The sequence below is a fragment of the Gilliamella bombicola genome, from assembly GCF_900094945.1.
In the GTDB taxonomy this organism is placed as follows: Bacteria; Pseudomonadota; Gammaproteobacteria; order Enterobacterales; family Orbaceae; genus Gilliamella; species Gilliamella bombicola.
This window is the reverse complement of record NZ_FMAQ01000005.1, coordinates 30,258-87,928: the sequence shown is the minus strand read 5'-3', so window position 1 is coordinate 87,928 and position 57,671 is coordinate 30,258. Positions and strand designations below refer to the sequence as shown.

The 57,671-nt window shown below is 36.8% G+C and carries 46 protein-coding genes and 1 pseudogene (1 of these 47 only partly in view); 32 read left to right on the top strand and 15 right to left on the bottom strand.

Annotated features, from left to right (window positions below; genetic code table 11):
- The 10 genes from tyrS to adk all read left to right on the top strand — a co-directional run.
- Positions 1–1,044, top strand: partial view of a tyrosine--tRNA ligase gene (gene tyrS, locus GA0061081_RS06310; RefSeq protein WP_091348413.1) — the 3' portion only. It extends 228 nt beyond the left edge of the window; the window shows 1,044 of its 1,272 coding nt (coding positions 229–1,272); its start codon lies off the left edge, out of view; its stop codon occupies positions 1,042–1,044.
- A gap of 4 nt (positions 1,045–1,048) precedes the next feature.
- Positions 1,049–1,915: a pyridoxal kinase PdxY gene (gene pdxY / locus GA0061081_RS06305; protein ID WP_091348409.1), complete on the top strand. Its 867-nt coding sequence runs from the start codon at positions 1,049–1,051 to the stop codon at positions 1,913–1,915.
- Positions 1,916–1,985: 70 nt separating this feature from the next.
- Entirely contained in the window at positions 1,986–2,426 is a 441-nt protein-coding gene (locus GA0061081_RS06300) for a helix-turn-helix domain-containing protein (protein ID WP_091348406.1), read from the top strand.
- Positions 2,427–2,512: 86 nt separating this feature from the next.
- Positions 2,513–3,622: a flavodoxin-dependent (E)-4-hydroxy-3-methylbut-2-enyl-diphosphate synthase gene (gene ispG, locus GA0061081_RS06295; RefSeq protein WP_091348402.1), complete on the top strand. Its 1,110-nt coding sequence runs from the start codon at positions 2,513–2,515 to the stop codon at positions 3,620–3,622.
- Between the two features lie 24 nt (positions 3,623–3,646).
- Entirely contained in the window at positions 3,647–4,924 is a 1,278-nt protein-coding gene (gene hisS, locus GA0061081_RS06290) for a histidine--tRNA ligase (RefSeq protein WP_091348398.1), read from the top strand.
- Positions 4,925–4,942: 18 nt separating this feature from the next.
- Entirely contained in the window at positions 4,943–5,704 is a 762-nt protein-coding gene (locus GA0061081_RS06285; RefSeq protein ID WP_091348395.1) for a YfgM family protein, read from the top strand.
- A 26-nt stretch (positions 5,705–5,730) separates the two neighbouring features.
- The gene (gene bamB, locus GA0061081_RS06280; RefSeq protein WP_091348393.1) at positions 5,731–6,903 is read left to right on the top strand and encodes an outer membrane protein assembly factor BamB; all 1,173 of its coding nucleotides are present in this window, start codon (positions 5,731–5,733) and stop codon (positions 6,901–6,903) included.
- Positions 6,904–6,935: 32 nt separating this feature from the next.
- Positions 6,936–8,405 carry a ribosome biogenesis GTPase Der gene (der, locus tag GA0061081_RS06275; RefSeq protein WP_091348390.1) on the top strand — a complete coding sequence of 490 codons (1,470 nt, stop codon included), beginning with the start codon at positions 6,936–6,938 and terminating at the stop codon, positions 8,403–8,405.
- Positions 8,406–8,408: 3 nt separating this feature from the next.
- Entirely contained in the window at positions 8,409–8,660 is a 252-nt protein-coding gene (locus GA0061081_RS06270) for a YfgJ family double zinc ribbon protein (RefSeq protein ID WP_085247193.1), read from the top strand.
- Positions 8,661–8,698: 38 nt separating this feature from the next.
- Positions 8,699–9,343 carry an adenylate kinase gene (gene adk / locus GA0061081_RS06265; RefSeq protein WP_085247194.1) on the top strand — a complete coding sequence of 215 codons (645 nt, stop codon included), beginning with the start codon at positions 8,699–8,701 and terminating at the stop codon, positions 9,341–9,343.
- A 60-nt stretch (positions 9,344–9,403) separates the two neighbouring features.
- On the opposite strand, the gene GA0061081_RS06260 is transcribed toward adk, so the two are convergent.
- Both GA0061081_RS06260 and ybeD read right to left on the bottom strand, forming a co-directional pair.
- Positions 9,404–10,681 carry a bifunctional O-acetylhomoserine aminocarboxypropyltransferase/cysteine synthase gene (locus GA0061081_RS06260; RefSeq protein ID WP_091348386.1) on the bottom strand — a complete coding sequence of 426 codons (1,278 nt, stop codon included), beginning with the start codon at positions 10,679–10,681 and terminating at the stop codon, positions 9,404–9,406.
- A gap of 66 nt (positions 10,682–10,747) precedes the next feature.
- Positions 10,748–11,014: a DUF493 family protein YbeD gene (gene ybeD / locus GA0061081_RS06255; protein WP_091348383.1), complete on the bottom strand. Its 267-nt coding sequence runs from the start codon at positions 11,012–11,014 to the stop codon at positions 10,748–10,750.
- A 192-nt stretch (positions 11,015–11,206) separates the two neighbouring features.
- On the opposite strand from ybeD, the gene gss reads away from it, so the two are divergent.
- From gss to GA0061081_RS06180, 14 genes are all read left to right on the top strand, one after another.
- Positions 11,207–13,081 (top strand): bifunctional glutathionylspermidine amidase/synthase, encoded by a 1,875-nt coding sequence (gss, locus tag GA0061081_RS06250; RefSeq protein WP_091348380.1) that lies wholly within the window; start codon positions 11,207–11,209, stop codon positions 13,079–13,081.
- Positions 13,082–13,352: 271 nt separating this feature from the next.
- A complete protein-coding gene (locus GA0061081_RS06245) occupies positions 13,353–14,915 on the top strand; it encodes an SrfA family protein (protein ID WP_091348378.1) in 1,563 nt (520 codons plus the stop codon).
- A gap of 9 nt (positions 14,916–14,924) precedes the next feature.
- A complete protein-coding gene (locus GA0061081_RS06240) occupies positions 14,925–17,951 on the top strand; it encodes a virulence factor SrfB (protein ID WP_091348375.1) in 3,027 nt (1,008 codons plus the stop codon).
- On the top strand, positions 17,948–20,620 hold the full coding sequence (locus GA0061081_RS06235) for a putative virulence factor (RefSeq protein ID WP_091348373.1): 2,673 nt from the start codon (positions 17,948–17,950) through the stop codon (positions 20,618–20,620). Before GA0061081_RS06240 ends, GA0061081_RS06235 begins: the two co-directional genes overlap by 4 nt.
- 106 nt (positions 20,621–20,726) lie before the next feature.
- On the top strand, positions 20,727–21,725 hold the full coding sequence (locus GA0061081_RS06230; RefSeq protein WP_091348371.1) for a flagellar basal body-associated FliL family protein: 999 nt from the start codon (positions 20,727–20,729) through the stop codon (positions 21,723–21,725).
- A 12-nt stretch (positions 21,726–21,737) separates the two neighbouring features.
- Positions 21,738–23,702 (top strand): vWA domain-containing protein, encoded by a 1,965-nt coding sequence (locus tag GA0061081_RS06225; protein WP_091348369.1) that lies wholly within the window; start codon positions 21,738–21,740, stop codon positions 23,700–23,702.
- A 1-nt stretch (position 23,703) separates the two neighbouring features.
- Entirely contained in the window at positions 23,704–24,420 is a 717-nt protein-coding gene (locus GA0061081_RS06220) for an ABC transporter ATP-binding protein (protein WP_091348367.1), read from the top strand.
- A gap of 3 nt (positions 24,421–24,423) precedes the next feature.
- On the top strand, positions 24,424–25,647 hold the full coding sequence (locus tag GA0061081_RS06215) for an ABC transporter permease (protein WP_091348365.1): 1,224 nt from the start codon (positions 24,424–24,426) through the stop codon (positions 25,645–25,647).
- Entirely contained in the window at positions 25,637–27,220 is a 1,584-nt protein-coding gene (locus GA0061081_RS06210) for an SUMF1/EgtB/PvdO family nonheme iron enzyme (protein WP_209435377.1), read from the top strand. Before GA0061081_RS06215 ends, GA0061081_RS06210 begins: the two co-directional genes overlap by 11 nt.
- Positions 27,220–27,909, top strand: a complete 690-nt coding sequence (locus GA0061081_RS06205; RefSeq protein ID WP_091348362.1) for a hypothetical protein — start codon at positions 27,220–27,222, stop codon at positions 27,907–27,909. Before GA0061081_RS06210 ends, GA0061081_RS06205 begins: the two co-directional genes overlap by 1 nt.
- Positions 27,910–27,911: 2 nt before the next feature.
- Positions 27,912–28,394 carry a hypothetical protein gene (locus GA0061081_RS06200; RefSeq protein ID WP_091348359.1) on the top strand — a complete coding sequence of 161 codons (483 nt, stop codon included), beginning with the start codon at positions 27,912–27,914 and terminating at the stop codon, positions 28,392–28,394.
- Between the two features lie 64 nt (positions 28,395–28,458).
- Positions 28,459–29,841 (top strand): VWA domain-containing protein, encoded by a 1,383-nt coding sequence (locus GA0061081_RS06195; RefSeq protein WP_091348356.1) that lies wholly within the window; start codon positions 28,459–28,461, stop codon positions 29,839–29,841.
- A 124-nt stretch (positions 29,842–29,965) separates the two neighbouring features.
- Positions 29,966–31,408 carry a vWA domain-containing protein gene (locus GA0061081_RS06190; RefSeq protein ID WP_091348354.1) on the top strand — a complete coding sequence of 481 codons (1,443 nt, stop codon included), beginning with the start codon at positions 29,966–29,968 and terminating at the stop codon, positions 31,406–31,408.
- A gap of 919 nt (positions 31,409–32,327) precedes the next feature.
- Positions 32,328–33,974: a hypothetical protein gene (locus tag GA0061081_RS06180; protein WP_141683347.1), complete on the top strand. Its 1,647-nt coding sequence runs from the start codon at positions 32,328–32,330 to the stop codon at positions 33,972–33,974.
- Between the two features lie 608 nt (positions 33,975–34,582).
- Here GA0061081_RS06180 and gyrB read toward each other — a convergent pair.
- The 7 genes from gyrB to GA0061081_RS06140 form a co-directional block, all read right to left on the bottom strand.
- Positions 34,583–36,994, bottom strand: coding sequence for a DNA topoisomerase (ATP-hydrolyzing) subunit B (gene gyrB, locus GA0061081_RS06170; protein ID WP_091348344.1), 2,412 nt, complete (start codon positions 36,992–36,994; stop codon positions 34,583–34,585).
- Between the two features lie 42 nt (positions 36,995–37,036).
- The gene (gene recF, locus GA0061081_RS06165; protein ID WP_091348341.1) at positions 37,037–38,110 is read right to left on the bottom strand and encodes a DNA replication/repair protein RecF; all 1,074 of its coding nucleotides are present in this window, start codon (positions 38,108–38,110) and stop codon (positions 37,037–37,039) included.
- A gap of 48 nt (positions 38,111–38,158) precedes the next feature.
- Complete coding sequence (gene dnaN, locus GA0061081_RS06160) at positions 38,159–39,262, bottom strand: DNA polymerase III subunit beta (RefSeq protein ID WP_091348337.1); 1,104 nt, start codon at positions 39,260–39,262, stop codon at positions 38,159–38,161.
- 15 nt (positions 39,263–39,277) lie between these two features.
- The gene (dnaA, locus tag GA0061081_RS06155; RefSeq protein ID WP_091348334.1) at positions 39,278–40,636 is read right to left on the bottom strand and encodes a chromosomal replication initiator protein DnaA; all 1,359 of its coding nucleotides are present in this window, start codon (positions 40,634–40,636) and stop codon (positions 39,278–39,280) included.
- Between the two features lie 167 nt (positions 40,637–40,803).
- Positions 40,804–41,898 (bottom strand): porin OmpA, encoded by a 1,095-nt coding sequence (gene ompA / locus GA0061081_RS06150; protein WP_091348328.1) that lies wholly within the window; start codon positions 41,896–41,898, stop codon positions 40,804–40,806.
- Between the two features lie 196 nt (positions 41,899–42,094).
- The gene (locus tag GA0061081_RS06145) at positions 42,095–43,003 is read right to left on the bottom strand and encodes a recombination-associated protein RdgC (protein ID WP_091348325.1); all 909 of its coding nucleotides are present in this window, start codon (positions 43,001–43,003) and stop codon (positions 42,095–42,097) included.
- Positions 43,004–43,084: 81 nt separating this feature from the next.
- A complete protein-coding gene (locus tag GA0061081_RS06140) occupies positions 43,085–43,834 on the bottom strand; it encodes a MipA/OmpV family protein (RefSeq protein ID WP_091348322.1) in 750 nt (249 codons plus the stop codon).
- A gap of 201 nt (positions 43,835–44,035) precedes the next feature.
- Between GA0061081_RS06140 and GA0061081_RS06135 the strand changes: the two genes are divergently transcribed.
- The 3 genes from GA0061081_RS06135 to GA0061081_RS06125 all read left to right on the top strand — a co-directional run bounded on the left by GA0061081_RS06135 (position 44,036) and on the right by GA0061081_RS06125 (position 47,438).
- Complete coding sequence (locus GA0061081_RS06135) at positions 44,036–45,445, top strand: aspartate aminotransferase family protein (RefSeq protein WP_091348319.1); 1,410 nt, start codon at positions 44,036–44,038, stop codon at positions 45,443–45,445.
- A gap of 74 nt (positions 45,446–45,519) precedes the next feature.
- Positions 45,520–46,569 (top strand): GNAT family N-acetyltransferase, encoded by a 1,050-nt coding sequence (locus GA0061081_RS06130; RefSeq protein WP_091348317.1) that lies wholly within the window; start codon positions 45,520–45,522, stop codon positions 46,567–46,569.
- Positions 46,566–47,438, top strand: coding sequence for an arginase family protein (locus GA0061081_RS06125; RefSeq protein ID WP_091348313.1), 873 nt, complete (start codon positions 46,566–46,568; stop codon positions 47,436–47,438). The genes GA0061081_RS06130 and GA0061081_RS06125 overlap by 4 nt, the downstream gene beginning before the upstream one ends.
- Before the next feature lie 72 nt (positions 47,439–47,510).
- Here the strand turns inward: GA0061081_RS06125 and GA0061081_RS06120 are convergent, their stop codons facing one another.
- The 4 genes from GA0061081_RS06120 to GA0061081_RS06105 are packed head-to-tail and all read right to left on the bottom strand — an operon-like array spanning position 47,511 to position 49,838.
- Positions 47,511–47,906, bottom strand: a complete 396-nt coding sequence (locus GA0061081_RS06120; RefSeq protein WP_091348309.1) for a DMT family transporter — start codon at positions 47,904–47,906, stop codon at positions 47,511–47,513.
- A gap of 1 nt (position 47,907) precedes the next feature.
- A complete protein-coding gene (locus tag GA0061081_RS06115) occupies positions 47,908–48,264 on the bottom strand; it encodes an EamA family transporter (protein ID WP_091348305.1) in 357 nt (118 codons plus the stop codon).
- Positions 48,264–49,097 (bottom strand): alpha/beta hydrolase, encoded by an 834-nt coding sequence (locus GA0061081_RS06110; protein WP_091348302.1) that lies wholly within the window; start codon positions 49,095–49,097, stop codon positions 48,264–48,266. The genes GA0061081_RS06115 and GA0061081_RS06110 overlap by 1 nt, the downstream gene beginning before the upstream one ends.
- Positions 49,098–49,106: 9 nt before the next feature.
- Positions 49,107–49,838, bottom strand: a complete 732-nt coding sequence (locus tag GA0061081_RS06105) for an MtnX-like HAD-IB family phosphatase (RefSeq protein ID WP_091348299.1) — start codon at positions 49,836–49,838, stop codon at positions 49,107–49,109.
- Between the two features lie 160 nt (positions 49,839–49,998).
- On the opposite strand from GA0061081_RS06105, the gene GA0061081_RS06100 reads away from it, so the two are divergent.
- The 3 genes from GA0061081_RS06100 (at position 49,999) to glnS (ending at position 54,017) form a co-directional block, all read left to right on the top strand.
- Positions 49,999–50,727 carry a winged helix-turn-helix domain-containing protein gene (locus GA0061081_RS06100; protein WP_091348296.1) on the top strand — a complete coding sequence of 243 codons (729 nt, stop codon included), beginning with the start codon at positions 49,999–50,001 and terminating at the stop codon, positions 50,725–50,727.
- Positions 50,724–52,067, top strand: a complete 1,344-nt coding sequence (locus GA0061081_RS06095; protein ID WP_091348292.1) for an ATP-binding protein — start codon at positions 50,724–50,726, stop codon at positions 52,065–52,067. Before GA0061081_RS06100 ends, GA0061081_RS06095 begins: the two co-directional genes overlap by 4 nt.
- Before the next feature lie 273 nt (positions 52,068–52,340).
- Entirely contained in the window at positions 52,341–54,017 is a 1,677-nt protein-coding gene (gene glnS, locus GA0061081_RS06090; protein ID WP_091348287.1) for a glutamine--tRNA ligase, read from the top strand.
- Positions 54,018–54,102: 85 nt separating this feature from the next.
- Here the strand turns inward: glnS and GA0061081_RS06085 are convergent, their stop codons facing one another.
- Complete coding sequence (locus GA0061081_RS06085) at positions 54,103–54,621, bottom strand: endonuclease V (RefSeq protein WP_091348284.1); 519 nt, start codon at positions 54,619–54,621, stop codon at positions 54,103–54,105.
- Positions 54,622–54,778: 157 nt separating this feature from the next.
- Positions 54,779–54,916 carry a hypothetical protein gene (locus GA0061081_RS11090; RefSeq protein WP_167349317.1) on the bottom strand — a complete coding sequence of 46 codons (138 nt, stop codon included), beginning with the start codon at positions 54,914–54,916 and terminating at the stop codon, positions 54,779–54,781.
- Positions 54,917–54,945: 29 nt separating this feature from the next.
- Here GA0061081_RS11090 and GA0061081_RS11340 point away from each other — a divergent pair.
- Positions 54,946–55,432 (top strand): annotated as a pseudogene (locus GA0061081_RS11340) (glutamate--tRNA ligase family protein); the annotation flags it as partial.
- 425 nt (positions 55,433–55,857) lie between these two features.
- A complete protein-coding gene (locus GA0061081_RS06075; RefSeq protein ID WP_091348280.1) occupies positions 55,858–57,345 on the top strand; it encodes a hypothetical protein in 1,488 nt (495 codons plus the stop codon).
- Positions 57,346–57,671: the final 326 nt, after the last annotated feature.

The window sequence follows — 57,671 nt, the reverse complement described above, 5'->3', positions numbered from 1 at the left end:
TTAATTGGTGATCCAAGTTTTAAAGCCGTTGAGCGAAAACTTAATACTGAAGAGACAGTTGTTGAGTGGAGCGAAAAAATCAAACAACAAGTTTCCCCATTTTTAGATTTTAATTGTGGTGAAAATTCGGCAATTGTGGCTAATAACTACGATTGGTTTAGTGGCATGAATGTGCTGACATTTTTACGTGATATTGGTAAATATTTTTCGGTTAATGCGATGATCAATAAAGAATCAGTTAAGCAACGTATTGATCGTGATGAAGTGGGTATCTCATTTACTGAATTTTCTTATAGCTTATTACAATCTTATGATTTTGCTTGTTTGAATCAATCGCATGATGTTGTTTTACAAATTGGTGGTTCTGATCAGTGGGGTAACATTACTGCCGGTATTGATTTAACTCGTCGCTTACATCAAAAACAGGTTTATGGCTTGACTGTGCCGTTAATTACTAAATCAGATGGGACTAAATTTGGTAAAACTGAAAGTGGTGCAGTATGGCTGGATCCTAAAAAGACCAGTCCGTATAAATTTTATCAATTCTGGATTAATACGGCAGATGCGGATGTTTATCGATTCTTAAAATTCTTTACATTTATGCCGTTAAATGAAATTGACGCTTTGGAAGAAGAAGATAAAAATAGTGGTGTTGCACCAAGGGCTCAATATGTACTTGCGGAACAAGTTACTCGTTTAGTTCATGGTGAGAATGGACTCATTGCAGCAAAACGTATTACAGAAAGCCTATTTTCTGGTAAGTTAACGGATTTATCTGAAGCTGATTTTGAGCAGTTAGCTCAAGATGGTATGCCGACGTTAGTTGTTGAAAGTGATGTTGATTTACAACAAGCAATCGTTAATGCGCAGTTTGCTCCGTCAAGGGGGCAAGCAAGAACGATGATTGAATCCAATGCCATTTCAGTTAATGGTGAAAGAAATACAACAACAGATTACCGTTTTGCTGATAGCGATAAACTTTTTAATCGTTATACTTTACTTCGTCGCGGTAAAAAATATTACTGTTTGCTAATTTGGAATTAATTTTATGAAAAATATTTTATCGATCCAGTCACATGTAGTCTTTGGTCATGCTGGAAATAGCGCAGCGGAATTTCCTATGCGTCGATTAGGTGTAAATGTTTGGCCTTTAAATACTGTACAATTTTCTAATCATACTCAATATCGCCAATGGACTGGAACGGTAATGTCTGCATCTCATTTAACTGAGATTGCTGATGGAATTCATGAAATTGATGAACTAAAACGTTGTGATGCGGTATTAAGTGGCTATATGGGATCACCTGAGCAAGGCAATGCTATTATTGAGATTGTTAAAAAAGTAAAAGCGGTTAATCCAAATGCTATTTATTTTTGCGATCCTGTAATGGGGCATCCTGAAAAAGGTTGCTTTGTTGCCCCAGGTGTATCAGAGTTTTTATGCAATACAGCGCTGCCTATGGCAGATATGATGGCACCAAATATTTTGGAGCTTGAAGAGCTAAATGGTAAACAACGTGTCAATAATGTTGAAGAAGCTATTCTAGCTTGTCGAGAATTATGTAAAAAAGGGCCTAAAGCGATTTTAGTTAAACATTTAAGCCGAGCTGGATATCAAATTGATCGGTTTGAAATGTTGCTTGTGACTCAAGATGAAGCATGGCATATTGATCGCCCACTTGTTGATTTTGGTGTAAGGCAGCCGGTTGGTGTTGGTGATATGACAAGTGGATTATTTTTAGCTAATATTTTACTTGGAAAATCATTGGTTGAAGCCTTAGAGCATACTACTTCGGCGGTGTATGCGGTTATGCTTGAAACCTTAAAACAAGATGAATATGAATTACAATTAGTTGCTGCTCAGAATGAAATAGAAAAGCCTACTCAATGGTTTAATGCGAAAAAAATTGATTAATTATTAAAATGTGTAAGAATATGTAAAGATAAAATTGACAAACGATTAGCATTGAATTTATGAGGGGATAATGGACGATATTTCATTAGGAGTAATGCTTGCGGATTTACGAGAACAAATGGGATTAACTCAAGATGATATTGCCAATAAAATTCATGTGCGAAAAACGGTGATTGATTATATCGAAAAAGACCAATTGCCTCATGCCCCTCTTGTGTTTGTCAAAGGTTATATTCGTTCTTATGCAGAAGTTGTTGGCTTATCAGTAGACCAATATCAGCCTTATCTTGATCAATTAACAAAACAATCTAAGTCCCAACAAAAAAAAATTCAAACGCAAGCATTTATAACGAAAAAAACAAGAAAGACTCCTCTTATCTTTATCGGTATATTTATTCTTCTTGGTGCACTTGGTGTAACTTTATATTATATTAATAAAGACAATAAAAGCCATTTTGTCGAAGTAAGTCATTATATTTCGCCATCTCCTTCCAATCATGTTAATAGTTAGCAAATTTTCTTATTCTCATACAGACATTTGCCTTAAATCTTGTTAAGATTGCCAGCTAGTTATTTTGTTATATAATTAGGCATGTTATGAGCCATCAAGATTCACCTATTATTAGACGAGAATCTACTCGAATTTACGTCGGCAAAGTGCCCATCGGTGGGGGGGCGCCTATTGCTGTTCAATCGATGACAAATACTCGTACTACGGATGTCGAAAAAACGGTAGCTCAAATTCAAGCGCTTGAACGTGTTGGGGTGGATATTGTGCGCGTTTCTATTCCAACAATGGATGCAGCTGAAGCGTTTAAATTGATTAAACAACAAGCTAAAGTGCCGCTGATTGCTGATATTCATTTTGATTATCGTATTGCTTTAAAAGTGGCAGAATATGGTGTTGATTGTTTAAGAATTAATCCCGGTAATATAGGCAATGAATCAAGGATCCGTGCGGTTGTCGATTGTGCAAAAGATAAAAATATTCCAATACGTATTGGGGTTAATTCAGGTTCACTTGAAAAAGATATCCAAGAGAAATATGGCGAGCCAACTCCCAAAGCGATTGTCGAGTCAGCAATGCGTCATGTCGATATACTTGATAGACTTAATTTTGATCAATTCAAGGTCAGTGTAAAAGCATCTGATGTGTTTACTGCAGTTGATGCTTATCGTTTGTTAGCTAAGCAAATTAAGCAGCCATTACATTTAGGTATAACTGAGGCTGGTGGCGTGCGGAGTGGTGCAATTAAATCGGCTATTGGATTGGGATTATTGCTATCAGAAGGAATTGGCGATACACTCCGAGTATCTTTAGCGGCTGATCCTACTGAAGAAGTAAAAGTTGGATTTGATATTTTAAAATCGTTGCGTATACGGTCTCGTGGTATTAATTTTATTGCGTGTCCAACCTGTTCCCGTCAAGAGTTTGATGTGATTAATACCGTCAATATATTAGAACAACGATTAGAAGATATTATTACACCAATGGATGTGTCAATTATTGGTTGTGTGGTTAACGGTCCGGGCGAGGCGTTAGCTTCAACGATGGGGGTTGCTGGCGGTCATAACAAAAGTGGTTTTTATGAAGATGGTGTACGTATTGGCCGTATTGATAATGAACAAATGATTGATGAGTTAGAAGCTAAAATTCGTGCTAAAGCATTAATATTAAAAAACAGAATTACAGCAACTGAATTATAATCTTATTAGATAGCGAATAAATAAATGACAGAAAAAAAGATCCAATCTATACGAGGAATGAACGATTTACTTCCAACAGATAGTGCAAGTTGGCAACAGATTGAAAAAATCGTTAAAGGCGTATTAAACAGTTATGGCTATAACGAAATTAGAACGCCCATTGTTGAAGATACTGCGCTATTTAAAAGAGCAGTAGGTGAAGTTACCGATATTGTTGAAAAAGAGATGTATACTTTCAACGATCGTAATGATGAAAGCATTACCCTGCGCCCTGAAATCACTGCCGGTTGTGTTCGTGCTGGCATTGAACATGGTCTTTTTTACAATCAAGAACAGCGTCTTTGGTATTTAGGGCCTGCTTTTCGTTACGAAAAACCACAAAAAGGGCGCTATCGTCAATTTCATCAATTTGGTGTTGAAGTCTTTGGGCTTGAAGGACCAAATATTGATGCAGAGCTTATTTTATTAACGGCACGCTTTTGGAAAGCTTTAGGTATTGAAAAGCACACCTCTTTAGAACTCAACTCTATTGGTTCACTAGAGGCAAGAGCTAATTATCGAAATGCTTTAGTTGCTTTTCTTGAGCAACATAAAGACAAATTGGATGAAGACTGTTTACGTAGAATGTATACTAATCCATTGCGTGTACTTGATTCAAAAAATCCAGTTGTCCAAGAGCTACTCAATCACGCGCCAAAATTGTTTGATTATTTAGATGAAGAATCTAAACAGCACTTTGAAGGGCTATGTCGTTTATTGGATAATGCTGGGATAAAATATAATATTAATCAAAGATTAGTGCGTGGTTTAGATTACTATAATCGTACGGTTTTTGAATGGGTAACCAGTAGTTTAGGTGCGCAGGGTACCGTGTGTGGTGGTGGTCGTTATGATGGGCTAGTTAATCAACTGGGTGGACAATCGACCCCCGCAGTTGGTTTTGCAATGGGTGTTGAGCGTTTAGTGTTATTGGTTCAAGCTGTTAATCCATCGCTAAATTGTGATAATTCAATTGATGTTTATATGATTTCATCTGGCGATGAAAAAACTATTTCAGTTGCACAAAATATTGCAGAGCAGTTACGAGATGGTTTACCTGACTGGCGAATCATGACGAATTACGGTAGTAATAATTTTAAGAAACAATTTACCAAGGCTGATAAATTAGGTGCTAAAATAGCTGTCATTATTGGTGAAAATGAACTAGCTAATCAGTCAGTTATGATTAAAAATTTACAAACAGGCAAACAAGTTGAAGTTGCACAAAAAGAAGTTGTCCAAACTTGCTTGTCGATAAAGTAAAAGAAATAGGAGAAAAACGTGAGTCATCAGTTATCGAGTGAAGAACAACTTGAAGAGATAAAGGGCTTTTTTGCTAAAACATGGAAAATGATGGTTGCAGTTCTTGTGATCGGATTATTAGCCTTTTATGGTTGGCGCTATTGGCAGTCATATAAAGCTGAAAAGGCGATAGAATATTCAGATAAGTATGAACAACTAATTGCTCAATTAGATAATACTAAAACAGATTCTGTTAATGAACTCGTCTCTTTTGCTAAAGACAATGACACAATTTACGGTGTGTTTGCTAATTTACGTGCGGCCAAATTTTATGTCGAAGTCTTAAACGATTACCCTGGTGCAGAAGTCTTATTGGTTGATGCATTAAAGAAAACCAGTTCAGCGCCAATTAAAACAATTATTAATATTCGTATCGCACGTTTACAGTATCAACAAGGTCAATATCAAGAAAGTTTAACAACACTAAACCATGTTGCTAATGAAAATTGGAGCGCAATAATTAATGATCTTCGTGGTGATGTATTAGTTAAAATGGCGCGTTATGTTGAAGCGGTTGATGCTTATAACGTGGCTTTAACTTCTTCCCCAACCCCAGATTTAGAAGAAAGCATTAAAATGAAGCTGAATCAAGCTGAATATTTAAAAGCAAAACAACAAGCTGAACAAGAAGCCCAACAAGCAGCCAAAGAAAAGGCAGAACAAGAAGCTCAGGCAGCGAAACAAAAAGCCGAGCAAGAGGCGAAAGCAAAACAAGCTGAAACAGAAGGAAGTAACAATTAATTTATCCTGCTATAAGGGTCTATACAATGAAGTTATCAAAATATCTTTTTACTGGTGTTTTTATGTTTTCACTTGCTGGGTGTTCTTTATTCGGTGGGGAAGAAGAAATAGTTCAAGTTTCCCCGTCCCCAACGGTAAACAACCAATTTCCTATTCAACAAGTGTGGCGAAATAGCACGACGGGCAATACTCATATTTATTCATTATTAGGTCCGATTAATTATGATAATGCGATTTATGCAGCAAGTCGTAGTGGGCAAGTTAAAGCCATTGATTTATCGAGCGGTAGCACATTGTGGGATGTAAACCTATCACAGAGTACACTTTTTAGCAGTAAAACAGCACTATTTTCTGGTGGTGTAAGTGCTGATGATAAATATGTCTATGTGGGCAGTGAGCGTGCTGTTGTGTATGCGTTAGATCGCCAAGACGGTAAAACAGTATGGGAAAAAACAGTAAAAGGCGAGGTGCTTGCTCGACCTGTACCATCCGAAGATAAATTAATCATCCATACGGCAAGCGGTATTCTTCAAGGTCTTAATCGTGATACAGGCGACAATTTGTGGGATGTATCCTTTGAAGTTCCTGCATTGTCTCTAAGAGGTAACTCTACACCGACGATTGCTCATGGTGCAGCTATTGTTGGGGATGATAATGGTCGAGTAAATGCTTACTACATTAATGATGGGCAATTAATTTGGCAACAGCGTATTTCACAACCATCGGGCTCTACTGAAATTGCAAAATTAAATGATGTGGATTCTACACCTGTAGTTGAAGGTAATTTAGTTTATTCCGTTGGTTATAATGGTAGCGTCGTTGCGCTTAACTTAAGTGACGGTCAACCAGTTTGGCGCAAAGAACTTGGCTCTATTCATAGCTTTGCTGTTGATACTAATCGATTATTTATTATTGACCAAAACGACAACGTTCAAGCTATTGCTAAGAATGGTGGTAGTGAACTTTGGACTCAATCAAACTTTGCTCATCGTCAGTTAACTGATCCAGTGATCTACCAAAATTATGTTGTGTTTGGTGATTTTGAAGGTTACCTATATTGGCTAAATGCTGAAAATGGTGAACTTGCCGCAAAAACACAAGTAAGTAGTAGCGGATTAATATCTAAACCATTAGTAGTAGACAATAAAGTCATTGTTCAAGCTAAAAATGGTGATATTTATGCTTTTACAAAAAATTAATACACAAAATTAAAGTAATTTAGAGAATAAACATGGTACCTGTTGTAGCACTTGTTGGTCGTCCAAATGTTGGAAAGTCGACTTTATTTAATCGGTTAACGCGAACCCGAGATGCCTTAGTGGCTGACTTTCCTGGATTAACTCGTGATCGTAAGTATGGAAGAGCAGAAATTAAGGGCCATGAATATATCTTGATTGATACTGGTGGTATTGATGGCTCTGAAGATGGGGTTGAGAGCTTTATGGCTGAACAATCCCTGCAAGCAATAGAAGAAGCCGATATTGTTCTTTTTTTGGTTGATGCTAGAGCGGGTGCGATGCCTGCCGATCATGCTATTGCTAAACACTTACGTTCTCGTCAAAAAGCCACTTTTTTAGTGGCTAATAAAATTGATGGTATTGATGCCGATACTGCGATTTCTGATTTTTATGGCTTAGGATTGGGTGAAATTCATCCTATTGCAGCTAGCCATGGTCGAGGTGTAAGCTCGTTAATTGAAACGGTATTAGATCCTATTTTTCAGTTTGATGATGAACAAAATAGCGATTTTGACGACGATGAACAATCTAACGACTTATCTGAATGTTATGATGATTCTGATCTTGATGATACAGAATCATTAATTAACCAACCTATAAAAGTTGCTATAGTGGGACGTCCAAATGTGGGTAAGTCCACACTAACTAATCGAATTTTAGGGGAAGAGCGCGTAGTTGTATATGATATGCCAGGCACAACGCGTGACAGTATCTATATCCCCATGACACGCGATGAACGTGAGTATATCTTGATTGATACCGCTGGCGTTCGTAAGCGTGGAAAAGTCACCGAAACTGTTGAAAAGTTTTCTGTCATTAAAACGTTACAAGCCATTGAAGATGCTAATGTTGTCATTTTAGTTATAGATGCCCGTGAAGGTATATCCGATCAAGACCTATCATTACTAGGGTTTATTATTAATAGTGGGCGCTCACTTGTGATAGCTGTTAATAAATGGGATGGCTTGTCACAAGATATCAAAGAACAAGTTAAAACGACACTAGATGATAGGCTAGACTTTATTGATTTTGCTCGTGTACATTTTATTTCTGCCTTGCATGGTAGTGGTGTTGGTAACTTATTTGACTCCATTCAAGAAGCGTATGATTGTGCAACGCGCCGTGTCAACACCGCCTTATTGACTAAGATTATGCAAATGGCACAAGATGATCATCAGCCTCCTTTGGTGCGAGGGCGTCGTGTTAAATTAAAATATGCGCATGCTGGGGGGTATAATCCACCCATTGTCGTTATTCATGGTAATCAAGTTGAAGACTTGCCTGATTCCTATAAGCGTTATTTGATGAACTATTTTAGACGCTCGCTAAAAATTATGGGCTCACCAATTCGAATTCAGTTTAAAGAAGGGGCTAACCCATTTGAAGGACGGAAAAATAGTTTAACCGCATCACAGCAACGTAAACGACGCCGATTGATGAAACATGTTAGAGGGCGAAAATAGTTTATGTCAAAACCAATGACAGTTAAGCAGGGGCAAGAAGGCATTTGCCCAAAGTGTCATCATAAAATGAGTGTTGTTTCTCCTCAATATTTTAATTGTCTTCATTGCAAGAAACATTATTTAGAACAATATATTTGCCCGATATGTCAGCAAAAAGCGCAGATGATTAAGGGCTGCGGATCGGTGAACTATATTTGCCCAACTGATGGTTTAATCTCCAGCAGTAAGGTGATATTTCATTATTTATCAGAATAGAAGATATTATCTATATTAAAGCCATAAGAGGTTATTTTATGCGAATTATTTTATTAGGCGCACCAGGAGCAGGAAAGGGAACTCAAGCACAATTTATTATGCAAAAATACGGTATTCCCCAAATTTCAACTGGTGATATGTTGCGTGCAGCAGTAAAAGCGGGTACAGCGCTTGGCTTGCAAGCAAAGGAATTAATGGATGCGGGTAAATTGGTTACTGATGAACTTGTTATTGCATTAGTTAAAGAACGTATTGCACAAAGCGATTGCGCAAATGGCTTTTTGTTAGATGGTTTTCCTCGTACCGTTCCTCAAGCAGATGCCATGAAAGCGGCAGGTATTGATGTAGACTATGTACTTGAATTTGATGTGCCTGATGCTGTAATTATTGATCGTATGAGTGGACGACGTATTCATGCTGCTTCAGGTCGTGTTTATCATATTCGTCATAATCCACCTAAAGTTGAAAATATTGATGATGTCACTGGTGAACCGCTGACTATTCGCAAAGATGATAATGAAGATATTGTGCGTAAACGCCTTGTCGAATATCACGATTTAACTAAACCACTGATCAATTATTATCAGCATGAAGCCAAAGAAGGGCGCACACAGTATTTCCGTGTTGATGGGACCCAGCCTGTTGCTGAAGTAACAAAAGAATTAGCTAAAATTTTAGGATAATTGGTTATCAATTGAAATAGCAAGATATTTAAATCTATCTTGCTATTTCTGTTAATTATATTATTGCGTTGCTTTAAGGGCTTGTTCTAGGTCTGCGATAATATCGTCAATATGTTCAATGCCGATTGATAAACGAATCATTTCTTGGCTGACTCCTGCTTTTTGCAGTTCTTCATCATTAAGTTGACGGTGTGTTGTTGATGCTGGATGACAAGCTAATGATCGTGTGTCTCCAATATTCACCAGGCGAATAATCAACTTTAAAGCGTCAATAAATTTAGCTCCTGCTTGCTTACCACCCTTTATACCAAATGATAAAATTCCTGCAGGCAAACCATTATCCATCTGTTTTACTGCTAAGTGATGTTCTGGATGACTATCAAGACCTGCGTAATTCACCCAGCTAACTTGTGGATGAGACTCCAGGTATTTGGCAACTTTAAGCGTATTTTGGCAGTGTCGTTCTATTCGTAAAGATAACGTTTCGAGACCTTGTAACAATAAAAAAGTATTGAATGGTGATAATGCTGCTCCCATGTTTCGTAATGGAATGACACGACATCGAGCAATGTAGGCGGCATCGCCAAATGTTTCAGTATATGAAACGCCATGATAAGATGGATCAGGTTGATTTAACATTGGATATTTGTCAGCATACTTTTTCCATGGAAATTTACCTGAGTCAACAATCATCCCACCTAAACTATTACCATGTCCACCAATGTATTTAGTTAAAGAATGAACTATAATATCAGCACCAAATTCAAATGGACGGCAAAGAGCAGGGCTTGCAACAGTATTATCAACAATTAAAGGGATGCCATGACGATGTGCAATGGTTGCTAGTGCAGTTAAATCAACAATATTGCCAGCAGGATTACCAATGCTTTCACAATATATTGCTTTAGTTTTTTCATCAATTTGTTTTTCAATTGCCTCAAGATCATCATGTGGAGCAAATTTTGTTGTAATACCAAAATTGGGTAAAGTGTGAGCAAGTAAATTATAAGTACCGCCATATAGTTTTGATACCGAAACAATATTTTCACCGCTAAAAGTAATGGCTTGAATAGCATAAGTGATGGCTGCCATGCCTGATGCTACTGACAATGCGCCAATACCTCCTTCAAGTGTAGCGACACGAGTTTCAAGTACGGCATTAGTTGGATTAGTAATTCGTGTATAAATATTACCGGCTACTTTTAAATCGAAGAGATCGGCGCCATGCTGAGTATCATCAAAGGCATAAGAAGTTGTTTGATAAATTGGTACAGCGACTGAGTGCGTTGTTGGTTCAGGATTATAGCCTGCGTGAAGAACAGCTGTTTCTGGTTTCATATGAGAGCCTCTTAATTATAATAATAAGGCTCTATTTTGTGCAAAAAATATCAAAAAAGTAAAGTATTATAAAACCATTCTTACAATATCGATTTCGCCTAATTCTTTATAAAGGTTCTCGATTTGATCAATATGGGTAGCATTAATTGTAATTGAAACCGAATGATAGTTACCTTTGCTACTCGGTTTAATTGATGGCGTATAATCACCAGGAGCATGCCGCTGGATCACAGTTACTACTTTGTCGACAAGTTCAGGCTTAGCTTCCCCCATAACTTTATAGGTAAAAGAACATGGAAACTCTAATAATTCATTTAATTTTGTTGGTTGCATAATATTAATTTTCTCAGTTACTGGTTCGATGTATCGGTATCAAGAATGATTAGTATATATAGGCAGTTTAGCATTCTTCAAGTAACGAACAATAAACATCGCTTTTTTAAGTATATATTTTGAGCTATGATAAGGAAATTCTAACATAGTAAAATAAAAGTATCTTGCTATTTACCAATAAGGCTAAACATCATGTTATCTAAGTCCAATCATAAAGAACCTTTCGGCACATTACTAGGTTATGCACCGGGCGGCGTTGCTATTTATTCATCTGATTATGAAACCTTGGATAAAAAACTGTATCCCAATGATGCATCATTTCGTAGTTATTGTGGGTATGAGTATATGGGATATAAATGGCAATGTGTTGAATTTGCAAGGCGATTTTTATTTTTAAATTATGGGATCGTATTTACTGATGTAGGGATGGCGCATGAAATTTTTTCGTTACGTTTTTTAAGACAAGTAGTTAACGAGGCGATTTTACCTTTGCAGGCGTTTGCCAATGGTAGTAAAAAAAAGCCAGAAGCAGGCTCTTTATTGATATGGGATGATGGCGGTGTATTTGATAGAACGGGTCATGTTGCGGTTATCACTGAAGTATTTGAAGATAAAGTACGAGTTGCAGAACAAAATGTCATCCATATACGATTACCCATTGGACAGCAATGGACCCGTGAACTTCAAATGTCAGTAACGAGCGAAGGCTACGAATTGCATGATACATTTGACGATACCAAGATCTTAGGGTGGATGATACAAACCGATGATACAGAGCACAGCTTGCCACAACCGACAGTTCCTAATCCATTATTGATGATTCATAGTGCTCACCTTAAAAACGAAGGGCAATTTGAAAAAAAATGGCTTAATGAGTCAAATCCATTAGAAAATGCCTATGTATTTGCTGCAGGTCATGCTATTAGTCATGATGATCATTATCGTTATTTCACGATTTCTGAAAGTGCTGAGCAAGAATTAATTCGAGCCACTAATGAATTACATCTAATGTATTTGCATGCGACTGACAAGGTTTTAAAAAATAATGCTCTGTTAAAGAACTTCAATATTCCCGAAATACTATGGCCAAGGTTAAGACTTTCATGGCAGCAACGTCGTTATCAAATGATAACAGGACGATTAGATTTTTGTATGGATGAACGCGGCTTAAAAGTGTATGAATATAACGCCGATTCAGCTTCATGTCATACAGAAGCCGGGGATATTTTACAAAAATGGGCGGATCAAGCTGGGTTAAATATAGGTACTAATCCTGGTTGTGGCTTACTCAATTCTTTAGCTAACTGTTGGCGGCATAGTGATGCTCAACCTTTTATTCATATCATGCAAGATGATGACAGTGAAGAAAATTATCATGCGTTATTTATGCAAACAGCCCTTACTCAGGCAGGGTTTGACAGTAAAATTTTGAGGGGGCTCAATGGGCTAAGGTGGGATAAACGGGGTCGACTTGTAGATGATGAAGAGCGCCAAGTCACCTGCGTTTGGAAAACATGGGCTTGGGAAACTGTATTAGATCAACTTCGTGAAGAAAGTGAAGCGCAGATTGCCGGCTTGCCGATCCGTACTTGGCATCCAGAAAATACGGTCAGGTTAATTGATGTATTATTGCGACCAGAAGTATCGGTTTTTGAGCCCTTATGGACGGTGATTCCAAGTAATAAAGCTATTTTGCCAGTATTATGGTCATTGTTTCCAAATCATCGCTATTTATTAGAATCAACGTTCAAACTTAATGAAAGCCTAATTAAAAAAGGTTATGCAGTAAAACCAATAGCAGGGCGTCGTGGAAGTGATATTCAATTAGTAAGTAACCAAGAACAGATCCTTGATAAAACCGTTGGAAGTTTTGCTAAGCAAGAAAATATTTACCAAGAATTATGGTGCTTACCAAAAGTCGAAGACCGCTATCTACAATTATGTACTTTTACGGTAGGCGGTCATTATGGTGGTACTTGTCTACGTTCTGATCCTACTTTAGTTATCAAAGGTGAAAGCGATATGCAACCATTACGTGTATTGACGGATCAAGATTTTTTAAAATAATTTAGGGAAAAATTTCAGGAAAGTATGTGTTTCAGTATAAATTTGTAACTCGTATAGGTGTAATGATTGATATTAAAATTTTTATAAAACAATTGGTTATCTTTTTTTGTTTATAGTTTATATAAATATTTTTATTTATGGTGAAACTTATCAAAAATATGACTAAAAATTCATAATATCCATAATCATATCAATTACAATAATGGTGTTTTCTGTTAAACTTATTTTTGTTGAGTAGGAATGCTAGAAATAAAATAATAGAAAGGAACATATGGCAAATACATTACTTCGAAGTGGTGATATTAAAAATTTTAAAATGCTAGGGCATGATGGTAAAGCCGCTTATTTAGTTGCAGCTCAAATCCGTGAAATGTTTAGAGTTAAATTAGGCAAACAATATGCCGATTATTTAGCTATTCCTCAACGCAATGATCAAGGTAATATTATCGATTGGTATATTCCTTTTGATTCAAATCAGCCTGATGGGCAATATGATATTGTTCCTTGGACTTCAGCTAGTGAATCTGAGCAACAGTCAGCGCTGGCTTTACTGAAAGAATTTGAACATAAAGTGATGAATTTTGGCAAACAGCTAGCCAGTAATCCTAATTTAAAAGGTGATCAACTGCTTTTTAGCCGTCTTATTTATGATCCAAAAAATAATGTTGATAGTGCTGAACCTAATTTGATGGCAATACGTTTTCCCAGTAATCAATTTGTTTATATTGTTAACGGTAAACCGGTGATTACTTTCTGGGGATTTGTGTATCCGCACATCTCTCAGGGAAATTCTCCATTCTATAGTTTAGAGCCGGTAGCAAAAGTTGCACAAGCAGCAGCAGTTACTTCTGCGACGCTTATTGATAATAAACCATGGTGGAAACGTTGGTGGATATGGTTGCTAGGGTTATTACCATTATTATTGTTGCTTCTATTAGCGTTATTTTTGCTACGCGGTTGTTGGTTAAAACCTGAGCTATCGATTAATCCGAATGTATCTTTAGATAATAACAATATTAGTCAACCTGAAAAGGATGACAAACAGGATAAAAAAGCGATAGATCCAGCATTAAAAACTGAGCCAAGAGATGTGGTTGTTGATAATCGGTTCGGTGTCACGGGTAGTGCTATACCAAATGGCACGATTTTAGACAATGCAACCAATACTCCAACTAACCCCAATGTAGCAAGTGATTCGGTTGATCATTCTGTAGCACCAGATAATGCAAATGAGGGTAATAATACTTCAAATCCAGATGCGCAAGATAATAAAAATGATCAAGTGACTGCGCCTGATGTGGGTAAAACAGATGATAAAGATGAAAAATCAACGCCTACCGCTCCCGATAAAAAAGATAATACAGATGTTCAAAATGGACAAGACAAAGATAGCGCTGACCAAACTTCTTCGCCATCAGATAAAGACAATAAAGCAGATTCTAACTCTGCGGTTGATCAAACCAATAATTTAGCCTTACCAGCAGATGCAATCAAGCAAGGCTCTACAAAATTCTTAGATGGTCAATGGTCTGCCAATGGGGGTATTCAAGACAAAGCCACAGGTAAACCGTTGCAATTAAGTTATAACTTTAAAGATGGTAATGGCGAAGTCACTATAACGCGTAGTGACGGTGTAAAATGTACAGGTAATGTTGGCACCGATATTAAAAATGCTAATTTAGGTATAGCGGGTAATACTGAGGCTGTTTGCAGTGATAACACCAAATATCAATTACCCAAAATTCAATGCACACCAGGCAAAGATAATAAAGCCAATTGCCAAGGAATTTATAATAATGGGACTGCATTCCCAATAACGATGAAAAAACAATAAAGGTTATATATGCTTCCAGAATTACGCAATTATGGTCAAGAAGTGACACTGATTATGAATAGTGGTATTCAGTTTCTTGATTTTGCACTTAAAATCGATTGGAAAGATAATCAATGGCGCAGTAAAGTCAATGGAGCCTTTATTGATCCATCAGAAAGTGGTGCACTCATCAGATTGATTGAAGATGTGGAAAGTGGTCAATTTTTTACACCTGATAATCCAACATTTGCTGTCAAACCAACACAAGAAATTAGTGTTGATCAGTCGTTAAAATTATACGATGGTATTTGGTTACCTGTGCCTGTTTTGCGTTCAATACCGCCAGAGCGCTTTGATCAAGGACCGCATAATTGGAGCCGAGTTCGAATTGTTAGCATTCCTGAAGGTGAAGATCCTGATGGTAATACACATCGAATTACGTTTGCTTTTGATACAAAAGTATTTGCTAACTTACAAGATGTGGCTTATCTTGCTCCAACCGAAAATGATGTGATGACTGGTGCAGTCTTTAGTTTAGCACATCGTTCTGATCAGGTTTCATGGTATTTAGAGCTCAAATGGATAACCAGTTGGTTAATTGATCTCTTTCAAGAGCTGGCGCCACAATCTGAGCGGTTAAAGATCCATAAAGATGATCTTAATCAAGAAATTAAAAGCAAATCTTATTATGGACACTACCTAAATATTATCCATTTACTTGCCGATTCATTGCAATTACCGACAATTAAAATTGTATCAAATAATAAAGATGATGTGGTGAAATCAATTCCTGTCGATATGATTTTAGATGTGGGTAATTCACGCACTTGTGGGATTCTAATTGAAGATCATGCCCAAGATAAAGATAGTTTAAATCATCGTTATGAGCTTGAAATCCGTGATTTAACTCAGCCTGAACATATTTATAATGAACCGTTTGAAAGTCGAGTTGAATTTGCCCAAACTTTTTTTGGCAAGGAACATTTTTCTTTGCAAAGTGGGCGACGTGACACGTTTCGTTGGCCAAGTATTGTCCGTGTTGGTCAAGAAGCAAGCCGACTTGCCAGTCGGCGTGAAGGCAATGAAGGCGCAACGGGACTTTCAAGCCCAAAACGTTATTTGTGGGATCAAGATAAATATGAACAAGGGTGGCGTTTTAACTCTCATTATGTAAAAAGTGATCATGAACCATTTGCAACGGCAGAGCCTTTTTCGAGTTTAATTAATGAATATGGTGAAGCGTTGCATATTCTTAGCAATGATATTCAAGAAGAGTATGATCGCAAAATGCCGGTTTTCCACCCAAAATACTCTCGCAGTTCTTTGATGACGTTTATGTTATGTGAAGTATTAATGCATGCATTAATGCAAATGAATAGTGTCGCTCAGCGTAATAAACTAGAGCATGCGAAAACACCACGTAATTTACGTTCAATTATTTTAACGATTCCGCCAGCCATGCCAAAACCCGAACAAGCAATATTTAAAAGTTGCGTATATCAAGCCATCGGTTTGGTTTGGAAAAGCCTTGGTTGGGATAGTTCAGATGACAATATTGATTTCAATAACCCTGAGCAATTAAAAAGTGTTTGGCCAAATATTCCTGAAGTTTATATTCAATGGGATGAAGCGACTTGTGGCCAAGTTGTGTATCTTTTTAATGAAACACAAAATAATTATAATGGGCGATGTGAAGAGTTTATTGCCTCAATGATCCGTCCGGGGAAAGCTGATAAGCAAAAGCTAACGATTGCAACGGTTGATATTGGTGGTGGCACAACCGATTTAGTGATTAACGATTATCAATTAGACTACGGCGTTAACGGGCAAGCCAACAGTAGTAATGCCTATATTGTGCCAACTCAGCTTTTTCGTGATGGGTTCAAAGTCGCTGGGGATGATATTTTACTCGATATTATCCAAGATACCGTTATAACGGCTTTAACCAATGGTTTAAAACAAGCTGGAATTGCAGACCCTAACCCAATTTTGTCCACCATTATTGGCTCTCAGCAACTATCCATTCAAGATGCGGTATTACGCCAGCAACTTACCTTACAGCTATTTACACCAATTGGATTACAAATATTAAAAGCGTACGAACTTTATGACCCATTACACACAGAGCAACATGTCTATTGTTCTACTTTCGGTGAATTATTACAACACAATATGATGACCGATAACGTGCTCAATTTTATTAATGAACCGATTAAGCGCGCATTAAATAATCCTGATTTTTCAGTACTTAACTTAAGTATTGAGATTAACCTTAAACGTATTCATTATTTGTTTATTCGGGGTGATTATTACAATATTTGTAAAACGTTTGATGCATTATCCGAAATTATTAGTTGTTATCAGTGTGATGTTCTTTTGTTAACTGGTCGTCCTTCGCGTTTACCTGGTATCCAAAGTTATTTCCGATCACGCTTATCTATGCCTGCTGGACGAATTTTACCTTTGCATGGTTATTATACAGGTGGTTGGTATCCTTTCCATAAACAAGAGCGAATTGATGATCCTAAAACAACGGCAGCCGTGGGGGCGATGCTATGCTTTTTAAGCAAGAATTTACGATTACCTAATTTCTATTTTAGATCCTCTAATATAGATTTATATTCAACCGTTAAGTACATTGGACTTTTAGATAATCTTAATATGATTAAAAAAGAAAATGTCTATTACCAAGATATTGATTTGGATAATCCTGATTATGATTTTCCTGATCTCTCATTTGAAATTCGAGGTACTACAAGACTTGGCTTTAGGCAACTTGACGTTGACCGTTGGCCGGCATCGCCTATCTATATTTTAACGATTGAAAACAGTGAGGTAGCTAAGCGATTAAGTGCTGAAGGCGTCGTTCTAGAAGTTACTTTAGGCATAAAAAATAAACAAAAAACGATCGAAAATTTTTATATTAAAGAAGTAAAAGCCTCAGATGGGCGAGCCTGTAATAAAAATCAGGATATTAAACTAAGTTTAAACACCATGGTTAACTCGGGGTTAATAAGTACGCAATATTGGCTTGATAGTGGAATGATAAAACGATGAAAAACTTAAATGAACAACTGCCTAAATCTTGGGATCAGGTCTATCAAGCATCTGCAAAGGCTATTGAGTGGGTGAACCAAACACGGCATTCATCTAAACGTTTAAATAGCGAAGCGGATAACTTAATTTTGGATTTGCGTCGTTTGCGTAACAGCGCAAAACGATTGGGAGATGTCTCAACTAAATCTGTTGCAGTTGGTTTTTTTGGATTATCACAGGCAGGTAAATCTTACCTTATTTCAGCACTTGCAGCTGGTGAAAATGGTAAGCTTGAAACGGTTGTCGATAATGAAGTGTTAGATTTTATTGACCATGTTAATCCCGTAGGTAGTGGCAAAGAGGCGACGGGGCTTGTCACTCGCTTTAGCCGCATTGCCAAAGGGGGCATACCTAACTATCCGTTAGAATTAAAATTATTTAAAGAGATCGAAATAGTCAAAATCTTGATAAATGCTTATTTTAAAGATTTTGATCAGCAAAAAGTATCTAATAAAATCGAGTTTGCACCGTTAAATCAGACCATTCAACGCTTAGAAAATCAGAAACAAACCAATTATGTTGGTGGTGTTAGCGAGGATGATATTGTTGATCTTTACGATTATTTATCTGAAAACTTTGGTAATTCGCTTGAAGAATTGAAAGGGGGATATTGGGAAAAAGTAACGCACCTTATTCCTTATTTATCAATAGCTGAGCGTGGTGAGCTGTTTTCTGTCTTATGGGGTGGAATTACTGAACTGACGATAATTTATACTCAATTAGCCACCACATTATCAAGTTTACACCATGCTGAAACTGTGTATGCACCGCTTTCAGTATTAGTGAAAGATAATAATGGTACCAAGTCGCAAATTGACAGTATTATGAATGTTGATATTCTTGAGCGATTAAATACCGACAAAGATTCATCGATTACCATAACGCCGTTAAATAGTGAACCAACATCAATATCTTTAGCGCAATTGGCTTTTTTAACCGCCGAATTAATTTTCCCATTAGTCAATAAAACCAGAGTGCCAACTTTTGAAAATGTGGATTTACTTGATTTTCCTGGATATCGTGGGCGTTTAAATTTGATATCGATTTCAGATGTGAAAGAAGGCAACCCCATTGCTCAGCTTTTATTGCGTGGTAAAGTTGCTTATCTTTTTGAAAAATATACTGATAATCAAGAAATGAATGTGCTAGTTGTTTGCACTCCGTCAGATAAACAATCAGATGTTAATGATGTTGGTCCAGTACTTGAGCGTTGGATCGATAAAACCCAAGGTGAAACAGCTGAAAAAAGAGCAACGAAAAAAGCAGGGTTATTATGGGCAATTACCATGTTTGATAAACGTATTGGTACCTCATTAACGCTATCAGAAGACAATCTTAAAAATAGCTGGGGTAAAGGTGGGTTACTTCAGCAAACTATTTTAGAACGCTTTGGTAGTTACGATTGGTTAAGCAATTGGTCTAACGAGCATCAATTTAATAATGTCTTTCTTGTCCGCAAACCGGGGTTTGATGTACCGTTTTTAAATGTCGATCCGAACACCTGCCAAGAGCAATCTTATAATGAAAATTATCAAGATAAAATGAATGTATTAAGAAGTACATTTGTGCAAAATAGTGATATCAAACAGTACGTGTTCCAGCCAGAAGAAACATGGGATGCCATGTTAAAACTCAATGATGGTGGTATAGGACGAATTAGCCAATACTTAGAACAAGTGGCTATTACTGAAGTTAAACAGCAACGAATTGTTGAACAGCTTAATGAAAAAATTGCATATATCATTAATATGCGTTTTGATACTTGGTATCAAGCAGACAATGCTGAAGAGCTAGCTAAGAAAAAACAAATCATTGCTGATGTCGTTAAAGAATTACAGAGTAAAGCACTATTATTAGGCGAGCTACTTAAAGTGTTTGAACTGCCAGATCAAACCATTAGAGCGCTTTATCACTCCAATACTGTCGAAAATGAAACGCAGCAAGCTGGCAATGATAATTTGTTAGATAATTTATCTAATGATTTTGGTTTAACGGCTGACTTTGAACTATTCTCTGATGTTAATTCGTCATCAACCACCAAACAAAGCACCCTATTACCTACGGAATCAAAGTTTGCAAAAACAGTTTTTTCGGCATGGTTAGATCATTTAAGAAATATTGTGCTAGATAAGCATATCTTAGATTTTTTTGGTATCAGTCAAAAATCACTCTCTTTTATGGTAGAAGAACTGATTACTGCTGCAAATCGAATGAAACTTGAAGCAAGTTTAAGTGAACGCATTTTGCATAATGAAAATACAGGTAGTAAACGTGATGATCTAGAGTCTAGACAAGTCAGTACTATTCATACGTTACTGGCCGACTTTATTGCTTGGCTTGGTTTTATTCAAGGGCAAGCAAGTGATATACCAATGAGCAAAGTTAATCAGGGTAAACCAATATTTTCTTCACCATTAAGCGAATTTAATGTGCAATCATCGCATTTATTACCAAAACTGGACGACAACACTAAAAATTATTCTCAGTATGCAATATTTGATTGGTTTATTGCCTTTGCTATGCTTGCGCAAGAAAATGTAGGGCATCATGCAGGACGCGAAATTAGCCAAGAACAAAATAGCCGATTGGGCGAAATTCTTGCTTTTTTCAAGCAATCGCGGATTAGTTAAAATAACAAAGTATAGTAGGAAAGTCTTTTTGAGCGAAACGCCCTTTCCTATTCAATAGCTCAGATAAAAAGTACTTACATATTTGAGTATAAAAATAGAGGATATCATGGCATTAAGAATAGAATTAGATGGTTATAAACCCGGTATTGCGAAGTTTTTAGCTCAAAAATGGAGTGGTAGTTCTAACATTGATATGCTTATACAACGAAATCAAGACGGCTATTATTTATCTGGTTTGAATCAATGGAGTCCTGAAAAAAACTGGCACGCCGTTGAAAATATGTCCGTTTATAATGGACAATTAACAGGACAAATTGGTGAATGGCTGGTCGACTCTTTATTATCACAAGAAAGCCAGATTCGATTTCTTATACAAATTCGTGATAAGCAAAATGAGAATTATGTTGATGGAGGAGTTGTGAGTATTGCTGACTCAGTTCTTGCATCAACAGCATTAAACTTACAAACCGCATTACCGAATGACGAGCAAACTATAGCGCAGCCAGATCCTGTTAGTGATTCTATTATTGAAGAGCAAACACCATTAATTGAAGAATCTAGCCTTGATCCTGAAAGTGGAACGTTAGCGGAACCTATCGAACCAGAACTAGAAATAATACCAGTGGAACCAGTTAAATCCAAAAGTCGCCTAGGGTTAATTGTGGCTATTATTATCGGTTGTATAGTGCTAATTGGACTTGGTATTGCTGCATGGTATTTTTTATTTCCCAAAAATCAATCACAACCAACTCCAGCAGTGCAAATTAGTGGTCAATGTAGTTTGAACAACGCCTCTGCTGATGATTTAACCTTTATTCAACAATGTTTACAGACCAAACCAGAGACGGATGCCATTATTCAAATCATTACTGAAGCTAAAAAAACTGAAAAATGTAATATTGCTCAGCGGTTATATGCAAATCAGGCTCAAACTAATTCTAAAATTGCGATGTTATATGCAAAAGAGTATGACGAAAAATATTATGAAGCAAATAATTGCTTTAAAGCAGATAAAGAAACGGCTATTTATTGGTATGAAACGTCTTTGACTAACGATGCAAATAATACGTTCGTTAAAGATCGTTTAACCGAATTACAAAAATAATGAGGAGCAAGAATGAATAAGCTAGCTATCTCGAAACTCATTTGCACACTAGGTCTAACATGCTTACCTTTGATAGGGTTTGCAACTGAGCCACTTAAACAGGCTGGAAAAACAACCCTATACCAACGAGTATTAAGTACCCCAACGTGTGAATTAAAAAACAATATTACCGATGCTACAGGCAAATCCTTGCCTGCATTTTCCCGTTATTATGTTTATGAACGCAAAAATGACAATAATCAAGAGTGGCTTAGTGTTGGTCCAGATTCTTACGGAAAAACCATTGGTTGGATTAATAATTCATGTGCGATAGCTTGGAATATGCAAATGACATTGGTTTTTACAAATCCAGTGGATCGTGATCCTTTGCTCTTTTTTAAAGATAAGGCCTCATTAACAGCAATTGTGGATGCAGACAAGCCTGAAGCTTTATTAAAACCTATTCGTGATGCATTAAAAGCCAATAAACCCGCTTCAGACGTGGTGGCTCAAGAACCTAAAGAGTTCGTTGATTTTAAAAGTAACTTCTATTTATTACCTATTTTACAAGGTGAGGAAGTGATGAATGGGCAAGGGTTTTATGAGCGAGTGTTAGAAGTTGCCTCAGTCAGTAAACAAGAATCATTGATAAAAAATAACACAAAACCAACAACTACCCAAACGACTGATGATAGTGCCAACCAAGTAGCCCCTTTTAAAGCCGCCATAGTGTTTGTTATTGACTCGACTATTTCTATGGATCCTTATATTTCAAGGACTAAGGAAGCGGTAGAGCGAGTTTATCAACATATTGAAAAAGAGAATTTGCAAAATCAAGTTAAGTTTGGATTGGTTTCCTTTCGGTCAAGCTTAAAGGCATCAGATAAGCTTGAATTTGTGACCAAAATTTTTGCGGATCCTAATAAAGTTAAAGATAAGGAAGATTTTAAACAACTGAGTTCTTCGCTTAAACAAGCTACCGTTTCTACCTCGTATTTTGCTGAAGACTCTTATGCGGGTGTTGCTCAAGCATTAAATGATATTAATTGGAATAGTTTTGGTGCGCGTTATATGATTTTAATAACAGATGCGAGTGCAATTCCTGGTGATGATAAGCTCTCTAGCACTGGCATGGATGCAGCGCAATTAAGACTTGAAGCTCAGCATAAAGGTGTTGCGATTTATGCATTACATTTAAAAACGCCAAGTGGTGCAAAAGATCATCAAATTGCGGCAGAACAATATTCGGACTTAACGTATAACGATTTTATTCATAAATCACTTTATTACCCAGTGAATGCAGGTGATGTAAATGAGTTTGGTCAAAAAGTTGATTTGCTAGCAAAAGCATTGTCTGAACAAGTTAAACTTGCTTATAAAGGTGAAGCTTCTGTTGGTAATGCCATCAATGCAAAAGATGATAACTCAGACATGTTAAAAGATGCATTGCTACTAAGCAAGGCAATGCAACTGGCTTATTTGGGGGATGTTAAGGGCACTCAAGCACCGTCAGTTTTTAAAGCATGGATTACCGATAAAGATTTTGTCAAACCAACTATTCCAACAGCAGAGCCACGTATATTATTAACAAAATCGCAACTGAGTGATTTGAGCGACGTGGTTAGCAAAATCGCTAATGCGGCTAATGATGGATTGATTTCAGCCGATGATATGTTCTCTCAGCTTCGTTCTGTTGCTGCGGCAATGGGGCAAGATCCAAGTAAATTAAAATCCGATTCTGTCACAAAAATTGCTGACTTAGGTTTGCTGGGTGAATATTTAGATAATATCCCTTATAAAAGCGATGTCACTGGACTTGATCAAGATACATGGAAAAGTATGAGTGGGCTTGAACAAGAAAAATTTATCCGTAATTTAAACAGTAAAATTCGCTATTATCAAAAATGTAATGCGGATGTCGATCGTTGGATTTCATTAGCTGACGGCAGTGATCCGCGTGAAAATGTGTATCCTATACCATTAGAAATGTTGCCATAATATGTTAAATATTAAGCAATTATCGATTTCACGCTCAACAGGTAAATCCTTTTTTAGCGTTTGCCTGCCAAAGCTTACTGTCAAAGCAGGTGACGTTGTTGTTATTCAAGGCGATAGTGGTGCAGGTAAAAGCACGCTACTTGAAATGGTGGGAATGATATTAAAACCAGACCACATTGATAGTTATAACTTAGTTGTTGATAATTATGATATTGATATCGCAACGCTAATCAAGCAAGATAAAATCGATGAACTTGCTGATATTCGCGCTCAATATTTAGGCTTTATGCTGCAAACAGGTGGATTACTGCCATTTTTGACGATTCGTGACAACATTTTATTATCATTAAAGTTATTACAAAAAAAAGTGGATAATAGCCGGTTTGATTATCTAGTGCAAAAACTCAATATCGCACATTTGCTCAATAAACACCCTAAACAGTTATCCATTGGTGAAAGGCAACGAGCTTCTTTTATTCGTTCGATTATTCATAAACCCGCGTTATTACTTGCCGATGAGCCGACTTCGGCATTGGATCCCTATAATGCGAATTTACTGTTTGATTTAATTATTGAGCAAGCTCAGCAAGATAATATTACTGCCATGATTGTCACACATGACTTGCAATGTATAGCTAACAAAGGGTTATTGACGTTATCAGCCAAGTTAACCTCGCCACAATCCTCAGAATTTTCACCGTTACAAGATAAGGCGTAAAAAATGACTAAAGCAATATCAAAATGGTTACTTGTTACTCGTTTATCGTTAGCGGACTTATGGTATGACAAAAAAGTATCATTTTGTATTATTGCCTCAGTAATATCAGTGATTACGCCATTATTATTGTTATTTAGTTTAAAATACGGTGTTGTTTCACAGCTTCGAGAGCAATTACTCAGTGATCCGCAAAATTTAGAAATAAAAATTGTGGGGAATTTGCAACTTAAAGATGAAATGTTTGAGTGGATAAAACAGCAACCTGAAACAGCTTTTGTTATTCCACTCACACGTTCATTAAATACACAAGCTGATTTAATGAAAGATGCTAGCCATTTTGTTAATAATGCCGAAATTATTCCCACGGCTAAAGATGATCCAATAACAAAAAATTTGCCATTACCTAATAATAAAAAGCAAATTTTATTAAGTTCATTATCGGCCGAAAAAATGCAAGTCACGATGGGAAGTCGTGTGAAAATGGTGATCACAAGGCAGCTTGATGGAAAACTTGAAAAAGGAATGACACAATTAGAAGTGGTAGGTATTATTCCCGAAAATCGTTATAGCCGTGCAGCGGCTTTTGTCTCTTTAGATTTACTAATTGAGATGGAAAATTATTATGATGGTTATCAAAGTGATGTTTTTGTGACTTCTACTGGACAATTAAATCCACCTCACCATACGTCGTTTGCGCGGGCCCGTATTTATGCAAACTCACTGGATAATGTGGCTCCATTAGCATTTAAATTACGAGAAAAACATATAGAAACGCGTACCGAGGCTAATGCAATTGAAAATATGCAAGCAATCGATCGAGTGCTTAATTTTATTTTTAGCGTTATTGCCATTACGGCAGTATTGGGATGTGTTTTATCATTTACTGGGGCATTTTTATCGAATATTGAACGTAAACGCAAAGATATTGCTTTTATGCGATTACTTGGATTTCGCTCGAAAGGCATTATGCTTTATTTAATTAATCAAGCAATGATTTTGAGCTGTTTTGCTTTTATAATCTCTTGTGGGCTGTTTGCGGTAGGAAATTGTGCTTTTAATTTAGTGTTAGGTAAAAATTTGCTTTCACAATCGGTTGTGAGTCAATTACAATTTTATCATCTTATTATTGCATTTTTACTGACTTTATTTATTTCAGCGGGCATTGTGGTTATAGGAGGGCGAGGTGCTATTCAAATTCAACCAGCAGAAAGCTTACGTGAAGCATAATTATATCCGATTAGCTTGTTGGGGATTGGCTACAATTAGCTTACTACCGGCATTAAGCTTTGCTGAACCTTGGGATAGTAAATTTTATAATCCCAAGCCTACAAAAGATGATGTTATTTTACCTATGCCATGTGATGGTAGTTTAGTGATGAAAAAGGTATTTACCCCTACCGATAAACCGCTAGATGATGTCAAAGTCATTTTAGGAAGTAATCAAAAAGAGCTCGGTTTTGCCGAGTATGCCACGCCCAATTATATTGCTGGTAGCTTTTCTGATGCAGGTAAAGAGCGCTATTATTTGATAGGTAAATATGAGATCACCGCATTGCAATATCAATCCGTCATGAATGATACTTGTCCAACTCCTAAAATAAGTCTTTCCTTTCCTATCACCGATATTAGCTGGTTTGATGCTATCGCTTTTACAGATAAATATAATCGTTGGTTACTTGCAAACCAGTCAAAAATAAAATCAATAAATTTACCGAATGGTTATGTCCGTTTACCCAATAATACGGAATGGGAATATGCCGCTCGGGGTGGTTCAAAAGTGACAGAATCAGAATTTCGTGAATCACGGTTTCCTATGACTAAAAATCTTGAAAATTATGCGTGGTTTTCTGGTGCCAAGTCTGCTAATGGTAAATTGCAACTTATTGGTAGGTTAGATCCTAATCCCCTAGATCTGTATGATATTTTAGGTAATGCGAGCGAAATGATGTTTGATTCGTTTAGAATGAATAAACTTGATCGCTACCACGGTCAACAAGGCGGAATGATTGTGCGTGGGGGCAGCTATTTAACGCCCGAATCTTCAACTACCAGTGCTTTTCGTACTGAAAAGCCTTTCTATGATGATAAAAATGCTTATAAAAGTAAAGATGTTGGATTTCGTTTAGTTTATACAACTGAAGTGATGAATTCGAATGACAAAATAAAAGAACTGGACAAAGAATGGAGTGAATTAGGCAGTGAAACTGATAGCACAAAAAATGGTAATGTTGTCGGTGAACTTGAAAAAATCACTAAACAAGTTGAAGATGAAAAAACAAAAAAAGAATTAAATCAACTCAATACACTTTTACGTAGCGCCAATCAAGCGCGTGATGAGCAACGAGATCGTTCTATTCAATCTGCATTACAATTAGGTGCATTTTTGTGCGCTAATGTTTCAGATTTGAATGGCAAGTTTGAGTATAATGATAATTTATATAAAACAATGATTAATGAAGTTTGTGATTCAAAAGAGGCAGATACTGTAACCGATGACAATATGTGCTCAAAAGTGAAGCTTGATAATTTAAAACAAGTCGTTGATGAGTCTAAAAGTGCTAGGGACTTTATATTAAAATATTATTCCGACACGATTGTTAATACAGCGTCAAATTACGAGAAAAATACGATTAATGATCAAGTTAAATCAACGCAATTTATTCTCGAAAATAGCGGTAAAGCGAATATGAGCGATTATTTAAAACTCTATTTCAAACATATTAATCAATATATTGAATCGGGGAAGATCGAGCGGACAGCTTGGCTACAAACGTGTAATGAGATAAAAGGAAAAAAATGATGAATAAAATTATAGTAACACTGACTTTGTGTATATCGCTTATTTTAACAGGGTGTCAAGGCTCTGGAGGAGTAAGTTCTAGAAATGTCGATCCTGCATTAACAAAAAGCAATACAGCTAAGTTTTTTAGCAAATCAGCTTGGCAATCTTGTGCTATCGGTGCTGGTTTAGGTGGTATTGGCTGTATGTTAGCTGGTGGAAAAACAGGAGTATGTCTTGCGTCTGCGGCTGTTGGTTGTGGTGTGATGATGGGGGCTAACTATTATCTTGACAGTAAACGGGCTGAATATGCTGATGATGAGATGCGTCTAGATGTTTATATTCAAGACGTTCAAAAGAACACTTACGAAGTACAAGCGGTGACCGAAACAGCTAAAGCAGTATTAGATAAGAATTTAGCAACACTGAAAGTATTAAATAATCAAATAAAAAATGACACATTAAATAAAAAACAAGCACAAAATGATTTGACACAAATTGATGCAAATATCGCTTATTTAAGAGACAAATTAAAAAGCATGAAAAAAGTTGAGAATGATTGGGTTTCAATATCTTCTCAAGAACGACAATCAGGTGTTAGAGTATCAAGGCTGGATCAACAAATTAGTCAATTGCATAAACAAATATCAGTACTTGAAAATCAAATTAATCTTGTTACCAAACAACGTTCAGCAGTTAAGGTGAGCTAATTATGAAAAAAAGATACCTTCTATTACTCAGCCCGCTTATTTTTTTAGCTGGTTGTTCAACAACGCCCGAACAGTGCGATCCGACTAATACCAATATTGGAATTATGGATAAAATCAGCTGTAATTATTCAGGCAATTATCAGGCTCGAATTGATCAGAAAAAACAAATTCTAGAAAATGAAGTAAGAGCTAATCAGCAGTTTAAAGAGATTTATGCCACCATCGAGAAGCAAAAAAATGCCACCTCGTTAAGCATTAAACAAAAACAGGCACAGCAGCAAAAGTTGAAAACTGATTTAACTAAACTGACAAATGAAGTAAAACAAAAAGCCAAAGGTCGTGACGATTTGCAGGCTCAAGTAAAAGATATTGAACAGCAACTAAATAAGGTCAACAATTCAAATAGTTCTGAACTTGAAAAACAAGTTGAGCTTGAAAAGTTAAATAAAAAGCTGCAACAATTGCAAAAAGCACTGAATATATAAATATATTTTTACTAAATCAATGTTTAAATAAAACAGAAGCTAAATAAAAGGGAATGAATTAGCAATGCAGCGAATAACAAGAATTATTTTTGATCATAATCATTCTGAAAAGATGTCTTTATTCGATCAATATAATTCTTTGTTAGCATTGCTAAAACCGCATTTAACTGAACGTACTTTTTCGATCTTAGCTATACCAAGGTTGATTGATGATAATCAATATATTGGATGGTACAGCCCTTTAGAAGGGCAGCCTATCTTATTGAGTGAAATTAGCGATCAATCACATAAAGCTAAGATAGAAAAAACGTTACAAAATCGTATTAACGATATTGAAGCTACGGTTAAGTTAATGTCAATCACTGCTGAGCAGCGGACATTTATTTCATCATGGTTACCTAGAATTAAAAGTTTAGGTAACCATATTTATGTGATTAATGATGACCCAGTTATTGTCAATATCTTTGAAGATCCCATTTTACCTGCACCAGTCCCAGTTATTCCACCAAAATCATTTTGGCGTTGGTGGCATTTTTTACTTTTAGCCTTATTAATCCTTGGGTTACTGGGTATTCTTTGGTATTTATTTTGTCCATATGGAAAAGAAAAGCCAGTGATTGCTGATGTTGAACCTGTCATTACTCTGCCTGTTGAAGAACAGAAACCAGATCCAGTTGTTGAGCTACCTAAAGAGGAACAACCCGTTGTAAAATCGGAGCCTGAACCGATACCAGAGCCAGCACCTAAAAATTGTATTACTCGTGAAGAAATTGCAAATAATACTGACAAGCCTAAAATGGTTATGATATTTGACAATTCAGCCTCAATGACATTGACATTGATGGAATCTCAAGCCTCCATTAATCAATACTTAAATTCTGATTGGTATTCAATGACCGAACAAGAAGCTGATGCATACGAAAAACGTATGACACGTTTACCTAATCGTTTATCAAGTAGTAAAAAGGTTGCATTATCGACTATTGATAAAATACAACCCGATGTTAATATTGCGTTAGTTACTCTTTCTGCTTGCCCTGCTGCACAAACTACCTCGTTTTATCATTATGAAAATAGAGGTAAACTAAAAAATAAAATTAGTCGGTTAAATCCATTAGAAAATAACAGTGCAACGCCTTTATACAGTGGTTTAAAACAAGCTAGTAAAATGCTTGATGGCGTAAACCATGATGATTACATTTTAGTAATTAGTGATGGCGAAGATAATTGTACCAAAGCGAATATTTGTACTTTAGCCGGCAAGATCGCAGCTCAACAACCCCATCTAAAGATAAATATTGTCGATATTGCTGGACAGCATAAAATTGACTGTGTAGCGGAAAAAACAGGAGGTAAGGTTTATATCGCTCAAAACCCAACACAGATAGTTAAACAAATGAATAATGCTGTTTCGAATATGAATATTAGTAAACCGATATGTGAATAATTATTTACAAATAATATTAGATAATTGAATATCTCGTTTTTGATATTTCTATTCGTAAAAACGTTTCAAGTTAGTGTTATTTTAGTATAAGAATAATAGTCAACTGCAAGGAATTAAATCAATAATGCAACGAATAATGCGGATAGCCTTTGATTATAATAACCCAGAGAAGATATCTCTATTAGAACAATATCATTCCTTACTATTATTATTAAAATCACATTTAACCGATCGCACTTTTTCGATTTTAGCATCACCAAAGCTAATTGATAACAATCAACACCTAGGCTGGTATACCAATCTTGAAGGGCAACCGCTTTTACTTGATAGTATTGCTGACAAATCGCATAAAAATAAGATAATCAAAACGTTACAAACACGTATTAATGATATTGAAAATGCTATTAAACTAATGCCATTAAGCGGTGAAGAGCGAAGTTTAGTTTCGGCATGGCTTCCAAGAATTAAAAGTTTAGGTAACCAAATTTATGTGATTAATGATGAACCGGTTATTGTCAATACCTTTGAAGAACCGGTTTTACCTGCAGTGGTCCCCGTTATTCCACCAACGCCATTTTGGCGTTGGTGGCATTTTTTACTCTTAGCCTTATTGCTTATTAGTTTACTTGGTATTCTGTGGTATTTATTTTGCCCATTTGGTAAACAAAAGTCAGCTGTTCACCATCCAATGGCAGTTGTTGTAGTAAAGAAACCAGAACCAGAACCTAAATCGCCCCCTGAGCCTGTTAGTGAGCCAAAAGATACTGTGCCAGAAGAAGCTACGCCAACAGCAATATCTGAGCCTAAACCAAAACCGGTGCCACCACCAGCACCAAAGGTAAAAAATCCACCTAACTGTATAACTAAAGAAGAGATGAACAAAGATCCTAATCCATCTAAAATGGCAATAGTGTTTGATAATTCACCATCGATGACAGTGACATTGAATGAATCGCCATCAGAGGTTGAGCGATACTTTCGATATTTGTGGGATGATTATGGCCGTAATATGTCAGAGGAAGAAAAAATCAAATATGAAAAGCGTATGACGCGCTTACCAACTCGTTTATCAAGTAGTAAAAGTGTAGCTACTTCTAGCATTGACAGCATACAACCGAACATTGATATATCGCTAGTAACCTTGGCGAATTGCCCCGCAGCCGATGTTTCGCCATTTTATAAGTACACTAATCGCGTGTCACTAAAGCATAAAATTAAGCAATTAACACCCTCTACAACAAGCGAGGCTGGAACACCTTTATATAGTGGTCTAGAAAAAGCCAGTAAAATACTAGATGGTATAACACGTGATGATTATATTCTTATTATTAGTGATGGCGAAGACAGTTGTACAAGAAATAATATTTGTACTTTGGCTAACTATATTGCTGCACAAAAACCACGATTAAAAATTAACATCGTTGATATTGCTGGCGAACATAAAATAGATTGCATTGCTAATGCCACTGGAGGAAAAGTCTACATAGCCCAAAGTCCACAAGATATGATTAAACAAATGAACAATGCGGTCTCAAGTTTAAAAATCAACAGGCCAATATGCCAATAAAAACAAAATAGGGAGGGATAACTACTGTAGGTTACCCACCCAAACAATCCTTATCATCAACAAAATTGACTAAAAGTTGTTGAAAGTTATATTGATTCAATTAAAAAAATCAACTCACAAAGTAATACGTCTCTAAAGCCTAACCAAAGTTAGTCTTAGCAAATTGTTTCAGCCTAAATTTCTTTGAAATGTGATATAAAAAAGCAAAATTAGGCATTATTTTTTAAAGATGGATAGGTCACTATGTGATTGATCACTTTTTGTTTTAAAATTAGTTAAGCACTGATCAATCTTTGATTGCTTTTTATCCATTTAATTTTATTATTGTTTTTTTGATTTTTCTTTACCATTCTTTGCAAAAAATTTCATCCGTATTTTATATTTAATAGTTATACTTACATAACAAATGAGTTTATTTGACATCCTATTAACGTTAATAACGTTGTTGCTATCAATGTTTTCATTGTAGTACAACGCTATTGATCCAGTTTTGATACGCATGGAGCACAACTACTAAAAAAAACTTGGCACGCCAAACAAGGAAGTTTGGCGTGTTAACCTCACTTCACTAGCAACGCCTCTGACACCGGAACAAGACAAATCAAATAGCTTTACATAGTTTTTGTTAAAAAAGATATAAGAGTTACTAAAAAATAAGTCAAAAAACATATTGATTTTATTGAAATTTTTATGTTATTTTTTTAATCGAAAACAATCCCAAAAAAACATTTTTTAACATTTCTTTGTGAAAGCTTAACTTTAATCCAAGCAAAACATTACAAATTTTAACAAAAAAAATAGTTACCCATTTTTAAAATAAGCTATACTTTCAAAGGCTTAGCATAAGAAGCTTATTTTGTGAGCTATTAGCAATAAAAAAAGTAAATAAAACAAAAAGTTAATTGACAGGAAGGATATTATGCAGTATCATGGAGTTGTATCGGGCATCGGGCATCGGGCATCGGGCATCGGGCATCGGGCATCGGGCATCGGGCATCGGGCATCGGGCATCGGGCATCGCTTTTGGCAAACCTATATTTTAAATCTTTTTAATTACCTTAGTTTTCGAGATTTCTCACAAACTTCATTTCTATCGCTAAATTTAGCGAAATTCTTAGCCTTTTTATCAAAATCGGCATTCTTATCAAAATCGTTATTGGTTTTTGTACCCTTGTCGCTATTAATGTATTCGTTTAGCGCTCAGGCTTTATCAACTAAGACATTAAAAACGATTGAAGGTACTGCACCATATTTTACATTTGATGGTGGCCAAACTAAGGCGACTTCATTGGATAGTTTATTGGCTATTAAGTTACCGGATGGTAGGGTATTTACACCATCAAGCAATCCTTCAAGTAAAGAAAATCCGATAATTTTACCTGTAGGGACTTCTTTTAGTAGTATAGGGATGTTGGTACCACCATCAGTTGAATCAGGAAGCTCAGTGAGTTTCAATGATTTAGTGAATAAATATCATTATTGGGGAGATGATGATGGCGATGGACAGGGTGCTAATGGGGTTAAGGCGAGCGGGGATTTATCGTTTGATCTTAGAAATAAATTTAATTTTAACGTAAGTCGTAATGATAGTTTGCATCCATGCTGGGGACCTTATCAGATAATATTAAATAGTTCAGGTGGGGAGTTAATAACACAGTACGGGATACCAAATAGAACAAATTTTGGCTCTAAAACAGCGAGGTATTTTCTTGATTCGAGTCCGTCTGTATCTGTTTGTTATGTAAGGCCAAATACTGCTCCTAGTATAGGCGAGAGATTTGATAGTTTTAATGGCTTTTTGGTTAAATCAACCGATCCATCTTCTTACGGCCTTAATTTTCCGACAACAGGTGCTGATGGTTTATACTTTGATTTAATCATAGCAGGAGTGGATGGAAGTCAATTGACATGGTCTCCTGTTACTCGGGGAGGAATAACTGCTACAGTGAAGTGGACAAGGCCTAATACTGGTTCATACACAGACTCAGTAGGAAACATAATACTATACGATAAATGGATTATTAAGGATAAATCCAAGTATGTAACGCGGGTAACGTTAAATGGTCCTAGAGCAAGTCGTAGGCAGAGAAGTTCAAGTAACCCACGTCCTTTAAGTGTGCCATCTTTACCACAGACATTTGAGCTGGAAGGCAGGGATAGAAGTGGTAATGTGGTGGTAAAATATGGATTTGTGTTGAAGCAGTGGTTCGTCAATCGGGGTAATGAATTAGGAAATCAAGCTAGCCAATCATCTTGGTGTAGTAGTTTAGGCTATCGTTTGTCACGGACCAAGGACTTGACTTTCAAAATTTGTGGTAGAAATTGCAACGAATCCCCAACTTATCCTCCTGGATATGATACTAATACGCGTCCAATAAATTCAGGCTTTTTTACTGAGTGGGGAGACATGAAGCATTACGCTAATGCAAACTTCTTCCAAGGGTTGTACTGGATGAGTGATATCAAGGACAAAATGGGCACTGCTGTCGGCTCGGACAGCGGTGGCGTATGGGAGAAGCAGACGCTTACTGCTTATTATAGGAAGGCAGTTTGTGTCACCCCTTAGTTCTTAATCCTTGCTTCGGGGGAATATGACTTTAGTTGGACAAACTAATAAAGAACTGTGCCCCCACGCGAGGTAAGAGCTACGAGTAAATAAGATTAGGGGTATGTAATGATTAATATAAAATAAGTAAGAATAACCAAGCAGTTGGTGGTAAGGGTAAGTGTTTTGCTGTGCATTTTAATACAGCGGTGTTAATTTGATGAAAGGCATCTATTAAATGTTTGACATAATATTAATATGCCTAACAGTAAAATTAGCACTGCTAGCACAGCCATTAACTTATTACCCAAGACTTTTAATCCAAAATTATCACGCGCTTGCTGATAAAAAAGTCGAAGGTAAGGAGATATCACTAAACCAGAGACATACGCATGTTAGGTTGCAACTTCCCGATCGAAGCACGAATGGTTTTTGATTTAGTTATATCTAAAACATCAACTGCTTGGCCCTCAAAATGACATCATGCAAAGCCAAAAATCCCTAGCAAAATAAGTTAGAAAAGTAATTGATTTTATTTTGTTTTTCATAAAATAAAACTCATTTATTCCATATCTAGTAAAAAACCAGACATTACGTCTGGTCTTTTTACTTTTTTATCACGACAATTTTTAGAAATCTAAATTCGCTGCTTTAAGGGCATTTTCTTCAATGAATAGTCGACGAGGTTCAACTTCATCACCCATTAATGTGGTGAACAATTGATCTGCTTCAATTGCATCTTTAATGGTGACTTGCAACATGCGACGACTAGTTGGATCCATTGTTGTTTCCCATAATTGTTCTGGGTTCATTTCACCAAGACCTTTATAGCGCTGAATCGTTAAGCCACGGCGAGACTCTTTGATTAACCAGTCGACAGCTTCGTCAAACGAGCTAACCGGCTGTTTTCGTTCACCGCGTTGGATAAATGCGCTGTCTTCCAGTAGCTCTTTGAGTTGTGCCCCAAGGTGGCAAATGTTGCGGTATTCATTGCTGTGAATGAAAGCTTGATCTAACGTGTAATTCGTGTCAACACCGTGCGTTTTGACTTTAATTACCGGCAGGTGCAATTGGGTCTTTTCATTGTAGTCAGTTGAATAGCGATAACTGCTACCATGTTGTTCTTTACTTGTAAGTTTTTCGACAAGTGTTTTTGCCCAATTCTCTGCTTGTTGTTGGCTTTGTAGGATGTTTTCATTTAGTGCATCATGGTACACCAATTCGGAAAGTAGTGCTTTTGGATAGCGTCGTTCCATTTTGGTGATTAGCTTTTCAACCTTTTGATATTCTGCAATCAGTCGTTCTAATGCTTCACCAGCAAGTGCTGGGGCATGATCATTAACGTGTAACGAGGCATCTTCAAGCGCTAAGGCGATTTGGAATTGCGTCATGGCATCATCGTCTTTGATATATTGTTCTTGTTTGCCTTTTTTGACTTTGTATAAAGGTGGCTGCGCAATATAAACATAGCCACGCTCTATGATTTCTGGCATTTGACGATAAAAGAACGTTAATAATAAAGTACGAATATGCGAACCATCGACATCGGCATCGGTCATGATGATAATACTGTGGTAACGCATTTTGTCTGGATTATATTCGTCACGACCTATTCCACAACCCAGTGCGGTAATTAATGTACCGACTTCTTGCGAAGAGAGCATTTTATCAAAACGTGCTTTTTCGACATTTAAAATCTTACCTTTAAGCGGTAAAATTGCCTGATTTTTGCGGTTACGACCTTGTTTTGCCGAGCCACCTGCCGAGTCCCCTTCCACTAAGTAAAGTTCTGATAGAGCAGGGTCTTTTTCTTGGCAGTCAGCGAGTTTACCCGGTAAGCCACCAAGGTCTAATGCGCCTTTTCGTCGTGTCATTTCGCGTGCTTTGCGCGCAGCCTCACGAGCTCTTGCAGCGTCGATGATTTTGCCGACGACAATTTTGGCATCGGATGGGTTTTCAAGTAAGTATTCTGCTAACTTTTCGCCCATGACGGATTCTACAGCTGATTTGACTTCTGACGAGACTAACTTGTCCTTGGTTTGTGACGAAAATTTAGGGTCAGGGACTTTAACTGATACAACAGCAATTAGACCTTCACGCGCATCATCACCTGTAGCGCTGATTTTAGCTTTTTTACTGTATCCTTCGTTTTCCATGTAATTATTTAATGTGCGCGTCATTGCACCACGGAAACCGGCTAAATGTGTGCCGCCATCTCGTTGGGGGATGTTGTTAGTAAAACAATAGATATTTTCTTGATAGCCATCGTTCCACTGTAATGCAACTTCGACGCCAATATCATCTTTTTCTGTACTGAAGTAAAATATTTTTGGATGAATCGGGTTTTTGTTTTTATTGAGATATTCAACAAAAGCTTGGATTCCGCCTTCGTAATGATAATGTTCATTTTTGCCTGTACGTTCATCAAGTAATTTTATCGATACACCTGAGTTTAGGAACGAGAGTTCACGAAGTCGTTTGGCGAGTATTTCGTAGACAAATTCGATGTTGGTAAATGTTTCAGGACTTGGCCAGAAGCGGACGTATGTGCCTGATTCTGTGGTTTCGCCAATCACGTTAAGTGGTGCTTGTGGTACCCCTAAGTTGTAAATTTGTTGGTGTATTTTTCCGTCACGATAAATCACTAATTCTAATTTATCCGATAAAGCATTTACCACTGAAACACCAACACCGTGTAAGCCACCAGATACTTTGTAAGAATTATCATCAAATTTCCCGCCAGCATGTAATACAGTCATAATAACTTCAGCAGCTGAGATGCCTTCTTCTTCATGTATACCTGTTGGAATACCTCGACCATCGTCACGTACAGAAACTGAGTTATCGGGATGGATGGTTACTTCAATATGGTGACAATAACCGGCCAATGCTTCATCAATGGCATTATCGACCACTTCAAAAACCATATGGTGAAGTCCTGTGCCATCATCAGTATCACCAATATACATACCTGGACGTTTACGGACAGCATCAAGTCCTTTGAGTACTTTAATGCTAGAAGAATCATAAGAATTAGACATGGATTTCTCGACTTATTTGATTGTTTATATCATTCTGTATATTTACGAGATTATACCAGATTTTATGTAAAAAATCTTATCATTTTCATCGATCATATGGGTAATTTGCGATTGATTGACGGCTGTAATAAATACTTGTGAATTAGCTAGTTTGAGCCGTTTGGCTAATAATGTTCTTTTGTTATTATCTAATTCAGATGCAAAATCATCAATCAAGTAAACACAAGCTTGGGTATTTTTCTTTGAATAATATTCACCCTGCGATAGGCGTAAAGCACACATTAATAACTTTAGTTGCCCACGTGATAATAGATCTTCAACGGGGATATTGTCGATGCGTAAGCGAATATCCGCTTTATGCGGGCCGGTCGAGGTATAGTTGAGTAGTTTGTCGCGTTCATACTGTTTTTGGAGTATTAGAGCATAATCTGTGTCGTGATCCCAACCTTGGAAATACTGGCAATTTAGCTTATATTCGGGTAAAAAGTCATGGCACGTTTGGATTATTTCAGGGAAAATTTGTTGTGAGTAATCTGCTCTGATTTGGCTAATTTTTTCTGCAATGGGCGCGATTTCTTTGTCCCAAGGTAATAATTGGTTATAATTTTTAGCTTGCTTTAGTAGTGCGTTGCGTTGTTTAAATAGACGTTTTAAGTTGTTCCATAAATGGACAAATTCAGGGTAATGGTGAAAGCACCCCCAGTCGAGAAATGAACGTCGATATTTAGGTCCTCCGGTTAATAAGTCAAATCCTTCTGGAGTAATGAGTTGGATAGGGAGCAATTTGGCTAGATCAGTGAGTCGAAAGCCTTCATCTCCATCTATTTTGATTTTATTTTCACTATTGCGTGATTTAGCAAGGCCAATTGAATGTGTTTGTTGGTTGGTGTTTTTTATTTCACTAAATAATACCAATTCAGGCTGTTCGTGCTGAATGATGCGATTTGATTGCGCGTGCCTAAATGCTCGTCCATGCCCAAGCATATAAATGGCTTCAAGTAGGCTAGTTTTGCCACTGCCATTATCGCCAACAATGAAGTTGAAATGCGGTGATAAGGTAAGTTTTGCGTAATCAATATTACGAAAATGATGTACGTTGATGGTTGAAAGAGTCATATGCTATCAATTATTCCGGCCGAAGCCGGAAAATTAAGTAAGAGTTGATTATAAGCGCATTGGCATAACAACATAAGTGGCAGATTGATTGTTGATATCTTCAATTTGCACACTTGATACGGCGTCAGTAAGTAATAGTTGTACGCTATCACATTTCAATGTATTTAATATGTCGAGTAAATAGGTGACATTGAAGCCAATTTCAAGCTCTGCTGATTCATATTTTACGTCAACAACTTCTTCAGCTTCTTCTTGTTCAGGATTGTTTGCAGTAATTTTTATTTGGTTGTTATGGACATGAAGTCGAATACCTCGGAACTTTTCATTAGATAAGATAGCAACCCGTGATAGGGCATTTCTAAGTTCTTCACAAGAGACTTCAAGTGGTTTATCTGGGTTACGTGGTAATACGCGTTTATAGTCAGGAAATCGGCCATCAATGAGTTTCGATGTGAAAGTGAAATCACCAAGGTTAACACGTAAGTTATTATTACCAATTTGCATCGTGATAAGTTCGTCGTTATCGCTAACCAGTTTTGCAAGCTCAAGCACCCCCTTTCTTGGTAAAATAACGGAGTGAGTAGTTTGTGTATCTTGTTCTATTGGTTGTGCGCATAGTGCTAATCGATGTCCATCGGTTGCAACTGTTTTTAATAGGCCATCTTCAATTTCAAATAACATGCCATTTAAATAATATCTGACATCTTGGTTTGCCATTGAAAATTGTACTGCATCAATCAGTCGTTTTATGGTTTTTTGTGGAACAGAAAGATCTACATCGCTTTGCCAATTTTCCAAATTAGGAAAATCATTAGCAGGTAGCGTTGCTAAAGAAAATTTACTACGACCGGATTGAATCATCAATCGGTTATCGTCAACGCTTATCGATATTTGGGCATCATTAGGTAAGTTTCGGCAGATATCAAGAAACTTTCTTGCTGGTACGGTAGTTGCACCCGGCTCACTTGGTTCGGTTAATTGTAGATGGGATATCATCTCTATTTCAAGATCCGTTCCCGTCATTGATAGCCTGTTGTCATTGACTTGTAATAATAGATTCCCCAAAATTGGTAGCGTCGGGCGATTACTCAGTGGAGCGCTGACAAGGTGCAAGGGTTTTATCAGTTTTTCACGATCTATAATAAATTTCATAGTATTGATTCTTTTTTAAGTTGATAATGTTCGAATTAAATTGGAATAATCTTCTTTAATTGCATTGCTTTCTTCTTTTAATTCTGCAATTTTTCTACACGCATGTAATACGGTTGTATGATCTCTTCCACCAAAGCCGTCACCAATTTCAGGTAGGCTTTTGTTAGTGAGCTCCTTGGCAAGCGCCATTGCGACTTGTCGTGGTCTTGCAACCGAACGCGAACGACGTTTAGAAAGTAAATCTGATACTTTAATTTTATAGTATTCGGCAACGGTTTTTTGAATATTTTCAATGGTAACCAGTTTTTCTTGTAGCGCCAATAGATCTTTTAAGGCATCTTTAACAAAATCAATGGTAATGGCTTTTCCCGTAAAGTTAGCATTAGCGATGACGCGATTAAGTGCACCCTCTAACTCTCGAACATTGGAACGTAATCGTTTAGCAATAAAAAAAGCAACTTCTTCAGGTAGCTTAATATGATTTTCTTCGGCTTTTTTCATTAAAATGGCAACCCGCGTTTCGAGCTCTGGGGGCTCTATGGCAATGGTTAATCCCCAACCAAAACGTGATTTTAACCGGTCTTCAACACCATCAATTTCTTTAGGGTAACGATCCGAGGTTAAAATAATTTGTTGATTGCCTTCTAATAACGAATTAAACGTGTGAAAAAACTCCTCTTGAGAGCGCTCTTTATTAGCAAAAAATTGAATGTCATCAATCAACAAAGCATCAACTGAACGATAGTAATTTTTAAACTCTTCAATAGCATTATTTTGTAGTGCTTTCACCATATCTTGCACAAAGCGTTCTGAATGCATGTAAACCACTTTTGCATTGGGCTTTTCTTCCATTATTTGATTGCCCACTGCGTGTAATAAATGCGTTTTTCCTAAACCAGTAGAGCCATATAAAAATAATGGGTTATAAGCTTTGCCGGGGTTTTCAGCTACTTGTTTTGCCGCCGCAACACCTAGTTGGTTTGATTTACCTTCAACAAAACTATTAAAAGTGTGTTTATGATTAATACCTGAACGGTAAATATGATTTTGATTTGTTTCTTTTGTTGTTTGCCAAGCTGGTAAAACATCCATTTTGCGCTGGCTACTTTGGGCTTTTTTATCTGTCGATACGGTCGAGCCAACTTCAAGAAATAATTTTAAAGAATCATCATTAAAAAGCTTATTTAGTAATTGGGATATAGTAGTTAAATATTTATTTCTTACCCAATCTAGCACAAATCTATTTGGCGCATAAATATAAAGTTTGTTATCGACCATTTCCGCTTGCAACGGGCGAATCCATAAATTGAATTCCGTTGTAGGAATTTCTTCTTGTAATTGAGAAAGGCAATCTTGCCAAATCGCGGTAGGCACGGCAACTCCTTCAATTTTTCTTACTAACAATACCGTAAAGCATTATAATCCCTTTTGTGGATAATTTGTAGATCTAAGGTGATATATATTTAGTTGTTAACAAAAAAGAGAGATAAAAAAACCCGGCTTTTAACCGGGTCTTAATGAATAACTTAAAAAAACAAAAATTAATTTGTTGAATTAGTTACTTGAACTTCTTGAACGTTACGTGCTTTAACTTCAATTTCAACACGACGATCTGGTGCTAAACATGCTTTTAAGTCAGCGCCACGAAGTGCATTACATTTAGTACCAGTTACTGGTTGAGTTTTACCTACACCATGAGCACTGATTAAGTTAGCAGGAACACCTTTAGAAATTAAGTATTTCATTACAGAATTAGCGCGTTGTTCTGATAATTTTTGGTTGTAACTATCTGAACCGATACGGTCAGTATGGCCAATTACAACAACAGCACTTTCAGTTGGGTTAATTTTAACAAGGCTTGTTAATAAGTTGTCTAATGCTTGACGGCCTTCAGCTTTTAAGTCAGCTTTTGCATAAGCAAATAGAACATCTTCATTTAATACATAACGTTTTACTTCAGTTTTTAACTCAACTGGAGCTGGAGCAGCTGGTGCGCCTAAACGGTAAGTAATACCTAAACTTACTAGTCCCGCATCTGGAGATGCGTCAGTTTTAGTATGAATATGTTGAACATATTGGTATTCTAAACGAGTAGAGAAGTCTTCGTCGAAACGATAGTCAAGACCTAACGCATACACAGGAGATAGGTCGGTTTTTGTACCATTGTCAAGTTTGTCGCCATCTTTTACTAAACCGCCGTTTTTCCATTTAGCGATAGTTACCATTCCACCTGCACGACCATAGATATCTAGGTTGTCAATGATAGGGTAGCTTAATTTACCAGTTAAAGATACACCTTGGGCAGAAACTTTACTATGACCTACATCATAATTTGTGCCTGCATAATGGAAAGATCTTTTGTATTTAGCAGATCCTAACCAGTCATAACCTAATTCAAAAGCTAAATAAGGATTTGCTTGGAAACCAAGGAAAGCACCACCAGCAATATTACTACGGTTTGAAGTGCTAATACCAACGTTATCCCATACACGAACTTTATTCGCATCTAATCGATAAAGTTCTGACCAACCTAATTTAGCACCTGTATAAAAAGTGTTGTCTTCGTATGCTGCATTAGCTGCAGTAGCTGTTAAACTTGCAACTGCGATTGCTAGAGCTAGAGTAGTTTTTTTCATTTTATTGCCTCAACTTATATGTTGTTATAGACGATGTTTAGTTTCTTTTATTGTTTAAAATTCACTTCAAATAAAAAGAACAATACTTATTTTTATATAATTATGTTACCCATAATCTGTTTCATAGTATAGCATAGTTAATAGGCAGATCCATAACTAATGATGGTATAATACAAAAAAAATTTAAATAATTTTATCAAATGATTTTGTTAATTGTTATGTAAAAGTCATTAATAGTATTGGCTAATGAATTAGCCATAATAATGAAGTCAGCTTCTAGTCTTTTATCAAATTCATCTGAACCGATATCTTCATTTTCGTCTAAAATAATCGAATCAAATTTAATTCGTTTAAATGTTAAGTCATTATTAATGATAAAGCTAACACCTCTTTCATCAATAATTTTAATTTTTGTGACCCATTTGCCAGAATCAAAATGAACACGCATTTCGTCACCGGTGATCTCTTGGTTTTTGCAATTGATAATTCCATTACCTTCAAGAGGATCTTTGAGCTCGGCTTGATCACCTAATATAAATGGTGGAAAACTCAGGTTTTCTTTAACCCAGGTCGTCATAATTTGTTCAAGTGGTTTATCAATTGATAACGGCGTTAATGCAAGTGATCCAAGCTCTTTGCGCAAAATGGCTAAGATATCTTCGGCTTGTTTAAAGCTACTACAATCAACAATAATGCGTTTATTCTGTGTATCAATCCACAACCAATAGTGATTATATTTACTAAATGCTCTTGGCATGAGATCAATCATGACTTCGTCTTTTAAGGTAGCTTTTTCGTTTTTAGTTAGTTTTCTACTGAGTGCGTGTTCTTGCTTATCAATTTTCTCTAATAATGCCTGTTTAATAACAGGGGTGGGTAATATTTTGGTTTCTTTTTTGATTCTTAATAATAAATGCCCTTGCATATCAATAATAAAAGCATCGTCATTATTATCATGATAAGGCGATACCCAACCCATTTTGGTAGTGTCTAAATTACCACAAGGGGTAAAAAGATGCGATTTTAGTGCGTTTTCAATCGCATCTTTATTAAGTAATGTGTCATTATTGAGTTGATAAATGATGGCATTTTTAAACCAAAGCATACTTTTCTATTTCCTGAGTTTTTTGTGGTAATGATTTTATTTCACTTAAACAGCTAATAACTTAGTGCTGATATATATTAATTAAAAATTATAAGATACACCCATATAAATCGAGGTGACAGTGCTTTTGTCAACCATTGGGCTATCAGCTGCGTCGCCAGTTAATTTATCGATATGAATACCGCCAAAAGTAGCCATATTTTCGGTAAATGAATATTGTGCTGCGATTTCGGCGTAAGGTGTCAATGAGCTATTAGCATTGACGTATCTCAATCCTGAACGAGATGATTCTTTATGCGAAATACCATAGTAATAACTATTGTGTTTACCATTAGCCCAATTTATACCAATGGTTGGTGCAATAATGAAATTGCCTTGCATATAAGGAACGGTATAATCGCTATTAACTAAAATACTATTACTTTTATTTAGCATATCAGCCCCAACGCTACTAGAAAACACTCCCCAGTTGGTTATAAGGGAATATTCTATTTCCGTCAATAATGTTGCGTGACGGCTATCAAGTTGTTTTAATTGGTGATTATCTGAATTGTGTGGTTTAAATTCATTAGATAAGTAGCGAGCACCAAGTGAAATACTTTGCTCGTCAGAATGATAAACATAAAATCCAGCGGATAAATCATCGATAAAAAATAGCCCATTGTCATAATCAATATGAGGGATAGGGGAATAATGAGCACTGTAACTTTTATAAGGTGAATTTTCCCAACCAATACCAATCCCAAGGGAAGTGGGCTCAGCTAATGCGATCTGGGTAGTTCCTAATGCTATTATTGATAAAAAAGAAAGTGCATAAGGTATTTTTTTCATTTTTTGATGCCCGTATATCGTGGTTATCTATAAAAGAGAGCGCTTGTTATCATTTCGCAGATTTTATTATCTTTTTAGTATATTTTTTTATTTTGCTTATTGTCACACAATTCATACAGTAATTATACATTGTAACAAACAAATTTCTTGAATAATAATGCCACATTTTATCGTGTTTGAATATGGATTAGTGAGATAATTATGAGTAAACCAACTATAGAAATGATTAACAGTCGTCCCGATGATGCGACATTGTTAGCGGATGAGGCTAAATATTGTTCTTTTGGCGATACTGTGCACTATGTTGAACCACCAAAAATCTTTGATGGTTGTGAAGGTAGTTACATGTATGACAAAGAAGGCAAAGCTTTCCTTGACTTACAAATGTGGTATTCTGCGTGTAACTTTGGTTATGCTAATGAACGTTTAAATAATGTGCTTAAAAAGCAAATCGATACCTTACCACAGTGCGCTAGCCAATATTTGCATCCAACTAAAATTGAATTAGCCAAAACCATTGCCCAAGGCATGGAAAAACGCTTTGGTTATGAAGGACGAGTACATTTCAATGTGGGTGGTTCACAATGTATTGAAGACTCTTTAAAATTGGTTCGTAATGCATCTGGCGGTAAATCGTTAATGTTTGCTTTCCAAGGTGGATACCATGGCCGTACTTTAGGAGCATCATCCATTACATCAAGTTATCGTTATCGTCGTCGCTATGGTCATTTTGGCGATCGTGCTATGTTTGTTCCATTCCCATATCCTTTCCGTCGTCCGAAAGGCATGACAGCAGAAGAATATGGTGAACATTTGGTGGCTGAATTTGCCCGTTTATTTGAAACCGAATACCACGGTGTTTGGGATCCAAAAGTTGGACAAGCGGAATATGCAGCGTTTTATGCCGAACCTTTACAAGCAACAGGCGGTTATATTGTGCCTCCTCGTAATTACTTTAAAGGTCTTAAAAAAGTATTAGATCAGTATGGTATTTTATTAGTCGTTGATGAAATCCAAATGGGCTTTTACCGTACCGGTAAACTTTGGTCAATTGAACACTTTGATGTCAAACCTGATGTTGTGGTTTTTGCTAAAGCATTAACTAATGGTCTTAATCCGCTAGGTGGTTTATGGGCACGTGAAGAATTAATTAATCCACAAGTATTCCCAGTTGGTTCAACTCACTCAACATTTGCCTCAAATCCACTTGGTACAGCAGTTGGTCTTGAAGTGTTAAAAATGACTTCTGAAACCGATTACGAAAAAATGGTCATGGACAGTGGTGCTTACTTCCTTGAAGGTTTAAAAACACTTGAGAAAAAACACAAAGAAATTGGTGAAGTTGATGGTTTAGGCTTAGCGCTTCGTGCTGAAATCTGTACAGAAGATGGCTTTACAGCTAATAAAGCCTTAGTTGATAAAATGGTTGATATTGGTATGTCAGGTGATCTTGATTGGAAAGGTACCAAAATGGGCTTAGTGCTTGATATTGGTGGTTACTATAAAAACGTGATTACCTTTGCCCCATCGTTACACATCTCTCGTCAAGAAATTGATCAGGGTATTGAACTGTTGGATCAATTAATTACTCGAGCCAAAAAAGAGCTTTAATTGTTTTATTTTCATTTTCCCGTCAATGTCTATTGGCGGGACCGCGAGTTACAGCCAATCTTATATTTAACGTTATGAAATATATCAATCAGTTAGAACCAAAAGAATTAATAGACAATTTTCTAGCTCATCCTCCACAAGAATTTTCCGCATGGCTGAGTGAAGATGGGGTGCCTGTTTTTTCTGCCAAGTTTGATCTTCTTACTACTGCAGATGATGATTTCAGACATAAAATTCAAAAACTGCCTTTTTACCATAAATGGCAGCGCTATTTACAACCCAATACTTGTTTTGTTGGCGCAACTGTTTCGGAATATGCGTTACTAAATGATAAAGTGGATGCTAATCAATTAGCACAACATCTTAAAATGGCTTATGCTAAGCAATATCCTTTTTTGATTGTTAAAGATATACCTGTCTCATCGCCTTTACTGAGCGAAAAAGAAAATGATTATTCAATGCATCTTATTACGTCATTAAAAAAACAGGGTTTTATTGAAGTTGAAGGACAAGCATTGGCTTGGCTACCAATTGATTTTGCAAATATAGATGAGGTTTTTTCACGATTTTCTTATAGTAGACGTAAAAATTTTAGGCGAAAACTAAAATCGCGCGAAAAATTAACCATTAATATCTTGCATAGTGGTGATGAGTGTTTTTATGACCAAGCGGTTTTAGATGAGTATTATCAATTATATCTTAATGTTTATCAGCAAAGTGAAATCCATTTCGACTTATTGACTAAACCCTTTTTTACTCAGTTATTACAAAGCAAAACCCAAAATGCGCATATTGTGACTTATCACCATGATGATAAGTTGGTGGGGTACAATATTTGTTTTGTTGTGAACAATATGTTAGTTGATAAGTATATCGGTATGGTTTATCCACAGGCAAGAGAGCTCAATCTCTATTTTGTAAGCTGGTTTGTAAATCTTGAATATGCTTTGCAGCAAGGATTTAGTCATTATATTGCGGGTTGGACCGATCCTGAGGTAAAAGCATCACTCGGTGCAAAATTTACTTTTACTAAGCATCTTGTTTATATTCGCAATCCATTATTAAGAGCTATATTACGCAGATTGATTGGTCACTTTGAAAGTGATAAGGAGAAAGTAGCATGACCTGTCCTATTATTCTCAACTTTGATGGAAGCGTGGGTGATATTTGTCATGCTCAAACGGTTGATGTTACGCAGTGGCAAGATACAATTCGTTTTGGTTGCACTAAGAAACAATTTAGCCAATTTAAACAGGTATTACAGCAATCTTTACCCGAAAGCCATGGCACGGTATTAATGGGCAGTGGTGATTTTCATCATATTTCATTACTACTTATTGAACGTTTAGCAAAGCACTATTCCGCAGATAATCCGATCCAAGTTGTGATTTTTGATAATCATCCAGACAATATGCGCTATCTATTTGGTGTGCATTGTGGATCATGGGTTAGTTATGTGGCAAGTTTGCCTTTTGTGAGTCATGTACATGTGCTTGGCATTACCTCCCATGATATTGGTATAGCCCATTTTTGGGAAAATAGATGGAAACCGCTGCTTCATAAAAAATTGACTTACTGGAGCCTAGATGTCAATGTTGCATGGGCAAAAAAAATTGGCTTAGGACATGCTTTTAGGCATTTTGCCACACCAGATGACCTTATTGCCAACTTCTTATCCGAACAATATCATAGCGCACAACCGGTCTATTTATCGATTGATAAAGACGTATTAAGCGAAGAGGTGGTTCACACCAACTGGGATCAAGGCAAACTACAAACGTATCATCTGCTTGATACTATATCGTCAATTAAACCTAGAATTATCGGCAGTGATATTACCGGTGAACTATCAATATGGCAGCCATCTAATTGGTTTAAACGTTTGCTTAGTTCTCTTGATAAACAACCGAGCATATCACCAAATAACCTTCTTAATTGGCAGCAAGAACAGCATCAACTTAATTTGACGCTATTAAAAGCATTAACAGTATAAATTTTTAAAAGTTTCAGGAAAGTAGGCTTAAGTATAAAACGGCCAGCTTTCCATTATGATTGGAGCTTAGGGTTAATGGTTGTGCGGATTTTGTTGAGATAATTTACTTTCTGCTAATGCCAAAAAGAGAATGCCTGAAACAATTAATATTGTACCAATTAACTTGAATAAGGTAATTGGTTCGTGAAATAACCAAATTGAAACAACCATCACGGTCACAACTTCAAAGTGTGATGCGGCAAAAGCGGGTCCTACAGGGGCTTTTTTTAATAACGTCATCCAAGTAAAAAATGTCAGAATATAGCCTGCTATTGAGATATAGATCCAAGGGTTAGTAAATACGCGAATTAACCATTCAATGCTCATCTCTAACGGTTGAGCTTCAATCGCTGTTAATTTAAAACTACATTGAGCAATTGTGTCAAAAAAGAGCAATACAGAAAAACCAATTAAGTAAAATCTAGCCATATTAAGACATCCCTACAAAAACAACACCGGCGGTGATTAATAGCATTCCGATCAAGCGGTAACTAGTTAGTAATTCTTTGAAAATAATACGGCCAACTAGCATGATAGTAATAATATTAAATGAGGCAAGTAATACCCCTTGAGAAAGAGGCACTAAAGTTAAAAAGGCTAACCATAATAAAAATTCAGCAATATACGAGGTAACGCCAATCCAAATCCACTTATTTTTTGCTAAATCTAGCCAATAGTACCAACCATCGCGATTGTTGGGTGCGATGGCGGCAAATTTAAAAGCGACTTGTCCTAAAGTATCGAAACAAATGTTACTAACCCAAAGTAAAATAACTAATGGTGACATTATGCTTTTATTCCTTCTGCTATATTATCAAAGAAAGAAGCACACTCCTTGATTACTTCGCGGCGCTGGCTATCAATGGTAATTAAATGATAGCTATCATTTAATACCACTAACTTTGTTGGTCCTGATACTTGCTTTTCGACCAATTTGGCATTCGTTTCTATATTGGCGATATCATCGTTACCTGAATGCATAATTAAACAAGGCGAAACTACTTGGGGCAATTGCTTACGCATCGCTTTTGCCAATAACTGCATTTCGGCAAGCGCAGGGAATGGATTTCCTGCAAGGCCTGCTGATGCAGCATCACCACTTAACATACTTTCAGAGACCACCGCACGAATGCGTTCATCTTTAAGCCCATAAGGTGGTTGTTCAATGAAAACCTGTTTTTGAAAAATACCCAATTTTTTAAAGTAAACAAGTAAGAAAAACAGTTTTTTTGCCCAAAATGGCATACTCCAACCATCGTAACAAAATGTGGGCGCTAACACGCCAACTCCTTTGATTTGTTCAGGTCTGTCTACTGCCAGTTTGAGCGCAAGTAGTGCGCCCATTGATAGCCCGGCAACAAAGATATTATCTACATGCTGCGCTAAATAATCGGCGCCATCTTGCACGCTTTTATACCAATCTTGCCAAGTTGTTTTACACAGATCTTCTTCCGTACCGCAATGTCCTGCTAACTGGATGGCATAAACCGTAAATCCAGCTTTATTTAAACCATTAGCTAAAATCCGCATTTCATTGGGGGTACCGGTTAAGCCATGAATTAACAGCACACCATTTTTATTACCTGGTAGAAAGTAAGATAAATCTTCGATTGTACTCATTAACGTTCCTTATTCTTTTACCATCATCACAGGAATAACCGCCTGTTGAGCTTGTTCTAATGCGGTTGTGACATCGGCAAAGCTGGTGATTTGCGTGTGTGCTATGCTATTTTTTTCGCAATAGTTAACCAACTTATCTTTAGCAAAGACAAAATCAACATTATGCGACACACAATAGTCTGACGTACCGTCACCAACATAAAGTATTTGTGGAAAATATTGTTGTTTTTTTACATGATTACATTTGCAATTACCGCTTTTTTTGATGCAGTCTTTGTTTGCATAGGGGAACTCAAGGCGCCAACTGCGCGCATTATTATGCAGTAATTTATTGGCAAAAATTGGCAACTGTTTAATACCATGACGTTTTAAAATAAACTCAATGGCATAATCAAGCCCATCGCTAACTATATGAACAGGGATGTTATTTTGTTCAGTATAATCAATAAAAGATTTAAAATCTGGATCTATTTCGATTTGTGATAAGACTTCATTAAGCTCATCTAAGCTTGCATCCATTAAGGCAATTTGTTTACTCATACATTCTTGAGAGCCAATTTTGCCATTAACCCATAATTCTTCAAGCTCATCACAACCATCCTGACCGAAATGGCTCAGTAACGTATCGGTAACATCTTTTACACTAATTGTGCCATCAAAATCACACAAGACAATTGGCGAGTGATGTTGTGTATAAGATGGATGAAAAAGAAAGTTTGTAATTGATGAAAAAGTATTCATGTTTAATGTAAAAATAGCCTATTTAAAGATATTGGCGCAAATTCTCTCATAGAGTAACTATAAACTTTGTAGGCTCTTTGTATATATTTTGTAACGAGGGGATAATTGTCTGTATAATGAGGCATCTCTAAGTAAAAGTGGCAGTAATTAAGAACAAATAATGAGTGAACGTATATTAATCATCGAAGATGATCAGCGGTTAGCCAATCTAATTCAAGTTTATCTTATTCGGCAAGGATATCTTGTTGAATGGCATAATAGCGGTGCAGGCGCTGAAGAAAGAATTCAACAGCTTAATCCAGATCTGGTTATATTAGATGTGATGTTACCTGAAAAAACGGGTTTTGATATTTGTCGTGATATACGCACATGGTTTACTAACTACATCCTTATAATGACAGCTAGCGAAGATAATATTGATGAAATCGTTGGACTGGAATTGGGGGCGGATGATTATTTAGCTAAGCCCGTTGAGCCAAGATTACTGCTTGCCCGCATACGAGCCTTATTAAGACGAAAACAGATAGAAACCGACAAAGACAATCATAAAGAATTGATTGTGCCATCAAATAATAAAACGCTAATATTTGACAATTTAGTTATCGATGGCGAAAACCGAAAAGTGCTTTTGCAAGAGCAAGAAATTGATTTAACAACCGCTGAATTTGATCTGCTATGGTTACTTGCGCATAATGCAGGGACAATTTTATCCCGAGATGATATTTTTTCTCAGGTAAGAGGGATCGATTTTGATGGTAGCGATCGTTCTATTGATGCACGGGTGTCAAGACTTCGTCGAAAATTACTCGATGATCCAGATAATCCATCGCGCATCAAAACCGTGCGTGGTAAAGGCTATTTATTTATGCGAGAGGGAGAAAGCCATTGAGCCAATTATTAGCCAAACCACTATTTTTTAATCGCCGAATTGTGTTTTATTTAGTCATTTTACTTTTATTGCAAAGTATCATTGCTTATGGTGCTTTATTGGTTTTCGATTCATTACCTTCATCGTTAACCGATATGCCTGATGATCATATTGTATTTCGAGAATCTCAACGAGGCACGGTAAACCTGATTCGTATGCAAATTAACGAGCACAAAGATCGTCCCCTTCAAGACGTGGTTAATGAATTACAACCTTATTTTGGTTACCCTATTGAAGTCTTGCCAATTAATACACCCTTACCCGATGCGGTACTTAACGAGTTACACAAACTGGACTTTTCTTATGATAGCGACAGAGAGGTCGTTTACATTGATTTAAAAGATGGTAATTTGCTCCAATTAGGTCCAATTGCTATGCGAGACATTTTGGCATCCAACACCATGTCATTGACCATCTTTCTTATTATTTGGGCTGTATTTAGTGCCATCATCTTTTTTATTTTAATTTATATGGCGTTTAGCGCTGTTTGGAAAGATTTGGTTAATATCAGGCAGACCGCCGAACAACTAGGACAAGGTAATTTAAAAGCACGAACCGAAAATGTAAAAGGTTGGTTGTTTAAACCGCTCGCTAACGTATTAAACAATATGGGCACACATATTGAACACTTAGTAAGTACCAATCAAACGATTTCTCATGCAATGGCACATGAACTACGCACTCCGCTTGCAAGAATGCGATTTGAACTTAGTATGCTTGAAGAAGCTAACGACGAACAAGAAAAACGTCTTTTACAAAAAGGCATGAGTGATGATATTAACGAGCTTGAAACATTAATCAATGCCAGCTTGAATTATTTTAAAATGCAGCAAAGCAATATCGAGCTAAACTTAACACGTGTAGCACTCAAAGAGTGGGGTGAAAAGGTGTGCCAATCACTGGCGTTATTCAAACCTAAAGAGTTTGAACTAACTTGTAATAGCCAAGATGCATACGCTATGATTGATACCAATTTAGTTGAAACCATTGTTAAAAATCTGCTACTTAATGCGTTTAAATATGCAGCTCATAAAGCGGTTTTAAATATCACCAAACATGAAAATCGTGTTATCCTTGAGATCGATGATGATGGCGCAGGTATTCCTTTTGATGCGCGCGAAAAGATTTTTATGCCTTTTGCCAGACTTGACACTAGCCGTACACGTTCAACCGGTGGTTATGGGCTTGGTTTAGCTTATGTAAAATTAATGGCAGAATTTCATGATGGCAAAGCGTTTGTTGTTACAAGTCCATTAGGTGGAGCAAGATTTGTGGTTTCGTTAAAATCGGGTGATGAATAGCGACTGTATTTATTTGGAAACATGGTCAAAAAGTGGTCAGAAAAGGTATTGATTTTATTGAAGTTTTTTGTTTGTGTTTTTTAGTTAACACATGGGTTATTTTATTAAAAAATGGCATTGTTTAACCAAAAGCCAATTTTGTCGATACAAATAGCCTGTTTTTCGTTTCAGAAATAACAAAAATTTGTTATATTCATCAACCAATACAAGAAGTAATAGCAAAGCAAATATTCTTAATTTGTTACTAATAAATATATCATCAGAGGTTTTTTTATGAGCGGTTCACTACCGACAGAGACTGAAACTCGTCCGACTAATTTTATCCGTCAAATTATTGATGCGGATCTTGCTGCTGGCAAATATAAAACAACGCATACCCGCTTTCCGCCAGAACCAAATGGCTATTTACATATTGGGCATGCTAAATCAATTTGTTTAAATTTTGGTATTGCGCAAGACTATCAGGGTAAGTGTAACTTGCGTTTTGATGATACGAATCCTGCTAAAGAAGATATAGAGTATGTTGAGTCGATTAAACAAGATGTCCGTTGGTTAGGGTTTGAATGGGATGGCGAGATTTGTTACTCATCTGACTATTTTGACCGGCTATATGATTATGCAATTGAACTCATCAATAAAGGGCTTGCTTATGTAGATGAACTGTCTGCTGATGAAATTCGTGAATATCGTGGTACTTTAACGCAACCGGGTAAAAATAGTCCTTATCGTGATCGTAGTGTTGAAGAAAACCTAGCTCTTTTTATACAAATGAAAGAAGGCAAATTCGCCGAAGGTAAAGCCTGCCTACGTGCCAAAATTGACATGGCATCGCCATTTATTGTGATGCGTGATCCGGTGTTATACCGTATCAAATTTGCCGAGCATCACCAAACAGGCAACAAATGGTGCATTTACCCAATGTACGATTTTACCCATTGCATTTCAGATGCGATTGAAAACATCACCCATTCACTCTGTACGCTGGAATTCCAAGACAATCGTCGTTTATATGATTGGGTATTAGACAATATTACGATCGAAGCGCGTCCACACCAGTATGAATTTTCAAGATTAAATTTAGAGTATGCCATTACCTCTAAACGTAAGTTAAATCTATTAGTATCAGAAAACATTGTTGACGGTTGGGACGATCCACGCATGCCAACGGTATCGGGTTTACGTCGTCGTGGTTATACACCTGCTTCAATCCGTGAGTTTTGCCGTCGAATTGGGGTGACTAAGCAAGAAAATACTGTTGAAATGAGTACCCTTGAGTTTTGTATTCGTGAAGACCTGAACGAAAACGCACCTCGCGCAATGGCAGTGCTAGATCCCGTTAAAGTTGTGATCGAGAACTTCTCAGACACGATTGACGAAGTGCTTAGCATGCCAAATCACCCAAACCGCCCAGAATTAGGTGCTCGCGAAGTGACCTTCACGCGTGAAATTTACATCGACCGAGCTGATTTTAGAGAAGAAGCTAACAAAAACTACAAGCGTTTAGTACTCGGTAAAGAAGTGCGTTTGCGTAATGCTTATGTTATTCGTGCTGAGCGCGTTGAAAAAGACGCCGAAGGCAACATCCAAACGATCTATTGTAGTTACGACCCTGCAACATTAAATAAAAATCCGGAAGATGGTCGTAAAGTGAAAGGCGTCATTCATTGGGTTTCGGCTAAGTTTGCCAAACCGGCTGAAATTCGTCTGTATGATCGTTTATTTAATACGCCAACCCCAGGTGCAGCCGAGGACTTTTTATCAACCATTAATCCTAATTCATTAATTATTAAACAAGGTTTTGTTGAGCCAAGTTTACAACATGCACAAGCCGAGTATGCTTACCAATTTGAACGTGAAGGCTACTTCTGTTTAGATAATAAATATGCAACCGAAGATAAGCTTGTGTTTAACCGAACCGTAGGTTTAAGAGATAGCTGGAACGAAGCATAATTAACGCAATTATCGCCGACTTATTGGGTCGGCGAATGATTGTAGTTGCCACCTCATTTACATTACTTCAATCTAATTCAATAAATTATTCTTCGTGTTTAAACAATTTTGTTTGTTGATCTAAATAGCTCAGCACATCAGGCATTCGGTGTTTACCTGCCATTGATTGCACGCTATTGGCTGCATTTGTTAGCGGTATGCCTATCGAGGTAACATATAACGGGTGCTTGCTTTGACCACGAAGAACTTCGATCAAATACTCGCTATTGCCTGAAAACGGCTTTTTAGCAACACCAATAATAGGAATGGTTTTGTTTAATGCATGATACAAATGCCCACCTAGCCCTATCTTACCTTCATCCAAATGCACATAACCATCAATCACAATGCAGGTAAGTTTACTTAAATCAATTTTATCAAGCAGTGACATAATGCAAGGCAATTCACGTTGATAAAACTGACCTGATTGATAGGGCGCAACATTATCTTGATAATCTGTGATTACCTGTTCAATTGCTGAGGTTGAATCAGTCCAATGATGAAATAAAACGCCGACCGATTTGGCGCGGTTATCAATGTAATAAACATCAATTGCAAGTATCATATTAAGTTATCTTCTATTTAAAACATTATTTATCAATGAATCAATACATTGAAACTAACTGAGTAAAATAACATAATTACTGTTATTAATTCAATGTGATAATATTCACTTCTGTATTGATTATTCTATTGATTATTATTAAATATACTTATTAAGTTTAGTTATTCCGATGGTCATAAGCCAATCCACTAAACAATACATCATTTAAAAAGTATAAGCCGTCAATCTGTTGCAAATAACTTAACTCTACCCGAACCGATGGGGTAAATTCAGTTTTATTTCTTCTCTCATTCATTTTATTTTCCTTTTCGCCCTGTTCTAATTATTGTGATGCGTGATCCGGTGTTATACCGCATCAAATTTGCCGAGCATCACCAAACAGGCAACAAATGGTGCATTTACCCAATGTACGATTTTACCCATTGTATTTCAGATGCGATTGAAAACATCACCCATTCACTCTGTACGCTTGCATTCCAAGACAATCGTCGTTTGCGTGACTAGGTATTAGACAATATTACGATAGAAGCGCGTCCACACCAGTATGAATTTTCAAAATTAAATTTAGAGTACGCCATTACATTTAAACGTAAATTAAATCTACTCGTAGCTGAAAAAAATCGTCGATGGTTGGGACGATCTACGCATGCTAACGGTATCAGAATTACGTCGTCGTGGTTATATACCTTCCTAGATCCTTGAATTTTGCCGTCGAATTGGGGTGACCAAGCAAGAAAACATTGTCGAAATGAGTACCCTTGAGTTTTGTATTCGTGAAGACCTGAACGAAAACGCACCTTGCGCATATGCAACAGAAGAAAAGCGCATGCATAATCGAACTGTGGATTTAAGAGATAGCTAGAACGAGGCATAATTTAACTCAATTATCACCGACTTATTGAGTCGGCAAATATCCACAATAACCACTTCAATTCCCTTTACTTCAATCTAATTTTTCCAATCCCGACAACGCTACCATCACTATCCAAAAATTGGTCAGGAAAGGCATTGATTTTATTTAAGTTTTTATTTGATTGTTTTTACTCAAAAAACAGCAAAAAAAACGTTTTTCAAGACATTACTTTATTAATAAAACTTTACAAAAATAAATAAAAAAAAATTAGTTGTCCATTATGATGCGGAATATAATTTCGTTATAGGACAAAAGTCCCGTTAGTTGAATAAGTAAATAATTCTAAAATTCTTATAAAAAACTCACTTAACAGGTTGGTTGGTATGTATTGCAATTCCTCAGTGTATCTTTTTGGTTATCAAAGTTGTAGTTATCAAGATTCCTCACGAGTTTTATTTTTACCGCTGAATTTAGCGAAATTATTAGTATTTTCTCTGAGCTTGACACCTTTGTTATTACTTTCTTCGTTTAGTGTACAGGCGTTATCGGTTTATACATCACAAACTATTGAAGGTACTGCGCCGTATTTAACGTTCGACGGTGGTCGAACAAGGGTTACTTCAACGGATAGTTTGTTGTCTATTAAGTTGCAGGATGGCTCAGTCATCACGCCGTCTACTAATACATCAAGTGTATCAAATCCAATAAGATTGCCTTATGCAGGGAATACTCTGGATGATATAGATATGATAGTCCCGTCATCGGCTAGTTCAGTTGATTTAAGTGATTTAATCACTCGATATAATTATTGGGGGGATGATGATGGGGATGGACAGGGTACAAGTGGTATTACTGCTACAGGGAGTATATCGGTATGGATTAGGAATAAGAATGGTCAAACAGTAAGTCGTAGTGATGCATTAAGTATTTGTGATGCTCCTTATCGGGTAAATTTAATGAGTACAGGGGGAAGTTTAACTACCCAGTATGGGGTGCCAAGGAGTAGTAGTTTTAGTGGATCTGAGGTGGATTATTATATCAATCCGTATGACAATGTTCCTCGTATTTGTTACGCAAGGCCAAATCTTGATGGTTATCTCGTAAGCAATCACGCAACTAACATATGGAACCCTTATAAGGGTTTTTTAGTTCAGTCAACAAGTCCATCATCTTATAACCGAAACTTTCCGACAACAGGTGCTGATGGATTATATTTTGATTTGGACATAGGTGGAATCGATGCAAGTCAGTTGACGTGGTCTGTTGTCACGAATGGTAGTAGTATAACCGCTACCGTGACAAACGTTAGACCTAGTGATATATGGATTCCTAGTATTGAGAGAAGAAATGTTGTCGCACGAGTTAAGTTAAGCGGTCCTAGGGCTGATGATACTCAGAAAAATTCAAGTAATCCTAGTCCGCTAGATGTCCCCTCTTTGCCGCAGACCTTTGAGTTGGTAGGTAGGGATGGTAGTGGTAATGAGTTGAGGTATGGATTTGTGTTACAGCAGTGGTTCGTCCATCGGGATAATGTAAGCGATAGTCAGTCTTACCAATCCTTTTGGTGTAGAAGTTTGGGTTATCGTTTGCCAAAAGTAAAGGATTTAACCAATGCAGTCAAAACAGATAGTCCTTCTATTTCTGGTGCCTTACCATCTTCATCTAATAATTATTTCCAGCGTCACATAGGTGCTGGGTTTTTCACGGAGTGGGGCTACATGGAGGAGTATGATGTGGACTTCTCCTTCTACGACTACTGGACGAGCGACGCATCAGGTAGCGATGGCTTCTTCATTGTCGACGCGGCGAACGGCGCCGTTAACAGCAACAGTGCCAGGTACTACCATTATGGCCTTTGTTCTGCACCTTAGCTTTTATTTCTTAGTCCTTAATCCTTGGGCTGCGGGGGCGGTTATGGTGTAGATAGAGGATAATCTAACAAAGAATAAAGCCCCCGCGTAAGTTGGGGCATTTTTCCTTAGGGTTGCACTGTTGCGGCGAAGCCACAATCGCGCCGTCCCCGCCGCCGCTCGGTCTTAACGCACCGTTTGTGGACGCGCTCCCGGCGCACCACAAACTCGCCAAACATCCCTGTTTGGCGTGCTAACCTCGCTCTGTTGTCGGCACATTCTGACGCCGGAATAGGACAAATAACATAATCTTAGGTGTTTTGGGTGAGTTGTTTTTATGTTAAAAA

Excerpts from the sequence above, each read along its gene's own strand:
- ispG (WP_091348402.1), top strand. The coding sequence starts at position 2,513 with ATGAGCCATCAAGATTCACCTATTATTAGACGAGAATCTACTCGAATT.
- der (WP_091348390.1), top strand. The coding sequence starts at position 6,936 with ATGGTACCTGTTGTAGCACTTGTTGGTCGTCCAAATGTTGGAAAGTCG.
- adk (WP_085247194.1), top strand. The coding sequence starts at position 8,699 with ATGCGAATTATTTTATTAGGCGCACCAGGAGCAGGAAAGGGAACTCAA.
- glnS (WP_091348287.1), top strand. The coding sequence starts at position 52,341 with ATGAGCGGTTCACTACCGACAGAGACTGAAACTCGTCCGACTAATTTT.
- GA0061081_RS06100 (WP_091348296.1), top strand. The coding sequence starts at position 49,999 with ATGAGTGAACGTATATTAATCATCGAAGATGATCAGCGGTTAGCCAAT.
- GA0061081_RS06205 (WP_091348362.1), top strand. The coding sequence starts at position 27,220 with ATGAATAAAATTATAGTAACACTGACTTTGTGTATATCGCTTATTTTA.
- GA0061081_RS06225 (WP_091348369.1), top strand. The coding sequence starts at position 21,738 with ATGAATAAGCTAGCTATCTCGAAACTCATTTGCACACTAGGTCTAACA.
- GA0061081_RS06240 (WP_091348375.1), top strand. The coding sequence starts at position 14,925 with ATGCTTCCAGAATTACGCAATTATGGTCAAGAAGTGACACTGATTATG.
- GA0061081_RS06245 (WP_091348378.1), top strand. The coding sequence starts at position 13,353 with ATGGCAAATACATTACTTCGAAGTGGTGATATTAAAAATTTTAAAATG.
- pdxY (WP_091348409.1), top strand. The coding sequence starts at position 1,049 with ATGAAAAATATTTTATCGATCCAGTCACATGTAGTCTTTGGTCATGCT.
- GA0061081_RS06195 (WP_091348356.1), top strand. The coding sequence starts at position 28,459 with ATGCAGCGAATAACAAGAATTATTTTTGATCATAATCATTCTGAAAAG.
- GA0061081_RS06215 (WP_091348365.1), top strand. The coding sequence starts at position 24,424 with ATGACTAAAGCAATATCAAAATGGTTACTTGTTACTCGTTTATCGTTA.
- ompA (WP_091348328.1), bottom strand. The coding sequence starts at position 41,898 with ATGAAAAAAACTACTCTAGCTCTAGCAATCGCAGTTGCAAGTTTAACA.
- GA0061081_RS11090 (WP_167349317.1), bottom strand. The coding sequence starts at position 54,916 with ATGAATGAGAGAAGAAATAAAACTGAATTTACCCCATCGGTTCGGGTA.
- GA0061081_RS06085 (WP_091348284.1), bottom strand. The coding sequence starts at position 54,621 with ATGATACTTGCAATTGATGTTTATTACATTGATAACCGCGCCAAATCG.
- GA0061081_RS06200 (WP_091348359.1), top strand. The coding sequence starts at position 27,912 with ATGAAAAAAAGATACCTTCTATTACTCAGCCCGCTTATTTTTTTAGCT.
- GA0061081_RS06075 (WP_091348280.1), top strand. The coding sequence starts at position 55,858 with ATGTATTGCAATTCCTCAGTGTATCTTTTTGGTTATCAAAGTTGTAGT.
- GA0061081_RS06110 (WP_091348302.1), bottom strand. The coding sequence starts at position 49,097 with ATGAGTACAATCGAAGATTTATCTTACTTTCTACCAGGTAATAAAAAT.
- GA0061081_RS06190 (WP_091348354.1), top strand. The coding sequence starts at position 29,966 with ATGCAACGAATAATGCGGATAGCCTTTGATTATAATAACCCAGAGAAG.
- gss (WP_091348380.1), top strand. The coding sequence starts at position 11,207 with ATGTTATCTAAGTCCAATCATAAAGAACCTTTCGGCACATTACTAGGT.
- dnaN (WP_091348337.1), bottom strand. The coding sequence starts at position 39,262 with ATGAAATTTATTATAGATCGTGAAAAACTGATAAAACCCTTGCACCTT.
- GA0061081_RS06260 (WP_091348386.1), bottom strand. The coding sequence starts at position 10,681 with ATGAAACCAGAAACAGCTGTTCTTCACGCAGGCTATAATCCTGAACCA.
- bamB (WP_091348393.1), top strand. The coding sequence starts at position 5,731 with ATGAAGTTATCAAAATATCTTTTTACTGGTGTTTTTATGTTTTCACTT.
- GA0061081_RS06145 (WP_091348325.1), bottom strand. The coding sequence starts at position 43,003 with ATGCTTTGGTTTAAAAATGCCATCATTTATCAACTCAATAATGACACA.
- GA0061081_RS06270 (WP_085247193.1), top strand. The coding sequence starts at position 8,409 with ATGTCAAAACCAATGACAGTTAAGCAGGGGCAAGAAGGCATTTGCCCA.
- GA0061081_RS06105 (WP_091348299.1), bottom strand. The coding sequence starts at position 49,838 with ATGAATACTTTTTCATCAATTACAAACTTTCTTTTTCATCCATCTTAT.
- GA0061081_RS06130 (WP_091348317.1), top strand. The coding sequence starts at position 45,520 with ATGAAATATATCAATCAGTTAGAACCAAAAGAATTAATAGACAATTTT.
- gyrB (WP_091348344.1), bottom strand. The coding sequence starts at position 36,994 with ATGTCTAATTCTTATGATTCTTCTAGCATTAAAGTACTCAAAGGACTT.
- hisS (WP_091348398.1), top strand. The coding sequence starts at position 3,647 with ATGACAGAAAAAAAGATCCAATCTATACGAGGAATGAACGATTTACTT.
- ybeD (WP_091348383.1), bottom strand. The coding sequence starts at position 11,014 with ATGCAACCAACAAAATTAAATGAATTATTAGAGTTTCCATGTTCTTTT.
- GA0061081_RS06300 (WP_091348406.1), top strand. The coding sequence starts at position 1,986 with ATGGACGATATTTCATTAGGAGTAATGCTTGCGGATTTACGAGAACAA.
- GA0061081_RS06140 (WP_091348322.1), bottom strand. The coding sequence starts at position 43,834 with ATGAAAAAAATACCTTATGCACTTTCTTTTTTATCAATAATAGCATTA.
- GA0061081_RS06230 (WP_091348371.1), top strand. The coding sequence starts at position 20,727 with ATGGCATTAAGAATAGAATTAGATGGTTATAAACCCGGTATTGCGAAG.
- GA0061081_RS06115 (WP_091348305.1), bottom strand. The coding sequence starts at position 48,264 with ATGTCACCATTAGTTATTTTACTTTGGGTTAGTAACATTTGTTTCGAT.
- GA0061081_RS06235 (WP_091348373.1), top strand. The coding sequence starts at position 17,948 with ATGAAAAACTTAAATGAACAACTGCCTAAATCTTGGGATCAGGTCTAT.
- GA0061081_RS06125 (WP_091348313.1), top strand. The coding sequence starts at position 46,566 with ATGACCTGTCCTATTATTCTCAACTTTGATGGAAGCGTGGGTGATATT.
- GA0061081_RS06180 (WP_141683347.1), top strand. The coding sequence starts at position 32,328 with ATGCAGTATCATGGAGTTGTATCGGGCATCGGGCATCGGGCATCGGGC.
- recF (WP_091348341.1), bottom strand. The coding sequence starts at position 38,110 with ATGACTCTTTCAACCATCAACGTACATCATTTTCGTAATATTGATTAC.
- GA0061081_RS06120 (WP_091348309.1), bottom strand. The coding sequence starts at position 47,906 with ATGGCTAGATTTTACTTAATTGGTTTTTCTGTATTGCTCTTTTTTGAC.
- GA0061081_RS06220 (WP_091348367.1), top strand. The coding sequence starts at position 23,704 with ATGTTAAATATTAAGCAATTATCGATTTCACGCTCAACAGGTAAATCC.
- GA0061081_RS06135 (WP_091348319.1), top strand. The coding sequence starts at position 44,036 with ATGAGTAAACCAACTATAGAAATGATTAACAGTCGTCCCGATGATGCG.